52 protein-coding genes (2 of these 52 running past the window's edge) are annotated in these 57671 nt (G+C 35.3%); 22 read left to right on the top strand and 30 right to left on the bottom strand.

Annotated elements, in window-relative coordinates; translation table 11 throughout:
* The 5 genes from htpG to CQA38_RS04390 form a co-directional block, all read left to right on the top strand.
* Positions 1-1783, top strand: partial view of a molecular chaperone HtpG gene (gene htpG / locus CQA38_RS04410; RefSeq protein ID WP_137632783.1) — the 3' portion only. The gene continues 65 nt to the left of window position 1, outside the view; only the last 1783 of its 1848 coding nucleotides appear in the window; the start codon falls outside the window, past its left edge; the stop codon is at positions 1781-1783.
* Positions 1780-2130 carry a rhodanese-like domain-containing protein gene (locus CQA38_RS04405; RefSeq protein WP_137632782.1) on the top strand — a complete coding sequence of 117 codons (351 nt, stop codon included), beginning with the start codon at positions 1780-1782 and terminating at the stop codon, positions 2128-2130. Before htpG ends, CQA38_RS04405 begins: the two co-directional genes overlap by 4 nt.
* Positions 2127-2573 (top strand): hypothetical protein, encoded by a 447-nt coding sequence (locus CQA38_RS04400; RefSeq protein WP_137632781.1) that lies wholly within the window; start codon positions 2127-2129, stop codon positions 2571-2573. The genes CQA38_RS04405 and CQA38_RS04400 overlap by 4 nt, the downstream gene beginning before the upstream one ends.
* A 193-nt stretch (positions 2574-2766) precedes the next feature.
* On the top strand, positions 2767-3792 hold the full coding sequence (locus CQA38_RS04395) for a cytochrome-c peroxidase (RefSeq protein WP_137632780.1): 1026 nt from the start codon (positions 2767-2769) through the stop codon (positions 3790-3792).
* A 244-nt stretch (positions 3793-4036) separates the two neighbouring features.
* On the top strand, positions 4037-5779 hold the full coding sequence (locus tag CQA38_RS04390; RefSeq protein ID WP_249355189.1) for a Na/Pi cotransporter family protein: 1743 nt from the start codon (positions 4037-4039) through the stop codon (positions 5777-5779).
* 95 nt (positions 5780-5874) lie between these two features.
* Here CQA38_RS04390 and CQA38_RS04385 read toward each other — a convergent pair whose 3' ends face one another.
* From CQA38_RS04385 to CQA38_RS04365, 5 genes are all read right to left on the bottom strand, one after another.
* A complete protein-coding gene (locus CQA38_RS04385) occupies positions 5875-7926 on the bottom strand; it encodes a TonB-dependent receptor (RefSeq protein ID WP_137632778.1) in 2052 nt (683 codons plus the stop codon).
* A gap of 230 nt (positions 7927-8156) precedes the next feature.
* A complete protein-coding gene (locus CQA38_RS04380; protein ID WP_137632899.1) occupies positions 8157-9350 on the bottom strand; it encodes a metal-dependent hydrolase in 1194 nt (397 codons plus the stop codon).
* A 119-nt stretch (positions 9351-9469) separates the two neighbouring features.
* Positions 9470-10846, bottom strand: a complete 1377-nt coding sequence (locus tag CQA38_RS04375; RefSeq protein WP_137632777.1) for a methyl-accepting chemotaxis protein — start codon at positions 10844-10846, stop codon at positions 9470-9472.
* A gap of 6 nt (positions 10847-10852) precedes the next feature.
* Entirely contained in the window at positions 10853-11350 is a 498-nt protein-coding gene (locus tag CQA38_RS04370; RefSeq protein ID WP_137632776.1) for a PAS domain-containing protein, read from the bottom strand.
* A gap of 137 nt (positions 11351-11487) precedes the next feature.
* Positions 11488-12045: an rRNA adenine N-6-methyltransferase family protein gene (locus tag CQA38_RS04365; RefSeq protein WP_137632775.1), complete on the bottom strand. Its 558-nt coding sequence runs from the start codon at positions 12043-12045 to the stop codon at positions 11488-11490.
* 151 nt (positions 12046-12196) lie between these two features.
* Here CQA38_RS04365 and CQA38_RS04360 point away from each other — a divergent pair, with 151 nt between their 5' ends.
* The 5 genes from CQA38_RS04360 (at position 12197) to CQA38_RS04340 (ending at position 19911) form a co-directional block, all read left to right on the top strand.
* Positions 12197-13621, top strand: coding sequence for a hypothetical protein (locus CQA38_RS04360; protein ID WP_137632774.1), 1425 nt, complete (start codon positions 12197-12199; stop codon positions 13619-13621).
* Positions 13622-13862: 241 nt separating this feature from the next.
* Entirely contained in the window at positions 13863-15113 is a 1251-nt protein-coding gene (gene purD, locus CQA38_RS04355) for a phosphoribosylamine--glycine ligase (protein WP_137632773.1), read from the top strand.
* Positions 15110-15562: an RDD family protein gene (locus CQA38_RS04350; RefSeq protein ID WP_137632772.1), complete on the top strand. Its 453-nt coding sequence runs from the start codon at positions 15110-15112 to the stop codon at positions 15560-15562. Before purD ends, CQA38_RS04350 begins: the two co-directional genes overlap by 4 nt.
* The gene (locus CQA38_RS04345; RefSeq protein WP_137632771.1) at positions 15555-17630 is read left to right on the top strand and encodes an LPS-assembly protein LptD; all 2076 of its coding nucleotides are present in this window, start codon (positions 15555-15557) and stop codon (positions 17628-17630) included. Before CQA38_RS04350 ends, CQA38_RS04345 begins: the two co-directional genes overlap by 8 nt.
* 133 nt (positions 17631-17763) lie before the next feature.
* Positions 17764-19911, top strand: coding sequence for a polyribonucleotide nucleotidyltransferase (locus tag CQA38_RS04340; protein ID WP_137632770.1), 2148 nt, complete (start codon positions 17764-17766; stop codon positions 19909-19911).
* Here the strand turns inward: CQA38_RS04340 and CQA38_RS04335 are convergent.
* Entirely contained in the window at positions 19908-21095 is a 1188-nt protein-coding gene (locus tag CQA38_RS04335) for an MFS transporter (protein WP_137632769.1), read from the bottom strand. The two genes, CQA38_RS04340 and CQA38_RS04335, sit on opposite strands and share 4 nt — an antisense overlap.
* A 53-nt stretch (positions 21096-21148) precedes the next feature.
* Here CQA38_RS04335 and CQA38_RS04330 point away from each other — a divergent pair, with 53 nt between their 5' ends.
* On the top strand, positions 21149-21607 hold the full coding sequence (locus tag CQA38_RS04330; protein ID WP_137632768.1) for a low molecular weight protein-tyrosine-phosphatase: 459 nt from the start codon (positions 21149-21151) through the stop codon (positions 21605-21607).
* A gap of 82 nt (positions 21608-21689) precedes the next feature.
* Here the strand turns inward: CQA38_RS04330 and CQA38_RS04325 are convergent, their stop codons facing one another.
* From CQA38_RS04325 to CQA38_RS04310, 4 genes are all read right to left on the bottom strand, one after another.
* Positions 21690-22571, bottom strand: coding sequence for an NAD(P)H-dependent glycerol-3-phosphate dehydrogenase (locus CQA38_RS04325; protein WP_137632767.1), 882 nt, complete (start codon positions 22569-22571; stop codon positions 21690-21692).
* Entirely contained in the window at positions 22572-23990 is a 1419-nt protein-coding gene (gene gatB / locus CQA38_RS04320) for an Asp-tRNA(Asn)/Glu-tRNA(Gln) amidotransferase subunit GatB (protein WP_137632766.1), read from the bottom strand. It lies immediately after the preceding gene.
* 93 nt (positions 23991-24083) lie between these two features.
* The gene (locus CQA38_RS04315) at positions 24084-24719 is read right to left on the bottom strand and encodes a hypothetical protein (RefSeq protein ID WP_137632765.1); all 636 of its coding nucleotides are present in this window, start codon (positions 24717-24719) and stop codon (positions 24084-24086) included.
* Between the two features lies 1 nt (position 24720).
* The gene (locus tag CQA38_RS04310) at positions 24721-25701 is read right to left on the bottom strand and encodes a toxic anion resistance protein (RefSeq protein ID WP_137632764.1); all 981 of its coding nucleotides are present in this window, start codon (positions 25699-25701) and stop codon (positions 24721-24723) included.
* A 95-nt stretch (positions 25702-25796) separates the two neighbouring features.
* Here CQA38_RS04310 and CQA38_RS04305 point away from each other — a divergent pair, with 95 nt between their 5' ends.
* On the top strand, positions 25797-27191 hold the full coding sequence (locus tag CQA38_RS04305; RefSeq protein WP_137632763.1) for an SPFH domain-containing protein: 1395 nt from the start codon (positions 25797-25799) through the stop codon (positions 27189-27191).
* A gap of 24 nt (positions 27192-27215) precedes the next feature.
* Positions 27216-27989, top strand: a complete 774-nt coding sequence (locus CQA38_RS04300; protein ID WP_137632762.1) for a hypothetical protein — start codon at positions 27216-27218, stop codon at positions 27987-27989.
* Here the strand turns inward: CQA38_RS04300 and CQA38_RS04295 are convergent.
* Complete coding sequence (locus CQA38_RS04295) at positions 27986-28180, bottom strand: hypothetical protein (protein ID WP_137632761.1); 195 nt, start codon at positions 28178-28180, stop codon at positions 27986-27988. The genes CQA38_RS04300 and CQA38_RS04295 overlap by 4 nt on opposite strands.
* On the bottom strand, positions 28177-28857 hold the full coding sequence (locus tag CQA38_RS04290; protein ID WP_137632760.1) for a F0F1 ATP synthase subunit A: 681 nt from the start codon (positions 28855-28857) through the stop codon (positions 28177-28179). The genes CQA38_RS04295 and CQA38_RS04290 overlap by 4 nt, the downstream gene beginning before the upstream one ends.
* A 284-nt stretch (positions 28858-29141) precedes the next feature.
* On the opposite strand from CQA38_RS04290, the gene CQA38_RS04285 reads away from it, so the two are divergent.
* Positions 29142-30464 carry a major outer membrane protein gene (locus tag CQA38_RS04285; protein ID WP_137632759.1) on the top strand — a complete coding sequence of 441 codons (1323 nt, stop codon included), beginning with the start codon at positions 29142-29144 and terminating at the stop codon, positions 30462-30464.
* Between the two features lie 97 nt (positions 30465-30561).
* Here the strand turns inward: CQA38_RS04285 and CQA38_RS04280 are convergent, their stop codons facing one another.
* Entirely contained in the window at positions 30562-30924 is a 363-nt protein-coding gene (locus CQA38_RS04280; protein ID WP_137632758.1) for a Rid family detoxifying hydrolase, read from the bottom strand.
* A 166-nt stretch (positions 30925-31090) separates the two neighbouring features.
* On the opposite strand from CQA38_RS04280, the gene CQA38_RS04275 reads away from it, so the two are divergent.
* Positions 31091-32437, top strand: coding sequence for a class II 3-deoxy-7-phosphoheptulonate synthase (locus CQA38_RS04275; RefSeq protein ID WP_137632757.1), 1347 nt, complete (start codon positions 31091-31093; stop codon positions 32435-32437).
* 8 nt (positions 32438-32445) lie between these two features.
* On the top strand, positions 32446-32778 hold the full coding sequence (locus CQA38_RS04270) for a Spx/MgsR family RNA polymerase-binding regulatory protein (protein WP_137632756.1): 333 nt from the start codon (positions 32446-32448) through the stop codon (positions 32776-32778).
* 102 nt (positions 32779-32880) lie between these two features.
* Here the strand turns inward: CQA38_RS04270 and CQA38_RS04265 are convergent, their stop codons facing one another.
* The 3 genes from CQA38_RS04265 to CQA38_RS04255 all read right to left on the bottom strand — a co-directional run bounded on the left by CQA38_RS04265 (position 32881) and on the right by CQA38_RS04255 (position 36462).
* Positions 32881-33084, bottom strand: a complete 204-nt coding sequence (locus CQA38_RS04265; protein WP_137632755.1) for a hypothetical protein — start codon at positions 33082-33084, stop codon at positions 32881-32883.
* Positions 33085-33285: 201 nt separating this feature from the next.
* Positions 33286-34566, bottom strand: a complete 1281-nt coding sequence (locus CQA38_RS04260) for a major outer membrane protein (protein ID WP_137632754.1) — start codon at positions 34564-34566, stop codon at positions 33286-33288.
* 183 nt (positions 34567-34749) lie between these two features.
* Positions 34750-36462, bottom strand: coding sequence for a phosphoethanolamine transferase (locus CQA38_RS04255; RefSeq protein ID WP_137632753.1), 1713 nt, complete (start codon positions 36460-36462; stop codon positions 34750-34752).
* 163 nt (positions 36463-36625) lie between these two features.
* On the opposite strand from CQA38_RS04255, the gene radA reads away from it, so the two are divergent.
* On the top strand, positions 36626-37969 hold the full coding sequence (gene radA, locus CQA38_RS04250) for a DNA repair protein RadA (protein WP_137632752.1): 1344 nt from the start codon (positions 36626-36628) through the stop codon (positions 37967-37969).
* 126 nt (positions 37970-38095) lie between these two features.
* Here radA and CQA38_RS04245 read toward each other — a convergent pair whose 3' ends face one another.
* Positions 38096-39430 carry a major outer membrane protein gene (locus CQA38_RS04245; protein WP_137632751.1) on the bottom strand — a complete coding sequence of 445 codons (1335 nt, stop codon included), beginning with the start codon at positions 39428-39430 and terminating at the stop codon, positions 38096-38098.
* Between the two features lie 250 nt (positions 39431-39680).
* Here CQA38_RS04245 and CQA38_RS04240 point away from each other — a divergent pair, with 250 nt between their 5' ends.
* The 3 genes from CQA38_RS04240 (at position 39681) to ispG (ending at position 42423) form a co-directional block, all read left to right on the top strand.
* Positions 39681-40874 (top strand): MFS transporter, encoded by a 1194-nt coding sequence (locus CQA38_RS04240; protein WP_137632750.1) that lies wholly within the window; start codon positions 39681-39683, stop codon positions 40872-40874.
* Positions 40875-40977: 103 nt separating this feature from the next.
* A complete protein-coding gene (locus CQA38_RS04235) occupies positions 40978-41274 on the top strand; it encodes a hypothetical protein (RefSeq protein WP_137632749.1) in 297 nt (98 codons plus the stop codon).
* A gap of 78 nt (positions 41275-41352) precedes the next feature.
* A complete protein-coding gene (ispG, locus tag CQA38_RS04230; RefSeq protein ID WP_137632748.1) occupies positions 41353-42423 on the top strand; it encodes a flavodoxin-dependent (E)-4-hydroxy-3-methylbut-2-enyl-diphosphate synthase in 1071 nt (356 codons plus the stop codon).
* Positions 42424-42498: 75 nt separating this feature from the next.
* On the opposite strand, the gene CQA38_RS04225 is transcribed toward ispG, so the two are convergent.
* Genes CQA38_RS04225 through lgt form a run of 7 tightly spaced genes read right to left on the bottom strand, consistent with a single transcriptional unit; the run spans position 42499 to position 51596 of the window.
* The gene (locus tag CQA38_RS04225; protein WP_137632747.1) at positions 42499-43206 is read right to left on the bottom strand and encodes a tetratricopeptide repeat protein; all 708 of its coding nucleotides are present in this window, start codon (positions 43204-43206) and stop codon (positions 42499-42501) included.
* Positions 43206-45041, bottom strand: coding sequence for a dynamin family protein (locus CQA38_RS04220; protein WP_137632746.1), 1836 nt, complete (start codon positions 45039-45041; stop codon positions 43206-43208). The genes CQA38_RS04225 and CQA38_RS04220 overlap by 1 nt, the downstream gene beginning before the upstream one ends.
* Positions 45031-47244, bottom strand: a complete 2214-nt coding sequence (locus tag CQA38_RS04215) for a dynamin family protein (protein WP_137632745.1) — start codon at positions 47242-47244, stop codon at positions 45031-45033. Before CQA38_RS04215 ends, CQA38_RS04220 begins: the two co-directional genes overlap by 11 nt.
* Entirely contained in the window at positions 47225-47950 is a 726-nt protein-coding gene (locus CQA38_RS04210; protein ID WP_137632744.1) for a fumarate reductase iron-sulfur subunit, read from the bottom strand. Before CQA38_RS04210 ends, CQA38_RS04215 begins: the two co-directional genes overlap by 20 nt.
* The gene (locus tag CQA38_RS04205) at positions 47943-49934 is read right to left on the bottom strand and encodes a fumarate reductase flavoprotein subunit (protein ID WP_137632743.1); all 1992 of its coding nucleotides are present in this window, start codon (positions 49932-49934) and stop codon (positions 47943-47945) included. Before CQA38_RS04205 ends, CQA38_RS04210 begins: the two co-directional genes overlap by 8 nt.
* A 12-nt stretch (positions 49935-49946) precedes the next feature.
* Positions 49947-50696, bottom strand: coding sequence for a fumarate reductase cytochrome b subunit (locus tag CQA38_RS04200; protein ID WP_137632742.1), 750 nt, complete (start codon positions 50694-50696; stop codon positions 49947-49949).
* Positions 50697-50750: 54 nt separating this feature from the next.
* Positions 50751-51596: a prolipoprotein diacylglyceryl transferase gene (gene lgt, locus CQA38_RS04195; protein WP_137632741.1), complete on the bottom strand. Its 846-nt coding sequence runs from the start codon at positions 51594-51596 to the stop codon at positions 50751-50753.
* A gap of 98 nt (positions 51597-51694) precedes the next feature.
* On the opposite strand from lgt, the gene CQA38_RS04190 reads away from it, so the two are divergent.
* Complete coding sequence (locus tag CQA38_RS04190; RefSeq protein WP_137632740.1) at positions 51695-52423, top strand: hypothetical protein; 729 nt, start codon at positions 51695-51697, stop codon at positions 52421-52423.
* On the opposite strand, the gene CQA38_RS04185 is transcribed toward CQA38_RS04190, so the two are convergent.
* From CQA38_RS04185 to CQA38_RS04160, 6 genes are read right to left on the bottom strand one after another with little or no spacing between them, the layout of a single operon-like run.
* Positions 52410-52946: a hypothetical protein gene (locus CQA38_RS04185; protein ID WP_137632739.1), complete on the bottom strand. Its 537-nt coding sequence runs from the start codon at positions 52944-52946 to the stop codon at positions 52410-52412. The two genes, CQA38_RS04190 and CQA38_RS04185, sit on opposite strands and share 14 nt — an antisense overlap.
* Positions 52943-53503 carry a hypothetical protein gene (locus tag CQA38_RS04180; protein ID WP_137632738.1) on the bottom strand — a complete coding sequence of 187 codons (561 nt, stop codon included), beginning with the start codon at positions 53501-53503 and terminating at the stop codon, positions 52943-52945. The genes CQA38_RS04185 and CQA38_RS04180 overlap by 4 nt, the downstream gene beginning before the upstream one ends.
* The gene (locus tag CQA38_RS04175) at positions 53500-54435 is read right to left on the bottom strand and encodes a hypothetical protein (protein WP_137632737.1); all 936 of its coding nucleotides are present in this window, start codon (positions 54433-54435) and stop codon (positions 53500-53502) included. Before CQA38_RS04175 ends, CQA38_RS04180 begins: the two co-directional genes overlap by 4 nt.
* 12 nt (positions 54436-54447) lie before the next feature.
* On the bottom strand, positions 54448-55071 hold the full coding sequence (locus CQA38_RS04170) for a lysophospholipid acyltransferase family protein (RefSeq protein WP_137632898.1): 624 nt from the start codon (positions 55069-55071) through the stop codon (positions 54448-54450).
* A complete protein-coding gene (gene miaB / locus CQA38_RS04165; protein ID WP_137632736.1) occupies positions 55055-56356 on the bottom strand; it encodes a tRNA (N6-isopentenyl adenosine(37)-C2)-methylthiotransferase MiaB in 1302 nt (433 codons plus the stop codon). Before miaB ends, CQA38_RS04170 begins: the two co-directional genes overlap by 17 nt.
* Positions 56353-56595 carry an HP0268 family nuclease gene (locus tag CQA38_RS04160; protein WP_137632735.1) on the bottom strand — a complete coding sequence of 81 codons (243 nt, stop codon included), beginning with the start codon at positions 56593-56595 and terminating at the stop codon, positions 56353-56355. The genes miaB and CQA38_RS04160 overlap by 4 nt, the downstream gene beginning before the upstream one ends.
* Positions 56596-56732: 137 nt before the next feature.
* Here CQA38_RS04160 and nusA point away from each other — a divergent pair, with 137 nt between their 5' ends.
* On the top strand, positions 56733-57671 hold the 5' portion of the coding sequence (nusA, locus tag CQA38_RS04155; RefSeq protein WP_137632734.1) for a transcription termination factor NusA. 168 nt of this gene lie beyond the right edge of the window; only the first 939 of its 1107 coding nucleotides appear in the window; the start codon lies at positions 56733-56735; its stop codon lies beyond the right edge, outside the window.

Below are 57671 nucleotides of genomic sequence, written 5' to 3'. Positions count from 1 at the left end.
AGAAATTTTTTTAAGAGAACTTGTATCAAATGCAAGCGATGCCCTTGATAAGCTTACTTATCTCAGTGTAAGTGATGACAAATACAAAAGCTTAAAATTCACACCCCGCATAGACATCAAATTTAACAGCGAGGCAAAAACCCTAAGCATAAGCGACAATGGCATAGGTATGGATAAAGACGATCTTATCAATCATCTTGGCACCATAGCAAAAAGTGGCACCAAAAGCTTTTTGGCAAATTTAAGTGGGGACGCTAAAAAAGACAGCCAACTCATAGGACAATTTGGCGTTGGCTTTTACTCAGCCTTTATGGTGGCAAGTAAAATCGAAGTTTTAAGCAAAAAAGCCCTTGATGATAAAGCTTATCTTTGGACAGGCACAGCTGAGGGCTATGAGATAGAAGAAGCAAAAAAAGAAGAACAAGGCACAGCCATCACGCTTTTTTTAAATGATGATGAGTTTTTAAACCCTTACCGCATAGAAACTATCATCGCAAAATACTCAAACCACATTCAATTTCCAATTTTCATGGAAAAAGAAGAATTTATCCCACTTACCGAAGAAGAACAAAAGCAAGATCCACGCCCAGAGCCTAAAAAAGAGCTAAAAATAGTGCAAATTAACACCGCAAACGCTCTTTGGAGACAAAATAAAGCAAATTTAAAAGCTGAAGATTATGAGAAATTTTACGAACAAACCTTTCATGATAGTCAAAAACCACTGCTTTATATCCACACCAAAAGCGAAGGTAAATTTGAGTATAATACCCTTTTTTACATACCAAGCACAGCTCCTTTTGATCTTTACAGAGTAGATTATCAAAGCGGGCTTAAGCTTTATGTTAAACGCGTGTTTATCAGTGATGATGATAAAGAGCTTTTGCCAAGTTACTTGCGTTTTGTGCGTGGGATTATTGATGTTGAGGATTTACCGCTTAATGTAAGCAGGGAAATTTTACAAGAAAATGTCATCTTAAAAGCCGTGCAAGAAGCAAGCGTAAAGAAAATTTTAAGCGAGCTAGCCAAGCTTAAAACAAAAGATGAAGCAAAATACAAAGAATTTTTTACTACCTTTGGTAAAGTGCTTAAAGAAGGGCTTTACGGCTTTGGTAATGATAAAGAAAATTTAATCAAACTTATGCTCTTTAAAAGCACAAAAGCTGAGGGGCTAACTAGTCTTGAAGCCTACAAAAGTCGTTTAAAAGAAGATCAAAAAGAAATTTTTTATATTTGTGGGACAAATGAAAGTTTGCTTAAAAGCTCGCCTTTGCTTGAAAGCTATAAAAGCAAAGATATAGAAGTGCTTTTACTTGATGATGAGATCGATACTATCATCGCACCAAGCTTGCCTGAGTTTGAGGGGCTTAAATTTGTAGCGATTAACCAGCAAGCTGATGAAACTCCACTTGATGAAAAAACTCAAGAAGAGTTTGCACCTATCTTAGCACAATTTAAAGAACTTTTAAAAGATGAAGTTGATGATGTGCGCGCTACTTCAAGGCTAAGTGAAAGCCCAAGTTGTATAGTGTATGATAAAAACAAGCCAGATTTTGCTATGCAACAACTCCTAAAACAAATGGGACAAGAGCAGCACATCAAGCCTATCTTAGAACTTAACCCAAAACACCCTATCTTTGAAAAGCTCAAAAATAACCCAACTTATGCTCCTGACATAGCTGAAATTCTTTTAACTATGGCAAAACTAAGCGAGGGTATGGGGATAGAAAACCCAGCCCAGTTTAATCAAAGCTTAAGTAAAATCGTTTTGAAGGCCTTGCAATGATTCAAAGCGTAATGATTAGCGAGGAAATTTTAAAGGATTATCAAATCTTTGATATACGCAATAAAAGCGAATGGAGAGAAAGCGGAGTGATAGAAGGAGCCGTGCTTTTAAGCTTTAATCTAAGCAATGGCTCGCCAAATCCAGATTTTATCAAAGAATTTCAAAGACTAAGAGATGAAAGCAAAACTCAAGCCCTTGTGTGCGCAAGTGGCTTTCGCTCCGCTGCTGCAGCAAATTTAATCAAAGCAAAACTTGGTATAGACACAATTAATCTTAAAGGCGGAATGCACGCTTTGCTTGATGAGGGCTATAAAAGCGTGCCTTATAGAGGGCAGGATTTAGTATGAGCGTGGGTATTTATATACTTATTGCTGCTGTGGCTTTTTTAGTGCTTTATTTTGCTATCAAAAAACTCACTTTGCAAATCGATGAAAAAGCCCTTTTAGAGCCTATAAAAACGAGCTTGTATCCTGAATTTTGTGATTTTATCGATGAGAAAATAGGCGAGCTTAAAAGCCAAATAGAAGCTGATTTAAGCTTGCTTAAAGATGAAAATTTAAGGGCTGAATTTTTAGAAAAACTAGGGGATTTAAGCAGAAAGCTTACCTTTATACAAACGATGAATTTAAGCAAAAAAAATGATGAAGTGTGGCAAAATGAGCTTTTTGAGTTTTTAAAAACACTTGAAAGTGTGATAGAAACATATCTTAAAGATGGCGAAGCAAAAGCTGATGAGCTAAGAATAACACTTATGGATAAATTTAAAAGTCTGCAAGAAAAGCAAGCTTAAATTCATCTTTTTTAATCTTTATCAATTCATTTTTACTCAAAGCTTAGCTTTGATTTTGCGCCTTAATTTTTCATTTTTATCAAAAAAAATGTTCCTTTATGAAAAGATATTTTATTTTTATTGATAAATTTTATTTCTTTTTAAACTTTATCAACCTATAATAGATTTACTTTTTATTTAAAAGGAGTTTAAAATGAAAAAGAGTATTTCTCTCTTGTCTGCATTGATACTCAGCTCAAGCTTGAGTGCAGCATCTTTAGTTGAGGAAGCCAAAAGCTTCAATCTCTTACCCCTACCGCAAAATCAAGCCGAAGTTGATCTTGTACTTAAAGAAAACGGCTTAGAAGCAAGTAAATTTAGCGTAGAAAAAGCCGAGCTTGGCAAAAAGTTGTATTTTGAGCCTAGACTTTCAAAAAGTGGTATCATTTCTTGTAATACCTGTCATAACTTAGGCTTAGGTGGAACAGACGGCGTTTCAGCAGCTGTTGGGCATAAATGGGCGAGCAACCCTCATCACCTTAACTCTCCAACGGTGTATAATTCAGTGCTTAACACAACACAATTTTGGGACGGAAGAGCTAAAACTCTAGCCGATCAAGCCAAAGGACCTATCGAGGCTGAACCTGAAATGGCAACTCCAGCTAAACTTGCTGTAGAAAAAATTTCATCTTTGCCTGAATATGTAAGCGAATTTAAAAAGATTTACGGCAGAAGTGGCGTTAATTTTGATAATATCGCTGATGCGATAGCTAATTTTGAGCGAACCCTCATCACTCCATCTCGCTACGATAAGTTCTTAAGAGGCGATGAAAAAGCTTTGACTAAGGAAGAACAAGCCGGACTTAAACTTTTTATCGATAAAGGCTGCGTAAGCTGCCATAATGGTATAAATTTGGGCGGCTCTATGCAAGCATTTGAAGTAGCTAGCCAATATAAATTCGCAAATCTTGGGGATTTTAAAGGCGATGAAAACGGACTTGTAAAAACTCCAACTTTAAGAAATATCGCTGAAACAGCTCCGTATTTTCACAATGGAGCCATTTGGTCTTTGCAAGAAGCCATTAAAGAAATGGGAAGCGTGCAACTTGGCATAGAAATCAGCAACAAAGAAGCAAAAAGCATAGAAAAATTCCTTCATGCTTTAAGCGGGGAAAAGCCACAAATTTCTTATCCTCAGCTTCCAATCTCAACTGATAAAACACCAAAACCTCAGCTTTAAAAGCAAGTACTTTTACCATTCTTCATTGAATGGTAAAAGTTTTGTAAATATTTATAAAACAAGTTAAAAATTTGTTATAATTCGCAAGCAAAAATATAAATTTTTCTACAATTACATAAAATATTTTACTTTTAAATTTGATTGAAAAATAAAATATATTTTTAAATTTATGTTCTATAAGGAGTTTGCCTTGCTTAAAAAGCTTGACTTAAACGAGTATAAAAAGATCATTACTTTAATTTTTATGGTGATTTTAGCCTATATTTTGGTGGTATTTTCTCAACTTGCAACGATTTTGGCTGGGGTGGCGATCTTACTCATCGGTATGATGAATTTAAGCACTGGTTTTAAGGCTTTTGGTGGTGGTTTTCTTGAAAAAATTCTTGCTAAATTTACAGATACTAAGCTTAAAAGCACTTCTTTTGGGGCTATTAGCACGCTTATTATGCAGTCTTCTTCTTTGGTTTCTGTCATTACTATCTCTTTTCTTTCAGCTGGACTTATCACACTTGTGCAAGGCATTGGCATTATCTTTGGTGCAAATTTAGGCAACACAGCAAGTTCATGGATCATCGTGGGCTTAACTAGCACTAAAATTTCTACACTTGCTGTGCCTTTAATCGTGATTGGGGTTTTGCTGTATTTTCAACAAGATAGCTTGTTTAAGGGCTTGGGTTCGATTTTTATCGGTATTGGTTTTTTCTTTTTGGGTGTGGATTATATCAAAAATGGCTTTGAAAATGTAAAAGAAATTTTAAATTTAGCTCGTTTTAATTTTGAAGGCTTTAAAGGCATTCTCATTTTTGCAGCACTTGGAGCCTTGCTTACTGGCGTGATACAATCAAGCACAGCAACAATAGCTCTTATCATCTCAGCCCTACTTTCAGAGCAAATCAGCTACGAAAACGCCCTAGCAGCCACACTTGGCACAAGTGTAGGTGGCGTCGTTACCGCACTTTTAGCCTCGCTTGGCACAAACATAGAAGGCAAAAAACTTGCTTTTGCAAACTGCATTTTTAACTTTGCTATCGCTATTATCGTGCTGGCGATTTTTCCGTATTTTGTGCGTTTGGTTGATCTTATCGCTAGTTTGCTTCATATCTCACAAGATAATCTCACGCTTAAAACGGCTTTATTTCATACCTTGTTTAACCTTATCGCTATCATCATCTTTACGCCTTATAGCGAAAAAATCGTCCGCTATCTTAACAAAAAGATCAAAGCACCAAAAGACAAAAACAAAGACAAGCCACTTTATCTTGATGAAAACTTGATTAAGTATAGCGACACAGCCATTGCTGCCCTTGAAAAAGAAAGTATGCATTTGTATGAAAACACCTCAACAATCATCATCTATACCATAGGCTTAAGTCGTGGCGATATATCAAGCTCAAAGAGTTTTGATGAGATTATCAAGGCTAAAAAATGGGTGAATAAAAATGTGGATTTGGATTATTTATACAAAAGCAAGATTAAGGTGCTTTTTGAAGCTATTATCGACTTTTCAACAAAAGTGCAACTTTATGTTGATGATGAAGCCAAAAATAATAGAATTTTCCAGCTCAAACTCGCTGCTAAACACCTCAGCGAAGCAAGCAAAAATCTTAAAATCATTCAAGGCAATATGAAAAAATACGCCAACTCAAACAACCCTGATCTAGCCTCGCAGTATCATTTTATGAGGATTAACCTAGGCGAGCTTTTAAGAAGCGTAGAGGAGCTAAGAAAAGTCGATGAAGAAAAGGCGTATTTGATCGTTAAAAACTTTGAAAAAGCCAAAATTATGCTTAAAGAAGTGGATAATGAGTCTTTAAAACAGATTGAAAATCTCATCTCAAAAGGCAAAATTAGCACCGCAGAAGGCATTTCTATACTCAATGATACAGCCTTTAGCGCAAAAATAGCTGAAGAGATCATCGAAGCTATAGAAATCATCTTTACTAAAGATGAATGGGAGAAAAAAGCAGAAAAAAATGACAAAGCTTAAGCATAAAAGCAATAAAAATTTAAAAAATTTGAAAGCAAGCTTATAAAAACTTGCTTTCATTCAAAATTTGTGAAAGAGATGAAGTTATGCAGGGCTTAGAATTTGTATTTAAACTCTACATAATAATTTCTGCCATCAGCTGGCAATACCGAAGTCGTAGTAACACCTGTTGTTTGGTTTGTGCTCGTGCTTTGTGAAAGATAGTATTTGTAATCAAAGAGATTTTTCACACCTGCAAAAATACTAAGCTTCTCATAAGTATAAGTTGCTCCTATATCAGTAACGAAATGTTCTTTGATCCAGTATTGATTGTTTTGATCCTCTCTTGCTTTTGAAGCATAGATCAAGTCAGCAAACACTCTTAAATCACTAATGATCTCATAATCAGCCCCAACACTTACCTTATAAGCTGAAACAAAAGGAATTCTTTTCTTGTCTAAATCTCCTCCTGAAATACGTGCATCAACATAAGAGAAATTCTCATAAAAACTAAAACCATCAAAGTCTTGTCTAGCGTTGATATCTACACCATAGCGGATTGTTTTGTCAAGATTGTAAAAGCCAAAGCCATTTTGAGATAAGTGGAAATTTGAACCGCTTGATCTTGAGGTGATCTCATCTTTGCTTTGAGTATAATAAAGTGCTACATCAAGCCCATAAAAACCAAAAAGATAATCACTCATTCCAAGTTCGTAAGTATCATAAGTTTCTGATTTTAAGTTATCATTCATTGAATATTGTGTTACATTATTTACCCTTCTGCTTTGTCTAAACTGATAAGGCGTTGGCGAGATATAACCTCGTTCGTATTTGGCATAAAAACGTCCAGTGTCAGAGTAAGCAAAGCTTGGAGTAAGCTCTAAGGCGAAGTTGTTGCTATTTGTATCAAAAACACTTCTATAGCTTTGCACACCTACACTAGTTACGCTTCTACTTGATTGATCGTATTTTGCATACTCATATCTTGCCCCACCACTTAACGCAAAAAAATCATTAAATTGATGTGAATCAAGAGCAAAGATAGAATGCGTATCTTTTCTATCATCAGCCCAAACATTTGAAAAGCTATTACTGAAGGTAACTGATTTGTGTCGTTCAAAGTTATATCCAAAGACAAAATATGAGTTTTGCATATAATCAATCTTTGATTTAAGGCTTATGCCTTGCACGCTATCTTCAAAATTTCCGCTACTAAAAAAGCCGGTATCACCTTCTGCAATATCAACTTGTTGTTTTTGCCAAAACGCTTGTGCGTTAATATCCCATATATCACTTAGACTAACTTTATATTCAGTATTAAACTCTGGGCGAGTAATGTTATAAGAGTTGTTTGTGCTTCCTCTTTGCTTAGGATTGTCTTCAGCCTGAGCCTTTGTGATTGAATCTGTGCTTTTTGCGCTATCCTTAAAATACCCAAAACCAAAATTCAAGCTTTGTCTATCATCTATATCAACATAAAGCTTTGTTTTTGCATAAAAGCCATTATCTTTATCGCCATCTCTATAACCTTCTCCACCAAAACCGCTGATATTGGCTGAAAAAGCTAAATTTTGACTGATTTGATTTGAAAAGTTTAGATTAAGATGAGAAGAAGCATTACCGCTATCAAAAATTTGTTCTTTAAAACTTATAGAAGCTTGAGGGGTTTTGTTTTTCTTGGTAATGATGTTAATTGCCCCCCCCCTCGTGCCATTTCCGTAAAGCACAGCTCCACCGCCAGGGATAATCTCAATGCGTTCTATATCTTCAATCGCTACGCTATCAAGCGGACTTATCGTTACGCCAGCTGCATGTAGCTTTTCTTGATCAAGCACATTCAGTGTTACACCATCTATCATCACCTTAACAGCAGCATTGGCTCTATTACCTTGCCCTCTCATATCTACATTGGTGCTTTTATTGGTAAAATTTCCAGTTCTATTAAACTGCACGCCAGCTTGACGACTCAAAGCCTCTTCAACAGAGGTATAGCCTTTATCCTCAAGATCTTTACCTGAAATAACGATAACATTTCTTAAATTACTATCAGCATCTTGTTCAAAACCAGTCGCAGAAATGACAACATTATCTGTCTTTAAAGCCGTTTCTGCTAAAGCTAAATGAGCTAAAAGTATAGAAGAATACGCTAAGGTTTTTGATATTTTCATATTTTTCCTTAAAAAATAAAATCTCAAAATTATGTTATAGCTGATAATAACTAATATCATAATATTGACGAAAAATTATAAAAATAAAAGGATTAAAAGTAACTTAAACTTGAAAAGAAAATTTTAATTTTAATACAAATTTTCTTTTTCATTTATACTCAAGATTGGTTTTTAATTTTATGTAACAATTTTGTGTTTGAAAGCTTTTGAATTGCCCTTGCAAGCTGTTCTTAATCATCTGCTTTAAAAAGCACTTTACCTTTGATGATATGGGCTTTAAGTTCGCCAAATAGCTTATCATTTGCATACAAGCTTGTTTTTACAGGATAAAAACTCGTTTTTTCATCAAAAAGCACGAGATTAGCAAGCTTTCCAACAGCTATTTTACCGCTGTTTAAGCCTAAAAACTGAGCTTGGTTAAAGCTTGTATAATCACAAAGTTCTTCCCAGCTCATAAAGCCTTCTTTGACTAAAAAAGTATAGCAAAGACTTATATATTCGCAGATTGAATGAATTCCAAAGGCAGCTTCATTAAAGGCTAAGTCTTTAAAAGTGATTGATTTTGGGCTATGATCTGCACTTAAAAAGCTGATTTTACCAGCTTTTAAGGCTTGTTTTAACGCGTAAGCATTTTCTTTGCTTCTTAAAGGTGGCATAAGTTTAGCAAAGCTGTTAAAGCCCTTGCACGCCTCATCGCTTTTAAGCAGATGATGAATACTAACTTGTGTCTTATCTTTTGCGTCTAATAAATGCAAAGATGAAGCAAGGCTTAGCTTATCATACACTAGTTCAACGCCATAAAACTCAGCAATTTGCTTCATTTTTGCTACCTCGCTAAGCTCTCCTACTTCACTAATGCCAACAAGTCCTAATTCAAAGCTTGTAGGGCTGTCATTCATCACGCCATTATCATCAAAATGCGCTTCAAAACAAAAGCTAAAGATAGGAATTTTTTTCATCAAAGCATATTGCATACTCATTCTTAAAGAATTCGCATCAAGCGAGCTTTGAAGCTCCAAAGCCTTTGCTCCTTTGTTGATTAAAGTGGCTAAATTTTTAATCTTTTTTTCATCATCAAGCACATTTATGCTTGGGAAAATTTCTATAAGATTGTGCTTTAAAGCTTGTAAAAACAAAGCAAAGCTTTGGGTATCAAAGTTCATCTTATCGCGAAGCATGATAGATGATATGCCAGATTTTAAGCATTCGTTTTGCAAAAGCTCTAAATTTTCAAGACTAAAGGTATCATTTTTGAGATTGACATTAAGATCGATAAAAGAAGGAAGTAAGCTTAAATCATTTGCATAAAGCACTTCTTCATCATTTTTGGGGCTTAAATTTGGTGCGATTTGTGCGATTGTTTCGCCTTCAATCCTTACATCAGCTTGCTCTTGTCCGTAAATTTTAGCATTTTTAATGAGCATGGCAGTCATTCCTTCGCAGTTTTGATTAAAAAATATTGTAGCATAAGTGCGTATCAATTTGTATTATTTTTAGCCCTAAGCTTTGGTATTTTTTATATCAAGTAAAAACTTTAAGGCATTTAAACTAATTTTTGTAAAAATGCCCTACTTTCGGATTCAATTTGCTTAATATCATCGATGATTGCGTCATGAGTTTGCTTATCAATCATCGTTTGTTCGCAAAGTTTAAGTGAGCTTTGCACTTTTTCTTCGATGAGTTTTTTGCTCTTTTCAAGCTCTTGTGCTGAGATAAATTTTGAAATGACAGCTTTAATCTGCTCGTTATGTGCATATAAATTTGAGATTGGATCTTGATTGTTGATATGATCTTTAGCCTGATTTAAACTCAAATACACGCTTGATTTGTAAAGTATATGCTCGATCTTAACAGCACTTTGCACCAAATTTTGAGCAAAATGTTGAAATTCTTGATTAAGATTTAAACTATTGGTTTTTAGCTCTTCAAAAGCCGAGCTAAAGCGAGAAATTTTTTCTTCAGAATCACGAGCTATAGAAAACACCTTTTGCGTGCCTTGCTCGACATCATCGAAGTTTTGTTGCATAGCTGCGATAGCTGCGCTGATCTCAGTGGTTGATTTTTGCGTTCTTTCGGCTAAATTTCGCACCTCATCAGCCACTACCGCAAAGCCTCTACCATGCTCGCCAGCACGCGCTGCTTCAATGGCTGCGTTTAGTGCTAAAAGATTGGTTTGCTCGGCTATATCTTTAATCACCTCAACAATCATTGAAATGCTTTTGGAACTTTGGGCAAACTCTTGCACGCTTTCTTGGCTTGAACTTGCCACTTCGCTTAAAAGATGAATGAAGCTTTGCAAAGCATCAACTTCATCTGCACTCGTTTTTGAGATATCTAAAATCGAGCTGATATTTTCGCTCACTACTCGCATAGAGTTTATATCATCATTAAGCGAAGATGAAATTTGGGCTAAATCTGTGTTTTGATTGCTTAAGCTAAGATCAAGCAAGGTTTTAGAAAGAGCATTTTTAAAAAAGGTTTTGGCTGTTTTTTCTATATCGCTTAAGGCTTCATTTGTAAAGTCTATGTTTCGCACAAAAATGCCTTTTAAGCCCTTTCTCAAAGCTTTTCGGTAGAACTCGTGTTTTGAAGAGCAAGTGATAGAAGTGTTAATCTCTCTTAAATACGCTTCTAAGCCGTCTATGGTATTGTTTAAATTGTCGCAAAACTCGATCAGCTTTTTATTTGCAGAGTCTAAATATACTATTCTTCCGTCAAAATTGCCATTTTTAAGCTCTCTTGAAAGCTCTAAAAGCTTAGTGATAAGTTTTTCATCTTTTTGATATGAAAATAAAGCTAAAGCACAAAGCAAAACTCCAATACAAAGCAAACCAGCAAATACAAAATACTGCATAATCAAAGCAAACACAAAACAAGCAGCGAAAAAAATAAGTTGTGCGTATATAATCTTTTTCATCATCTTGCCTTAAATTTCATTTCTTTGTAGTCTAAAAATCAGCTCATTATAACTCATATTATAGCCTTTGATTATATCTTCAAGCTCTTTTACACCAGCTTCTAAGCCGTGTTTTTCTTCATAATCTTTTACTTTTTTATACACATCACTCATTAAACCAAGATATTTGCGATTTGGCGCACGTCTAACAGAATAATACCCGATAATCTCGCCTTTTTCATTATGAGAAGGTGTGATATTTGTAAAAACCCAATAAAATCCACCATTTTTACGCTTGTTTTTTACAAAAGCAAAAAATTCCTTATCATCTTGTATATAATCCCAAAGTACCTTAAATGCTGCTTTTGGCATATCAGGATGACGGATAATGTTGTGATTTTTATGGATAAGTTCTCTTATAGAATACCCAGAATAAAAAACAAAATCATCATTTGCGTAGGTTATATAGCCTTTTAAGTCCGTTTTTGAAGTGATTAAGGTTGTGTCTTTAACTATGATTTCGTCCATTATAAAACCCTATTTTTAAAATGTTTAATTAAATATTTTTTTACAAAAATGATATGTAGTATATAAAAATATATATAAAATTTATCTTTAAATACCTTAGTTTTAAAACTATTTTTCTTTAAAAGTGTTGATTTTAATCATTTTTTACAATAATACACAAAAGCTGGCGGGATATTTTGCCACACAATCTTAGAAATTTTTACTTCTTTAAATAAAGAAAAAAGTTGCTTTTTAAAACGTCTTGCTGCAAGAGTTGGAAGCACATATGCAAAAGTAGAAAAATATCCTCCTTCACTTAAACTTTCATAAAGCACATTCAAAAGCCTTTCTTGCTCTTTTGGCTTCAGCAAAGCCCAAGGAATACCTGAAACTATAGTATCAAGACTTTTTATGTTTCTTTTTTGCATAAATTCTTTTAAATGATATGCTGAATTCACTTCTATATCGAGATTTTCAAAACGTTCTTGAAGTTTTTGAGCCATTTTCTGATCGATTTCTATCGCAAAAAAATTCGCCTCGTTTTTTTTCTTTTTTAAAATTTGTTTGGTAAAAGCACCTGTTCCAGCACCTATTTCAACGATATTATCCGCTTCTTTAAGTCCTATATTTTCAGTGATAATAAAAGCAAGCTTGCCTGAACTTGAACACAAAGCTCCAACTTGCTTAGGATGTCTAACATAACGATAAATAAACATTATCTACCTTTTTAAGCTTAAAATTAAAATGCGTCGCCATTATATATAATAAAAGTGAATTAAATGTGAAAATTTAATCTGCTTATTATAAAAAATTTGTTAAGATATGCGGATTTTTTATTGGTAAAGACAAAAAACTTTAAGGAAAAATATGCATGGGAAGATAATGGTATATATGGATTCTACTGGACGTGGAACGGTGATGAATTTAGCTAAAGTTTTTTTTGACTTTAACAGACAAAATTGGCATGATAAAAAATCAATGCCAAGTGCTGGCGTTTTTGTTGAATTTAACGCCGATGGAAAAAGAATCACAAGCTTAAAACCTTCAAAATATCAAGAATTTAAAGAAGGTGATTTTATCACAGAGCAAGATTTTTGGCGAACTGATAGCGATGATGCGCTTGAAGATGTGCAAAATTCAAGACGCAGTGCTTATATCACACAGCTTTTTAGAACGACTGATTTTGATAGCATTGATCATATCCCTTTATCTATGACTATACCCCAAGCGATTCAAAAATACTTTGAAGGCGAAATTCTCTCCGTTGAAGCCTTAAAGGTAAATATGGAAAACAACGATAAAGAAGCCCCTTGCATACTTGATTTTTTCATCATCAAACGCTTTTTAAATAAGGCTTTTGATACGCTCATTTTTATGGATAATTCTATCAATCAAACCCAATTTGCCACACTCAAAAGCATTACAATGCACCTTGAAAACTCATTCAATGATATGAGAGATAAACAAAAACTCCTTAACACAACGCGAATTTTTAATGAAATTTTTCTTTCAGTGCAATGTCATTATCAAGCTCTAGTTGCTACAATAGATACAAGAAAAAACCGCCTCACATCAAATGAACATCAGCTTCGCACCGCACAAACTGAAATGCGCTTACTCACTTCTAAGCCAAAGCCTGATCCAGACAAAATCAAAGCCAAACAAGACAGAATGGACGAGCTAATCAAAGAAATCACTTATTTTAAAGAAACTTTAACGCGTTTGGAGGGCTTAAGAAATGATTTTTATAAAAAAAATCTTAGTCTTTTTGAAAACGCCTTTAAACTTTCAAGGGAAAAACTTTTTCAAAAAATCATCACAGGGCTGAATTTGTGCGCAACTATCATGGATACTAAAATTTGGAGCATTGCGCTCAAATCTTCTGGAGTGAAAAACTCATATTTTTCAAGAAACAACACAGAACATTCTTTTTGCGCTTTATCCTTTGCTGAACTTTATCTAAGCCGTCTTGATAAGGCTTCTTTAAATCCAAGCGATCAAAAGCTTTATGCGTATTTGCAAAAGATCAACAAAGAGCATGGTAAAAAATTTCTTGTTGTTACAAGCGATCTTGAACTACTTACAAAGATCAAAATTCAAGTCTTCACGCTCAATCCTTACTTTATCGTCAAATATGCTCCAAAAAAGGTAAATTACCAATCCTTAATGCGTGATAACACCTTTGATATGGTATATATCGATGAAAAAACAGCATGGGAAAATGCAGCTGATATTATCCTTGAAGGTAAGCATTTTGATAAATACGGCAAGACTAAATTTAAGCTTATTTAATCAAGCATAAAGAAAAATTTGCTATAATTTCTTAGCCTGAATGGCTCGTATTAATGTTAAAGAGGATCCAACACATTTTTTTTACTGCGATTGTGCGAATGCTCTGTGTTCTGTGACTTCGTTTGAGTGTCTTAAAAAACGCGAGAAGCTGCAGCCTTAAGTGTTTGCCTAGTGGTTTTCTTGACTTTTTGGGGTCAGATCTTAGCAAACGACCATTTGGGTTTCATTTGGAGCGATATTTATGAAAATTTTAATCTTAGGCAGTGGGGCTAGAGAGTATTCTATCGCTTTAGCTTTAAAGCAAAGTCCCAAAAACATAGAACTTTTTTTTGCGCCCGGTAACGCAGCTACAAGCGAGCTTGGCACAAATTTAAATTTAAAAGACATAAACGTCATCGCAAGCTATGCAAAAGCAAAGGAATTTGATCTTTGTATAGTCGGCGGTGAAAGCTTTTTAGCACAAGGTGTGGTTGATCTTTTTAGACAAAATAATATCCCTATTTTTGGACCAACAAAAGCTGCGGCTATGCTTGAAATTTCAAAGTCTTTTATGAAAAGTTTTTTAAAAAAACACAAGATCAAAACGGCAAAATTTCTCAACACAAGCGATTTGCAAAAAGCAAAAGCTTTTATCAAAACACTCACACCGCCAATCGTCATCAAAGCTGATGGTTTATGTGCTGGCAAAGGCGTTATCATCGCACAAAGCTATGAAGAAGCCTTTAAAGCAAGCGAAGATATGCTTAGTGGCAAAAGCTTTGGCGACGCAGGCAAACTTATCGTTATCGAAGAGTTTTTAGATGGCTTTGAATTAAGCGTATTTGCGGTGTGTGATGGCACGGATTTTGTGCTTTTGCCGGTTGCTCAAGATCATAAAAAACTCAAAGACAATGATAAAGGACCAAACACAGGAGGTATGGGAGCTTACGCACCAAGCACCTTAGCTGATGAAAACTTACTAAGACGCATTCAAAGAGACATCATCATACCAACGCTAAATGGCATGAAAGCCGATGGTAATGAATTTAATGGCGTGCTTTTTGCTGGCATTATGGTTGTTAATAACAAGCCTTTTGTTTTGGAATACAATGTGCGTTTTGGCGACCCAGAATGCGAAGTGCTTATGCCTTTGCTTGACGATCCTTTAGAACTTATCTTAGCGTGTGTTGAAAAAAGACTTAAACACACACAGATTAAAATTAAAGATGAATTTGCTGTGGGTGTGGTGTGTGCGAGTAAAAATTATCCTTATTCAAGCTCTGAAAAAACGCCTATTTATATCAAAGAAATTCCAGAAAATACCCATATTTCTTACGCTGGAGTGAGTTTAGAAAACGGACAGCTTTTTGCTGATGGAGGCAGAGTGCTTGTGTGTGTTGGACTTGGCAAAAGCATACAAGAAGCTCGAAATAAAGCTTATGAACTTTGCGAAAATGTGGAATTTGAAGGAAAACAATACAGAAAAGACATAGCTTTTCAGGTTTTAAAATGAATAATGATATACTTGACAAGCTTGACAGGGAAGGCTTAAAAATAGCTAGCATTGGCAAAAGGGTGCTTGCCTTTTTGGTTGATGATTTTATTTTAAGCCTAATCGTTTTCTTTGTCTTTTACGAGCAACTTAGCAATGCTAAAGATAGTCTTGAGATGATGAATATGCTTGCAAATTATAGCTTTGCACTTGTATTTTTGCAATTTTGCTACCACACTCTTTTCATCTCTTTTTATGGCGCTACGCTTGGAAAAATGCTGTGTAAAATCGCTGTGGTTGATCAAGCTTTATTTGATAAGCCAAATTTAGCCCAAAGTGCTTTAAGAGCAGTAGTTAGGCAAATCAGCAGCTCAGCTTTTTTTCTTGGCTTTGCATGGGCTTTGGGAAATGATCTGAAAAAAACATGGCAAGATTATGTTGCTAAAACTTTGGTGATCGAGCTTGCGTAAAATTAGCTTTGTGCTTTTGTCTTTATGCTTTTTTTTAGAAGCAGCGCAAGTTGATTTTTATGCTAAATCCGTGCAAAAAGAAGGCGAGCTTATCAAGGCTAACGATGAAGTTTTAATCTTTTCTGATTTGTATTTTATCAAGGCTGATAAAGCTATATACAACGAAACAAGCAAAGAAGTCGAGCTTTTTGGTGATATTAGTGTTTTAAGAGGCAAAGAAGAGCGATCTACAGCGTGTTATGCAAAGCTTAATCTTGAAAACAACGAAGCTAATTTTGAAAACTTTTTTTTTGCAAATAACGATCTTGAAGTATGGTTTCAAAGCCAAAAAAGCGAACTCAATGATAAAAATTTCATAGGACAAAACTCCATCGTATCAAGCTGTAATGTCGAAAATCCGGATTGGCAGCTTAAATTTAGTGAAGGCGAGCTTAACAGAGAAAATAACTTTTTACATATTTATAATGCTAAACTTTATGTGAAAAATATCCCGATTTTTTATCTGCCTTATTTTGGTTTTAGCGTTGATACCTCAAGAAAAAGCGGACTTTTAATCCCAAAGATAGAGTTTAACAGAAATGATGGCTTGTTTTATGAACAGCCCATTTATCTTGTTTTTGATGAGCATTATGATATAGAATTTGATCCACAAATTAGAGCTCAAAGAGGCATTGGGGTGTATTCTACCTTGCGTTTTATGGACTCAGCTTACTCAAGTGGTGAGCTTAATGCTGGATATTTTAGAGAAAGAAAGGATTATTTTGAAAAAGAAGGCTTAAAAAATCAAAGTCATGATGGCGTGGAGCTTAAATACCTTAGGCAAGATTTTTTAAAAAATTACTTTGCTCTTGGAGACAATTTTCAAGAAGGCTTGTGGCTTGATGCGATTTATCTTAATGATGTGGATTATTTGAATTTGGGGCGTAGAGATTATAGAGATTTAACCTCACTTGCAACTTCAAAGATGAATTATTTTTTAGCTGATGAAAATAATTATTATGCTGCTTATGCAAGGTATTATATCGATACCTCAGCCATTAGCAATGCTGCAACTTTGCAAGAATATCCTTCTTTTCAATACCACCGCTTTTTAGACGGAATTTTTGATAATATATTTCAGTATTCTTATGATGGCACTTTTAACCGCTATTATAGAAGTGAGGGCGTGTATGCAAATTTTATGAATGCAAATTTGCCACTGACTTACCACCAAGCACTTTTTGATGATTTTTTGCAGTTTAATTTCACTGAAACTTTTATCGCTTCTTTTGCAGACTATACAAGGAGAACAAGAGGTAAGGATAAAGAATACTTAATTCAAAATTATCACAACCTTGCTTTATATACTGATCTTGCAAAAGCATACAACAACTTTTACCATACTTTAAATTTAGAACTTGATTATGTTTTAAGAGGAGCAAGCACCGGAGAAATCACTCAGGATTTTTTGCGTCCCACAGACTTTGATGATGGCTTAAATCTTAAGATTAGTCAATACTTTTACAACAAAGAAGCTGAAAAAAAACTCAAACATCGCCTGAATTTCAACTATGATACCAAAACTCAAAAATTTACAGATTTTCAAAATTTAATGCAGTATTTTTTTGCTGAGAATTTTTCTGTGAGTAATGAAGCTGAATATTCTTACTCGCAAACTCGTTTTACAAAAGTTATTAGTCAAATTGATATGAATTTACAAAAATTTAATTTTAATTTTACCCATGCTTACAAAAATGATGCGAGCGAAAACTTAACCAGCACAAAGCACAGCTTCATAGGAGCGAGGGTGGATTATTCGCCAAATATTAACTATAAGCTTTTTTCAGGAGTGTGGTTTGATACACAAAGAGCACATTTAAATGCTTGGGAAGTAGGCTATACTTTTCAGCGAAAGTGTTGGAATTATTCTATAGTCTATAAAGAACGAATTGATCCACAACTTACAAGTGCTGGAATTAATGCAAAATCTAAAAATGGCGTATATTTTGTGTTTAATTTCTACCCAATAGGTGGCGTGCAGTATGACTTTTCTTTACAAGAAAATGAAAGTCAAGTCGGTAGTTTGTAGCGCGTGTTTAGACAAAGTTATCTTTTTTTGGGTATAAATTATAACGAGCGATGAAAGAAAAGCTTGTTAAGCTTTTGATGAAAAATTTAACAAGCTTTGTTCTCATTCATCGTTAAATTTTAAAGGAGAAACGATGACATATAGCATAGAGCTGAATAATCATCTTGAAATTTTTGATATTGACAAGGTAGCAAAACAAGCCAGTGGAGCTGTTTTGATGCGTCAAGGCAAAAGCGTGGTTTTAGCCACAGTTGCAAGGGAAAATACACCAGTTGAGGAAGATTTTTTGCCCTTAACTGTGCAGTATATCGAAAAAGCATATGCGGCTGGAAAAATTCCAGGCGGATATATCAAGCGAGAAACCAAACCAAGCGATGCTGAAACACTTACAGCGCGCATTATCGACAGAAGCTTAAGACCACTTTTTCCAAAAGGTTATGCTTATCCTACACAAATCGTTGTTATGGTGCTTTCAGCTGATAGCGAAGTTGATCTTCAAGTAATGAGCTTAAATGCAGCAAGCGTGGCTTTATATTTAAGTGATATAGAGATAAAAGCTCCTGTTTGCGGAGTAAGAATAGCGCAAATTGAAGGTGAGTTTATCTTAAATCCAACTTGCTCTGAACTTAAAAAAAGCAATCTAGATCTCTATCTAGCTGGCGTTAAAGATGAACTTTTGATGATAGAAATGAGAACTTTACCAAGCTATGATACTGAAAATTTAGCTCTTGAGAGTAATTTTGCTGAGAATTTAACAAGCGGCATGCAAAATATGAATGAATTAAGCGAAGATGCGATGATTAAGGCTTTGGAATTTGGTATGCAAGCTATAGAAAATGGCTCAAATGCTTATGAAGAAGCCTTTAACAAACACAAAAAACAAGGTGAAATTGAACTTAAAATCATAGAAGAGCACAGTGAGCTTGCTGAGTATATCGAAAAAAATTATTCTAACGAAATCAAAGCCGCTCTTTATCAAATGGCAAAAAGCGAAAGAGCTGTCGAGCTTGAAAAAATCGCCCAAATCATACTTAAAAGCAAGGCAAGCGAAGATAAAGAAGCGATAATGAGTGCTTTAAATAAAGTTAAAAGAAAATTTGTAAGATCAGGTATCATCAATGAAGGCAAAAGAGCTGATGGTAGAAGCTTAGATGAGGTGCGACCTATCAGCATAGAAACAAATTTATTGCCTAACGCACATGGTTCTTGTCTTTTTACAAGAGGACAAACTCAAGCCCTTGTGGTAGCGACTTTAGGCACAGATGCGGACGCTCAAATGATTGATTTGCTTACCGAAAAAACAAGTATAAGCGAAAGATTTATGGTAAATTACAATTTTCCGGGCTTTTCAGTAGGCGAAGCAAGCCCTATGAAAGCACCGGGTAGAAGAGAGCTAGGGCATGGAAATCTAGCAAAAAGAGCTTTATATCCTAGTGTTGATGAAAATTATCCTTATGTGATCCGTCTTGTATCTGAAATTTTAGAAAGCAATGGCTCAAGCTCTATGGCAAGCGTGTGTGGCGGGGCTTTGGCATTAAGAGCAGCTGGGGTAAAAACAGCTAAGCTTGTAGCTGGAGTAGCGATGGGGCTTGTGTTTGAAGAAGGAAAAACAGCTGTTTTAACCGATATTATGGGCTTAGAAGATCATGATGGGGATATGGACTTTAAAGTCGCTGGAAGCAAAGATGGCATTACAGCCTTGCAAATGGATATCAAACTTGGTGGTATAGACAAAAACACATTACAAAGAGCTTTATTGCAAGCTAAAGACGCAAGATTACACATACTAAACATCATGGAAGAAGCTGAAAAAGAAATCGTTATCAACGAAGAAATTTTACCAAAACTTGAGCTTTTCAGCGTTGATCCTTCAAAAATCGTTGAGATTATCGGACAAGCAGGCAAAACTATCAAAGAAATCATTGAAAAATTTGAAGTAGCAATCGATCTTGACAGAGACAAAGGCGAGGTAAAAATCGCTGGAGCCAAAAACGAACAGGTTAAAGCTGCAAAAGATTATATCATCAACATCGTTTCAAAAGAAAGCAAATTTGATAAAAAACGAGGCTTTAAAAAAGATCATTTGCCTTTTGAGATAGGCGAAGTTTTTGAAGGCAGGGTTAAAAATATCGCTCCTTTTGGGGCTTTTATCGAGCTTAGAGACGGCGTTGATGGGCTTTTGCATAGCTCTAAAATCAAAGGTGATTTAAGAGAAAATGATCTTATCCGTGTCAAAGTAAATGAACTCAAAAACGGCAAGGTATCTCTTGATCTTGCTTAAGCAAAAATGCTCTTTCTTTGCAAGATAGCAAAGTAAAGAGCAAAAACCAAAAACATCACGCTAATCATCTTGAAAACAAATTCTATACTATAAAGCCCAGCCAAAAAGCCTCCGCTTACAGAACCGATGAAATTTCCAAGCGCAAAAGCACTTTGATTGAAGCCAAAAACCAAGCCAAGCTTTTTTTGAGGCACGATCTTTTTAAACAAAGCATTCACACAAGGCACAAGCCCACCAAGTCCCACACCCAAAAGCAAACGCAAGAAAATTAAAGTGATGATATTTTCTACCAAAGAATGCAAATAAAAAATCACTGCACAAAAAGCCAGTGCTATAAGCAAAACCTTTCCAGCTCCTATCTTATCAGCTATTTTACCAAGCTTTGGAGCAAAGATGATATTGCTTACCCCACTTGCAGCCACAACAAGCCCAGCCCAAAGAGCGATAAAATGTGCTGAGTGATGAATTTGTTCAACAAACAAAGACATAATAGGCATAACCGCATTAAAGCCTACTTGTATGATAAAAGTAAGGGCAAAAAGTGTAAGCAAGAGGCTTAAATTCTGCTTCAAAGCTCCTGTTTGACTAAATTCTAAATCCACACCCTCATCTACCCTGCCCTTATCTTTGATGAAAAAATAAGTCGTTAAAAAAGAGCAAAATAAAAGTGCGGCGATTACAACAAATAAAGCCCGAATGCCTACAAGCTCAGCAAACAAACCCCCAAACAAAGGACCTATCAAATTTCCACTCACCGAAGCTGTGGAAAGCGTGGCTAGGGCATAGGTTGCTTTTTCTTTTGGCGAGATTAAAGCGATATAAACAATAGCGGCTGAAGTAAAACCTGAAACCAAACCCGTTAAAGTCCTTATGATGATGATTTGCTCCACATTTTGCACAAAAGCAAGAAAAAAGGTTAAAAAAGCCATACCAAAACTTGCTCTTAAAAGCATCAATCTTGAACCAAAGCGGTTGGTTAAATGCCCCCAAAAAGGCGAGCAAAAAGCCATCATCAAAGCCGTTATACCAAAGCAAAGCCCAGAATAAAAAGTGATTTGCTCATACTCACTTACCCCTAAAGAGCGTATATAAAAAGGTAAAATAGGAGCAAGTTGCGATAAACCCATACTTGTAGTAAAGACGCCAAACCAGCAAATAAGAAGATTTTTCTTGAAATTTCTCATAAAAATATTGTATTATATGAATTTGAAATTTTTACTGAATTAAGGATAAGGCTTTGAAGAAAATTTGTTTTGTTTGTCTTGGAAATATCTGCAGATCGCCTATGGCTGAATTTGTGATGAAAAACTTAGCACAAAAATACGGCTTAAATGATAAGCTAAGCATCACAAGTGCAGGCACAGCAGGCTATCATGATGGAGAAGATATGGATAAAAGAACAAAGAAAAAGCTCAGTGAAAAAGGCATAAATGTAACACATTTTATCAGCAAAAAACTCACCCAAAAGCTTTGCGATGAAAGCGAACTTATACTTGTTATGGATAAGATGAATTACAAAGCCGTGCAAAGCAACTTTAAAGGGCTTGAAAACAAGCTTTTTTATCTTTTAGACTTTTGTGAAAATACTGACAAAGAAATACCTGATCCTTACTATACAAACACCTTTGAAGAATGCCACGAACTTATCTTAAAAGCTTGCGAAGGACTTTGCAAACACTTGCAACAAGAGCTATAAGCACTCTTTAGTAAAAAATTCAGCTTTAAAGCTTAGTAAGCTAATCTTATATCACCGCGATACAAAAAAGCTACGGCGCACTTTAGCTTAACAAGTCTTTTAAACTCTGCTTTACACTTTTTCCTCTTAAAATTTGAGCCACTTCGCTAACTATTGGGGTGTAAATTTCATGTTTATTTGCCATTTGTTCTATAGCAAAGGCTGTTGGTATGCCCTCTACCACCTCCTTAAGCTCACTTATAATCTCATCTTTATTTTTGCCCTCAGCTAGTAAAAGTCCAGCCCTATAATTTCTTGAAAGCACGCTAGAAGCGGTTAAAAACAAATCCCCAGCCCCAGAAAGTCCCAAAAATGTCCGCTTACTTGCTCCAAAAAAGCTGCCAAATCTTTGCATTTCAACAAGTCCTCTTGCGATCAAACTTGCCCTTGCGTTATTGCCAAGTTTTAAACCATCACTTATCCCACTGGCTATAGCTAAAACATTTTTATACGCTCCACAAATTTCAGCCCCACGCACATCATCATCAACATAGGCTTTGATATAAGAGGGGAAAAAGCCTGCAAATTCCTTGCAAAGTTTTTCATTTTCCCCACTTACGACTAAGGCACAAGGTAATTTTTGCATAATCTCAGCTGCAAAGCTTGGACCACTTAAAACACAAATTCTATCTCTTGAAACATACTCAGCCATAAGCTCATCTAAGAATTTACAAGACTTTGTATCTATGCCCTTTGAAGCAAGCAAAATTTTTTGCCCCTTGTCCTTGAAATTCTCTTTAAGCCAAGCTTCAAGTCCTTGAGCCCATAAAGCAAGCACAAGATATTCACATTTTAAAGCCTCAGCCATACTTACAAAATGAGGCAAAGTCCTTGTGTGAGGCGAGCTAATGAGACAAGGCTGATTTTGCAAAAAAGCATCTTGCAAGGCACTACCCCACTTGCCAGCTCCTATAATAGCGATCATTTAGCCAAGCTTTGCTTTAAGAAGTTCATTAACTTTTGCTGGATTAAACGCGCCCTTACCCTCTTTCATCACTTGTCCGACAAAAAAGCCAAAGAGTTTATCCTTACCACTTTTATATTCAGCGACTTTATCGGCATTTTTTTCTAAAACTTCAGTGATGATTTGTTCAATAGCACCATCATCACTAACTTGCTTCAAACCAAGCTTATCTATAGCTTCATCTATGCTAAAATTTGCATTTTTAAACACAAAGGCAAGCACTTCTTTTGCTGCTTTTGCTGAGATAGTGCCATCTTCTATGCGAGCTATTAAATCCCCAAGCTTATTTGCATCAATAGGTGAATTTTCTATGGTAAGCTCGCCCTTTAAAAGCCCCATAAGTTCAGTTGTAAGCCAAGCTACGCAAAGTTTTGGGCTTAATTTTCTAGCGATTAAGCTTTCAAAAAAGCGGCTTAATTCAAGGCTTGTTATCAGCACTTCAGCATCGCTTTCTTTTATACCAAGCTCACTCATATAACGAGCTTTTTTCTCATCTGGAAGCTCAGGTAAGCTGGCATTAAGCATGGAAGGCTTTAAAAATACAGGCAATAAATCAGGATCAGGAAAATACCTATACTCAGCCGCTTCTTCCTTACCTCTCATTGAACGAGTAGTTAAAGTCGTGGTATTAAAAAGCCTTGTTTCTTGCACCACTTCTTTTTCATAAGTGCCATCTTCCCAAGCCGCACTTTGCCTTGCTAACTCATATTCTATAGCTTTTTGCACAAAGCGGAAGGAATTTAAGTTTTTAATCTCAACCCTTGTATAAAAGTTCTCATCGCCCTTTGGACGAATGCTTACATTGACATCGCACCTAAAACTACCCTCTTGCATATTTGCATCTGAAATATCTAAAAAACGTATGATAGAATGCAGTTTTTTAAGATACGCCACCGCTTCATCAGCACTTCTTAAATCAGGCTCACTGACTATCTCTAAAAGCGGAGTGCCACAACGATTAAGATCAACCTTAGAAAAACTTGCTTCATGGATATTTTTGCCTGCATCTTCTTCTAAGTGAGCTCTTGTAATACCTATGCGTTTGTTTTGCTCGCCAAGCTTGATGAAAAGCTCGCCATTTTCAACTATAGGAATGTCAAATTGTGAAATTTGATACGCCTTTGGAGAATCTGGATAAAAATAATTTTTGCGGTTAAATATACTCTTTTCATTGATTTTTGCCTTTATAGCCCTACCAAAAGATACAGCCTTTTTCACAGCTTCTTCATTTAAAACAGGTAAAGCTCCTGGTAAGGCTAGGCAAACAGGGCAGACATTGGTATTTGGCTCTTCTCCAAAAGAAGTCGCACAAGAGCAAAAAATTTTAGTTTTGGTATTTAGCTGGGTATGAACCTCAAGTCCTATGACAAGCTCAAACATTTATATTTCCTTTATTTTTAAGAACTTTTTGCTTTATTATATCTTTTTTGTGTTTAAAAGAGTTTAAAAATGCTTTAAAAAGCTTGATTTTCATCATCTTAAATACGCATCAAGTTCTTTGATAAGTGCTTGTAATTCATGTTGTTTGCTTTTTTCTTTATTTTTAAGCTCAAGCATTTTAAAGCATAATTTTGCAGCTAGATTTTTTTGCTCATTAAGCTGAGTTAAAAGCATATTGCCTTTATACCTAAGCTCTTCTTGAAGCTTTGTTTCAAGATCGTTAAATCCTTGCGTAAAATTATCTATAAGTTCATTTAAAGCTTGTTCAAGTTGAGCCTTATTTTGAGTGAGCTTATTATATATTGTATTGATTTTTGAAAAAGTAAGTTCGTGTTTATCTAAAACTTCATTTAAAATTTGTTTGATCTGCTTTAAAAAATGCTCGCTTTGATTTTGCAAAAACTGCATTTGCTCTTTGCACTCAAAAAAGTCAAATTTATACTCTTTGTTTTCTTGAGCTTCAAAGCTTGAAGATGAAGCAACAAGGATATTTTTATGTTTAAAACTTATGCCAAGTTTTTGCATCAATTCCTTTGCCTGAGGGCTGATTTTAAGATGGTTTAAATGATGATAATAGGCACTAAAAAGCAAATCTTTTTCGTAAAATGAAAGCTCTAAATTATCAATTTTTTCTAAATTTTCATTTAATTTATCGACAAAATGAGCCAAATCAAGCCTTGTTAAAACTCATCATTTTTGCAAGATAATCATCAAATATTTTGATATTTTCTCTCATTTTTGGTAAGGCATTGAGCTTGTATTCTTGAGTGCTTTTTAAAGCTTCTAAAACATCATCAAAAGCGACTTTGAGCTTATCCATATCAAGCACTGCCTCGCTTGCTCCTTCTTGTATAGCTTTAGCTTGCTCTTTAAGCTCCTTTGCATTGTGTGCGATTAAATCGCTTGTTTGTTCGTTTATGCCTTGCACAGCCTCTAAAACGCGTTTTTGTTGCTCTAAGCCTTGAGAAGTAATGATGGCTACGCTTAAAGCATTAAGTGTTACAGCCTTTGTTCTTTCAACAGCATTGATGAGTTCTTTATTGTTATTTATCAGCGTTTTTATCGCAAGCTCACCTTGAGTATGCACAGCAATTTGTTGGCTTAAATCTATGATTTTTTGTTTCAAAATAAACAAAATTTGCTTTTCAAATTCTGTTTTTAATTCATCTTCAAGCTCTAAAAGCTTGTTTTGGGCATACACATCAGCTTCTTTTACAAGGGCAAGTTTTTCTTGCAAAAGCTTGCTTAAATCTGCATTTTTTTGTGCTTCAAGTTCAAGAGCGATATTATCTCTTAAAAGAATTTGTTTTCCTTCTTCAAGCTTGTTTAAAAGCTGATCTAAAAAGCTTTTATTTGAGTTAAATTTTTCAAAATACCTTTTAAATTTTTGACTTTGTTTGCCAAAAATTTTATCAAAAAAAGAAAGCTTAAAATTATGTGGATTGATAGCATCGATATTTTCTTTAATCTTACTTAATGCATCAAAGATAAAGCTATCACTTTGCTCAAAATGCGCTACATTGCCCTTGATATTTTCACAAAGTGCGTTTGAAAGCCTTTTTTCTTCTTGATCAAACTCATCGATAATATCTCGAGTAAGCTTGTTTTCATTAAGTGCTGTATCAAGGCTTTGTATAAGGGCATTTGACATTTTTTTCCTTTTTTTGACTTGAATTGTAACATAAATTTGATTTTAAAAAAATAAATGTTATAATTTTGCAATTTTTTAAATTTTAAGGATATAAAATGCTTACCTTGATCTCATCTATACTTGGCTTTTTTGTTATTTTGCTTGCTTTAATCGTCTTTATAGCTATGCTTTTTAGACGCGTAGTAGCGACAAATGAAGTGCATATTATCCAATCAGCCAAAAGCACAACTTCTTATGGTAAGGATACTGGAAATGGCAATACTTACTATGAATGGCCTTCTTGGATGCCTATTTTTGGGGTCACTAAGATCGTTTTACCTGTTTCTGTTTTTGATATCAATCTAAATGGTTATGAAGCGTATGATAAGGGCAGAGTGCCTTTTATCGTGGATATTACCGCTTTTTTTCGCATTAAGGATTCAAATGTTGCTGCTCAAAGAGTAAGTAGCTTTGATGAGCTTATAGAACAACTTCGTGCCATCATCCAAGGTTCGGTTAGAACCATACTTTCTTCTCATGAAATTGAAGATATTATGCACTCAAGAAGCACTTTTGGAGATAGTTTTACTAAAGAAGTAAGAGAACAGCTTGCAAGCTGGGGTGTTGAGACGGTTAAAAATCTTGAACTTATGGATATAAGAGATAGTCAAGATTCTAGTGTGATCCGCAATATAATGGAAAAGAAAAAGTCTTTGATAGAAATGCAAAGCCGTGTAGAAGTAGCAGAAAATATCAAAAATGCAGAGATAGCCGAGATCAACGCTGAACAAGCTACCCAAATTCAAGAACAAATCGCAAAGCAAGTTGTAGGGCTAAAAACCGTTGAATCTCAAAGAGAAGTTGATATATCCGCTCAAAAAGCAGCTCAACTCGTCAAAGAGCAAGAAAAGGTTACCAAAGAAAAAGAAATGGAAGTTGTGAAAGTCGCTGATGTTAAGAGAGCTGAGATTACTAAGGATGTTAATGTCGTAAAGGCTGAAGAGATCAAACAAACAGCGATTATCAACGCAGAGGGTGATAAACAAAAAGATATTTTAAAAGCTGAGGCTTTGCTTGAGTCTAAAAAAAGAGAAGCTGAGGCTTTGCTTGAAATGAAAAGCAAGGAGTCAAAGGGTATAGAGCTTGAAGGTGCTGCAAAGGCTCAAAGTGAAAAACTTATGCAAATGGCACCGATTGAAGCACAAATTTCTCTTGCTCAAGAAATAGGAGAAAATCAAGGCTATCAAAACTACCTCATCTCAATCCGCCAAATTGAAGCTTCTCAAGCCATAGGGATTGAACAGGCAAAAGCCCTTGATAAAGCTGATATTAAAATCATTGCAAATGCAAATAATGGCAATGTCAATGAAGGGCTAAAAAGTGTAAGTGAGTTCTTCTCTGCTAAAGGTGGCACACAACTTGGCGCTATGCTTGAAGGGCTTGCACAAAGTGAACTAGGCAAAAATTTACTTGATAAACTCAGTTCAAAAAATAAAAATGAAAAAGCTTGAATATAAGCTTTTTCAAGGCTAAAGATGAATGAGTTTTTGCAAAATGCCCAGCAAAGAAGGGAACAAAGGCGATCTAGAAGAATAGAAAAAGCACGAGATTTTGGCAAAAGACTTGAAGATTACACCCAAAATTTAGAAAAAAATCTCCAAACTATCCTCGATGAAAAAGAAGATCAAAAGAAAACACAAGATTTTATTAATAACACAAGCATTCAAGAAACAAATTTCAAACACTCTTTAAAAGAAAGAAAAAAGCAACATAAGATAAAAGCTCAAGAAGACTTTATATCTGTGCAAGATCAGCCAGACTTAAGTAAAAACGACAGCTCTAATGCCTTAAAGCAAGAAACAAATAAGCAAAACACTACAAATTCTCATTTTCCCAATGAGCAAAAGCAAGAAAAAAAAGAGTCTATCCCGCAACCAGAAAAGCAAGATTTCACTCAGCATAATAAAAATGATTTAAACTCACACAAAGAACAATTTTTCAGCTCTACTCAAAAAAACTCACAAAAAGAGCCAGCAAAACCAAACACTACGCACACACTCTATGAGTATTTTAAGGGTGATAGTGAGTTTGATGAACTTATCCGCAAAATAGAAAATTCACAAGAAATAGATTCTTTCCTTTCAGATCAATACAAGCAATTTGAACAAGAACAAAAACAAATTCAAAATCTAATAAATTTAAACAAAAGAAAAAAGATAAAGAAAACATGGTTTTCTTCAAAAAAATCAAGTATTCTTGTTTTTATGATGTATTTATTTGCTTTGATAGTTTATTTTATAATAAACTAGCTTTTTTCTAATTTCTTTCTTAAATTTAAATTTTCTATACACAAGCAAACAAGCACAAACAAAGCAAAACCCGGAAGAGCACCCAAAGCAAGATAGATAAAAGAATGATGAAAAAGCATAAAAAGATAAAAGGCGCCAAAGAGCATTAAAGCTACGCTAGCACCTTTTAAAAATTCATAAATATAGATCAATGACCTTCCTCAACCACGGTTGCACCAGCTAGATACACATAAGTTAAGATCATAAAAATAAAAGCTTGCAAAAACGCCATAAAAGTTAGCAAAACATACGCTGGAAGTGGTGCGATATAAGGCACAAGAGCAAGTATAACCATCAAAAACAAATCATCGCCTTTGATATTACCAAAAAGACGAAAAGATAATGAAATGATACGAGAAAAATGCGATACTATCTCTATAGGAAACATTAAAGGAGCGATTGCTGGTACAGGACCCATAAAGTGTGCAAAATACTTCAAAAAGCCTTGAGTGCGAATACCTTCAAAATGATAATACACAAAAACAACTATAGCCAAAGTCGCTGTAAGGTTAAGACTGGCTGATGGTGCGTGAAAGCCTGGTATTATGCCGATGATATTGCTAAAAAATACGATAAAACCGATAGTGGCTACAAGTGGGAGATATTTGCGAGCTGCTTTTTCGCTCCCCATGGTATCACGTCCCATACTTAAAATGCCCTCTAGATATGCTTCAGCTAGGTTTTGCGTCCCACGAGGCACAAGTTGCATAGAACGAGTCGCAAATCTTGCTAAAAGCACTGAAATCACGGCTACTAAGGCAAGGTGAAAGAAATACGAAAAGGTGTGACTTGGATCAAGCAAAGCGCTAAACAAAAACAAATCTTTCATTGATTTTCCTTAATGAAATTTAAGCTTTATTGTAACATATTTTTCTTAATTTGTGCGTGCAAAAAGTCATTTTCGTTAATAAAATGTTAAGTCTTTACTTTCAATTCAAAAAAACTAGAAAAATTTGCAACAACAAGACTTTTATTTTCATCATATAGCAAATTCGTTTTATCAAAAATTTAAACATTTTGTAACCAAAATGTAAATTTTATGCCCTATTTTGATATTAAGCCTATGATTATGTGTTAGAATGTTTATAATTTTACTTTTTGAAAGGGAGAAAAATGAGTAAAAAAATTATGTTAAGCCTTGTAGGCTGTATGGCGTTAAGCTCTTTTACGAGCTTGGGTGCGATCTCTTTAGAAGATGCGATTAAAAATGTGGATTTTACAGGTCAGTTAAGATACCGCTATGACACAGGTGCTTGGGATGGAGAAAATAGAGGCGCTCAAAGTGCTGTGCAAGGTCAAAATGCAAAACAAACCCATAGATTTCGTGCAAGAATAGGTGCAAAAGCTGATATTGGCGATGGCTTCAAAGTATTTGGACAAACTGAATACGGCAACGACGCAAACGGCGGTTATGGAGCAGGCAACAAAGCCCAAACAGACAGCCCTTTTAAACTTCGTCAAGCATATTTGCAATATGACTTAGCTGATTATGGCACTAGCTTCATCTGGGGTAGGCAAGAACTTGGCACCATTTGGACTACAGATATGGTAGGAATGGCTGCAAAAGCTCTTTATATTGGTATTGATGGCTTAACTTTGGCCGCTTATGCTGTAGATAGCTTTGATAGGGATCCTGATAGAGCGTTTAAAGACTTAGATGATTATACAAATGATGCTTCTACAGCTGCTTCTCTTGGTGACTTTGTTTTTAGACAAAACCTCTATGGTGTGGCAGCTATTGGTGCGTATGATTTGAGCGGTGCAAGCCTTGATACTCAACTTTGGTTAGCCTATCTTAACAAAAGAGCGACTTTTTATGCCCTTGATATAAAATACGGCTTGCCTATCGATCAAGACTTAAGCTGGACTCTGCAAGTAAATTACTTAGGAAACTCTGTTGATTCTGCTTTAAAAGATAGAGTTGAGAGAATGCAATATAAAGTCGCAAATGGAAATTTTGTCCAACTTAACGGAACGATTAAAGGTTATGGCTTTGATGGCACACTTGGTGGCTTGATGTATGGTAAAAAAGGCGAGTTTAGTGTAAATTTCATCGAAGATTACAGCAGCGCTATTTTACCAGCTGGTAAAGAAATTTTCTATATGAAAGGCTCTAATATCACAAATAGCTTTGGACAAAGCACTTTTGGTTATGCAAAGGTTGGTTATACTCTTCCATCTGATCTTAGACTTGGCGTTCAATTTATCTATGGTGCAACTGCTGCTGATACTGGCAATGCCACAACTTCTGCTAGTCTAGGTGGGGGCGATAAAATGGAAGCTGTCGCGGAAGTAAATTATAATTACAACAAAAACCTTAACTTCTTGCTTTGGTATTCATATCTTGATACAAAGGCTGATTTGCCAGCTAATGCACAAGCTGATTATGATTCTAAAAAGAACACTGTGCGTTTCCAAGCACTTTATAAATTCTAATCATGCTTTACAAAGAGGCTTTGTGCCTCTTTGTGTTATTTCAAAAAATAGCTTTATCATCAATATGCAAAGCCAAAGCGCAAACCTTAAAACCCACCTACGCTTTATACGCGATAGCTTCGATCTCTACCTTTGCTCCTTTTGGCAAATCCTTTACTGCAAAGGCTGAACGGGCTGGAAATGGAGCTTGAAACTCTTTTTCATACACCTCATTCATTATCGCAAAATCACTTATATCACTTAAAAGCACCATAGTTTTTACAACTTGACTTATTTCTAAGCCATTTTCTTTTAAAATCGCTTTTATATTATTTAAAGCTTGCTTTGTTTGCTCGCCAACACCGCCTTTGACAAGCTCATTTGTTTGTGGATCAAGCCCAAGTTGTCCTGATATAAAGATCAAATCCCCCGCTTTTCTAAACGCAGAATAAGCACCTACTGCTTTTGGATAAGTTTGCATTACTGCTCCTTTTTTATAAATTCAAAGTCTTATTTTAACATATCTAAGCTTTAAATTTCTTATCAAAAATAAGCCAAAATCACAAAAAAACTCAAATCAAAAGCCTAATTTAAAGCATTTTTTGCTATAATCTCGCCAAAATTTATATAAAATTAAGGTTTTAATAATGACTTGGACAAAAAATTCATGGAAAAATTATCCCATTAAACAACAGCCCACTTATAGCGATGAAAAGGAGCTCAACGAGGTTTTAGCGCGTCTTGAAAAACTGCCTCCACTTATCTTTGCTGGCGAAGTTCGCAACTTAAAAGCTAAGCTTGAAAAAGTCGCTTTAAAAGAAGCTTTTTTGCTTCAAGGTGGCGATTGCGCGGAAAGCTTTGCAAACTTTGGAGCTGTAAATATCCGCGATATGTTTAAACTTCTCTTGCAAATGGCGATCGTGCTTACCTTTGCTGGAGGCTGTCCTATAGTGAAAATCGCGCGTCTTGCTGGGCAGTTTGCAAAGCCTAGAAGTGCGGACTTTGAAGAGCTTGATGGTGTAAAATTACCAAGCTATAGAGGCGATATTATCAATGGTTTTGACTTTAGCAAAGAAGCAAGAGAACCTGATCCTAAACGTATGATAGAAGCGTATTATCAAAGCGCGACGACTTTAAATTTACTTCGTGCCTTTGCTAAAGGTGGTTTGGCTGATTTGCATGAAGTGCATCGCTGGAATTTAGGCTTTTTGAAAAAGGCTGAGCTTGGAAGTAAGTATGATGAACTAAGCGAAAAGATCACACAAGCTCTTGAGTTTATGCAAGCTTGTGGGATTACTGCTGCAAATTCGCCAAGTTTAAGAGAAACTTCAGTTTATACCTCTCATGAAGCCTTACTTTTGCCTTATGAAGAAGCTTTGACAAGGGTTGATAGCTTAAGCGGTGAAATTTATGACTGCTCAGCTCATATGCTTTGGATAGGAGAGCGAACGCGTGGGCTTGATGAAGCGCATATTCATTTTTTAAGTGGGGTTAAAAATCCTTTAGGCGTAAAGATAGGACCAAGTGCAAAAGCCGATGATATCAAGGCTATAGCACAGGCATTAAATCCTAAAAATGAAGCTGGAAGGCTTAATATCATCATTAGAATGGGCGCAGATAAAATCGCCTCAAATTTACCTCATATCTTTAAAGAACTGAGCAAAGAAGGCTTAAATATCGTTTATAGCATAGATCCAATGCACGGCAACACCACAAAGGCTGGGAATTTCAAAACACGAGAATTTGATAAGATTATGCAGGAAGTAAAAATGTTTTTTGAAATTTCAATGAGCGAGGGTATCTACCCGGGCGGCGTTCATCTTGAAATGACTGGACAAGATGTAACCGAATGCACCGGTGGGGCAAGCAATGTAACCGCAGAAAGCTTGCAAAATCGCTACGAAACACAATGCGATCCGCGTTTAAATGCCGATCAAGCCCTTGAGCTTGCCTTTTTAATCGCTGATTTGGTTAAAAAAGCAAGAAAAGCCTAAGGAAATATATGAAAGTATATGGGATCAAAAACTGCAATAGCGTTAAAAAGGGCTTAAATTTTTTAAACGAAAAAGGCTTTGAGTATGCGTTTTTAGACATTAAAAAGCTTGATGAAAAGACTTTAAAATCGTGGCTTGAAAAGAAAAGTTTTAGCGAGCTTATCAACACAGCTGGCACCACTGCAAAAAAGCTAGGACTAAATAAAGAAAAGCTTGCAAGTAGTGATGAAAAAACGCTTTTTAAGCTCATTCTTGAAAATCCTAGCCTCATCAAACGCCCAGTGATTGAAAAAGACAATCAGCTTTTTATCGGCAAAGAATACGAACTTATAAGCAAATAACTCATTATTTTTGCTGATAATGGCTTAAAAAGTCATATGTTTATCAAGTAAATTAGGCTTTTTACAAAAGCTTTTAGCGATACGAAATAACTTTTAAATTTGTTATTCTATACTAAGATTTAGGGTTGCTTTAGAGCCTTTTTGATCCCTTAGCAAACTTTTATCACTTGCATTTTGCTTTTCATACCGCAAACGCAATTCACCTGAAACCTTTACTTCTTTATCTTTAAAAAGCTCATCAAGACTTTGGGCTGATAAATTTACAAACACTCCTAGCAATACCAAAGTAAAAATACTCTTTTTCAAAACTTTTTCCTTGTTTATTTATCTTTACTCAATGATAACATTTTTCGCTAAATAAGATAAAAATACAAGTGAATGAAAATAAAATAAATCGCTTTGTATCTTGCAATAAAGACTATTTAAAAAATTTAGCTTGAGTTGTTTTGTGATAAAAATTCAAAAGCTCTTGCCCCAAAAAGGAGCAAGAAAAGCTATCAAGCAAGCTTAGAATTTATACTCGGCTTGAAAGCGGATATTGTTTTGTTTTGGATCATCATACCCTCTGTTAGAAAGATAATCAGACTTTTGAGTTATATAAGAGTAAAAGCCTGAAAAAACAAGTTTTTCGCTGTAGTTATAATCCACTCTACCTACGATTTCTTGTTTCTTACCTGCTCCGCTTCTATCTAATACATTTTCTTTGACTTTAGTTCCACCAAAAACATAATCAGCACCCACACGCACGATATCATTAAAGGTATAACCAGCACTTGCAAAAACAAATTGATTTTTACCTAAAGAGCCATGCAAGCTTGAGCCATTGGCATTTTGAATTTCCTCACCAGCTGTGATAATATCACCCATATCTTCAAGCACATTAAAGGTTGTTGCATCATCTTTACCATACGCAGTATAGCCTAAAGTGCCGTCAAAACCATAGCCTTCAAGTGTGCCTGCTATAGTATAAAGTGAGCCACCTTCGATATTGCGGTTTTTAAGGAAGTCTTCTGTGCTGTTGCCAAGGTATTGAGCTTGTAAGCCCCAACTTAACTGATCATTAATCGCTAAAGTATATCCAGCATCTACAGCATAAAGTGTGGTTCTATTTGGCACATAACCTACCCAAAGTTGTCCTGTAACACCAGCTTGTTCGCTATAGTCGATAATAGCAGCTGCACCATAAAGATTTTGCGCGAAAATGGCATCTTTAAGATCAACAAAAGTTGTATTTCCAAGTCCGACATCTTCTCCAGCACCTACAAAATCCCCATCATCATTAACGCTATCTACAGCAAATGCAGCAAGTGTAACGCCTTCTAAGCTTTGGTTGATGATTTTACCGACCATACCTACTGAGCCGTCTATATCATTGTCTGTCCAAATCGTATTTAAAGACTGACGACCGAGCATTATGCTTGTGCCATAATCAGCAGCGTCATATTGCAAATATGCTTCTCTTAGATAAAAAGGCTGATTTGTCTTTGTGCTTGAGCCAGCACCATAACCACCATCATCTGCAGCACCATCGTAATTATAATCAAGCATACCAACGACTTTTAAGCCATCGCCTATATTTGCAGCTGCACCAAGCTGTGCTCTCATTTTATGAAGTTGGCTATCAGTTTGCTCTGCTGCACCTTTTTCTCTAAAAGTATCATAACGATATCTTAAAGTTCCTGTAAAATCAACATTTTTAATCGCTTCTTCTAAAGAGATAGCATTTAAACTTGCAAAAGAGCTTAACGCTACAAACCCTGCAAGTGAGAGTGTGATCTTTTTACTCATTTTCTTTCCTTTCTAAAAATAAATTTCCACTATTATAACACAAAAATTTTGAAATTAAAATAAGAATGAGTATAAATTTGTATTTTAATTTTAATGATTTCTTAGAAACTCACAGCTTACAAAACCTTTTTTAAGTGCCTTGCAGATAAATTGTATCTTACAAGGCATTTTGTATTTTTGTTTTTATTTGGTATTAAAAAGCTGATTTTTCAGCTCTTTATCATAATCTTTTTGAGCGCTTTTGCCTACTTTTCTTGCCCTATTTTCTAAAAAGCTAGGATCATCAGCAAAAAGACTTCGCTTTGCTTCAAAGCCGTCTATATTAAAGCCAGCTATATCAATGATAGCATGGACAAGATCATCAAGCATAAAAGGGCGATTTTGAGCCTTAATTATCTTTTCATAAGCTTTTGGGTGCTTTGCTTGAAAAGTATCGCTTGCATAGATGATAAAAGGCACTTCTACCATAAAGCGGTTGATTTTTACATCGTTGTGAAGCTGGTATTCTTCGCCACTATCATACACATCTTCGCCATGATCGCTGATATAGATGATAAGACTATCTGTATCTTGAAATTTCTTAATCACTTCGCTTAACACAAGATCCGTATAAAGCACAGCATTTGCATACTCTGCCCTTGTTTTCTTGCCAAATTTGCTTTGTATATCTTTTTCGCTAAAAACAGCAAATTCTTTTGGATAGCGGTTATAGTATATGGCGTGATTTCCCATGATATGCACGCTTAAAAACAAGGGTTTGTATTGTTTGGCTAAGACTTTATCGATAAGGGGTAAAATTTTCTCATCAGGTTTTGAGTTTTCAAAATACGAGCTTAAACTCGCCCAATGCACCTCATCACTTCGCCCAAAAATCGTCGTTGAAGCCTTGTCAAAGATACTGAATTTTTCTTGATTGGAAATATTTATATTTTTATAGCCTCCAAGTCTCATCGCATCGATAAGATTAAGGTATTCAAACCATTCTTTGTTACTATTTTCTTGATTTGCAAAGCTTAAAACTTGCGAAAGAGACTCATAAGTCGTAGCTCTTGAAGAGATAACATCATCAAATACAAGCAAATTCTTAGGTTTTTCATCTTTAAGCTTGCTTAAATTTGGAGTATTTTTAAGCTTATAACCATAAATTTGCATTAGATTTCTTTGTGCGGATTCACCGATGATTAAAACAAGATTTTGAATTTGATCTTCTTTGCTTGCTTGAGTGTAGTTTAAATCTTTAATAAACGCATCATAATCATGCGAGATTTTTTCGTATTCTTTCATCGAAGAAAGAATCTTTTTCAAGCTTCCATTAACAGCAACTGCGGTGTTGTATATCACATCAGAAGCCCTTTCATAATGTGGGCGAAATTTAAAAATATGAGCTGCGGTAACAAAAAGCAAAAGCAAAACAAACACAAGCAAAATAACGCGACTCCCCCTCCCCTGTTTTAAAGCCCTTGCATACTTATACACAAGGTAAAAAAGCACGCAAAATAAAAACGCCAAAAGGCAGAATTTCAAGTCAAAATAAGTGATGAAAAATTCCTTACTCTCTCTTGGATCGCTTTGCAGTGCCACACTTACAAGATAATCATTTAAAGTTACTTCAAAATGATACAGCATAAAAAGATTGATGAGAAAAAATAGCACGCTTAAGGTTATAACACAGGCTAAAAAGAGCTTTTGAAACCATTGTATCTTGATAAAATAAATCAAACAAAAAGCTAAAAAATATGTGCAAAAAAGCATACTTTCGCGGTAAAAAAACGAGTAAAACCAATACGCATCAAAAAGTTTAGGAAGATTATAAATTTGTGCTAGCGTGATAAAAAAAGAGTTTAACACAAAAAGCAAAATAAAGCTTTTTGCAAAACGCGAATCATAATAAAACATCTTACAACCCCTTTAAAAATAGGGCTAAATTCTACCATAAAAAAATAAATTCAAAACTCATGATATAAATTTAAAGTGTTTTTTGAAATTTCAAATGCAAAGATCAATTTTAGTTTTTGCTTAAGAAAAATGAGCTACAATAAGCTTTTGAAAAAGGGAAGTTATGGCAAAAAACAAAAGTGTGATTTTTGAATGTCAGCATTGTGGTAACCAGCAAAGCAAATGGCTTGGAAAATGTCCTGATTGTGGCTCTTGGGATAGTTTTATCGAGCTTAAAGCCGAACAAATCGCTGTTTTAAAAGAAATCGCAACTCTAGGCTCTACACCAAATGAAGCAGTGTGTATAGAAGAAGTGAAGATAGAGACTTTAAAGCGAATTAGCACTGATGATCACGAGCTTGATTTGGTGCTTGGCGGGGGTTTGGTGCAAGGTTCTTTAGTGCTTATCGGCGGAAGTCCGGGCGTAGGCAAATCCACGCTTTTGCTTAAAATCGCTTCAAATTTAGCCAAAAAAGGCACAAAAGTGCTTTATGTAAGCGGCGAAGAGAGTAAAACGCAGATCAAATTAAGAGCCAATCGCCTTGAAGCAAATACTAAAGAGCTATTTTTACTCACTGAACTTTGTCTTGAAGATATCATCGCTCAAATCCACAAAGGTGGATATGAAGTCCTCATTATCGATTCTATTCAAACTTTGTATTCAAACAAGATCACTTCAGCAGCTGGTAGCTTAACACAAGTAAGAGAGATCACTTTTGAGCTGATGAGGCTTTCAAAAGCTCATAATATCAGCACTTTTATCATAGGACATATCACAAAAGACGGAGCCATAGCTGGTCCTAGAGTGCTTGAACATATGGTTGATGTAGTGCTTTATTTTGAGGGCGATTCTACGCGTGAAATTAGGCTTTTAAGAGGCTTTAAAAACCGCTTTGGCAACACAAGTGAGGTGGGTATTTTTGAGATGAGCGCAAGGGGGCTTATCAGTGCTAAGGATATAGCAAGTCGTTTTTTTGTGCGTGGAAAAGCCACAAGTGGCAGTGCTTTAGGCGTCATTATGGAAGGCTCTAGAGCTTTGATTATCGAAGTGCAAGCTTTAGTATGTGAAAGCTCTTATCCTAAACGAAGCACTACAGGCTATGAAAAAAACCGCCTTGATATGCTCTTAGCCTTACTTGAGCGGAAGCTTGAAATTCCTCTAGGGCATTATGATGTGTTTATCAATATCAGCGGAGGCGTAAAAGTCAATGAAACAGCGGCTGATTTAGCTGTGGTTGCAGCTATCATCTCAAGCTTTAGAAATCGCCCCTTAAGCAAGGATAGCGTCTTTATCGGTGAGCTGAGTTTAAATGGAGAGATAAGAGAAGTTTTTAGCCTTGATACGAGGTTAAAAGAAGCGAGTATGCAACATTTTAAAAATGCTATAGTGCCGATTAAAGCTCTTGAAAAAATCGATATAAAATGCTTTGTCGCTAAAGAGCTTAGTCAAGTTTTAGAATGGATGTAAAAAAACTATAAATCAAAATTTAAAAGTCTAAATTTAAAAAAGAACAAAGTTAAAAAAAGATTTTAAAAAGATAAAAAAATTAAAAAGCAAAGAGGCATAAAGCCTCTTTGTATGGTTTAAGTGTGATTAGAATTTGTAGATCGCTTGGAAACGAACTGAATTCTTTTTAGTGTCATAATCATCTACAGCACCAGCTTCTGCTTTAGCTTTTACATCAAGATAAGAATAGTAAAGCAAGAAGTCAAGGTTTTTAGTGTAGTTGTAGCTTACTTCTGCTACAGCTTCCATTTTATCACCGCCACCTGCACCAGCAGAAGTTGCAGCAGTGCCTGCATCAGCAGTAGTTGCACCATAAAGGAATTGAACGCCAAGTCTTAGATCAGATGGAAGAGTATAACCAGCAGTTACATAACCAAAGGTATTTTGTCCAAAGCTATCTGTAAGGTTAGAACCTTGCATATAGAAGATTTCCTTACCAGCTGGAAGCACTTTATAACTTCTATCTTCGATCATGTTAATAGTAGTTTTACCTTTTTTACCATACATTACACCACCAAGTGTGCCGTCAAAGCCATAACCTTTGATAGTTCCTCTAAGATTTACGAAATTACCATTAGCTACATTTTCGCTACCAAATTTATCTTTTACAGCAGAATCCAAAGAGTTACCTAAATAATTTACTTGAAGAGTCCAGCTTAAATCTTGATCGATAGGTAAGCCATACACTACATCAACAGCGTAGAAGAATGCTCTTTTATTTAAATAACCTAACCAAAGTTGAGTATCAAGAGTAGAACCACCCAAATCATACGCACCTATAGCAGCTGCACCATAGAAATTTTGTCTAAAGATAAAATCTGCCGCTGCATTGCTACCAACAGCATCAACATTAGTTGTAGGTCTTTGGAAAGCTCTTTCGCCATCAGCTTCAAAACTATCTACAGCAAAAGCAGCCAAAGTTAAGCCATCTATGCCAGTATAAACAGCTTTAGCAGCCATTCCTACTATATCATCAGTCCAAATGGTGCCAAGTTCTTGCTTACCCCAGATGAAGCTAGTGCCATAATCAGCTAAGTCATATTGCAAATATGCTTGACGAAGATTAAAGGTATTGCCGGTTGCAGTTGTATTACCTGCTCCATAACCACCATTTGCATCTTGTCCGTATTGAACTTGTCCAAATACTTTGAAGCCATCGCCAATATCAGCTTTTGCAGCTAATCTTGCACGGAATCTATGAGTTTGTTTTGCATTGTCGCCATTAATGCTACTTTGAGCATTTCTATCACCATGATCATCATTGCCTACCATTAATGTATCCCAAGCACCTGTATCATAGCGGTATCTTAATTGACCTGTAAAATCAACATTCTTAATCGCATCTTCTAAAGAAACAGCGTTAAGTGCTGAAAACGAACCTGCAGCGATAGCGGCTGCTAAACTTAACTTTACTAATTTCATACGAAATCTCCTTCACTAAAATTTTGAATTAGTGCGAGTATTGTAACCAAAAAAACAGATTTTTTTGTTTAAAATTTGCTTAAAGTATCAAAAAAGCTTATTTTTAAGAGATAAAAAGCTCTTAAAATTGAAAAAAGAGCAATATTTGAGTGCGTATTTTAGGGCAAAAGTGTATTTATGAAAAAAATAAAAATTTATTTACCTTTTGGCATTACAATATCACGCTTTAAAATACACTAAAGGAGTAAGGGTGCAAGCGTATAAAAAAGCTATATTTGCTTTAGCTTTGAGTGCTTTTTGTTTGGGTGTTACTGAATTTGTAATGGCTGGAGTTTTAGTTGATGTGCAAAAGTATTTTAATGTCGATGCAAAAACAGCTGGCTGGCTTACGACACTTTATGCGATCGGCGTTGTTATCGGCGCACCATTAATTACTATACCTTTAAGCCGTTTTAACCGCCATATACAGCTTCTTATCAATCTTAGCATTTTTGCAGTAGCAAATTTCATCATCTTTTTAAGTCCAAATTTTTATCTTACTGCCTTTGCTCGATTTATGGCTGGGACACAACATGGCGTGTTTTTTGTCATCGCAACACTTGCAGTTACTGCCATAGCTCCTGCAAATGAACGCTCAAGAGCTTTAGCTGTAATGGTTACGGGGCTAACCGTGGCTTTGGTTACGGGCGTGCCTTTAGGAACCTTTGTGGGGCATTTTTTTGGCTTTAAATTCATCTTTTTACTTATCTTTGTCATCACTTTGCTTGCGATTTTTGGAATTTTTCATATGATGCCAAGAGATATTAGCCCAAGTGCGATGAGTTTAAAAAGCCTTATACCAGCTTTTTCGCACAAAAATTTACTTAAAACTTATGTGATTACGACTTGTACTTGTGGGGCGCAATTTGTGCTTTATACTTATATACAAAAACTTTTAGTTGATGTCAGTGGCTTTGAAGTGGCAAGCACCGCATATATCTTGCTTGTTTATGGACTATGTGCCATACTTGGCAATCTTTACGGAGGCAAGCTTGTTGATAAAATAGGTGCTGTAATGAGCCTTAGGATCATACTTATCTTACAAGTTGCGGTGTTTTTAAGCGTGAGTTTTACTATGTATTCGCAAATTTTGATCGTGATAAATATCGCTTTGATAGGGGCTTTAAGCTTTTCAACCATACCAGCTTTAAAGATGATGGGCTTAAGCAAGGCAAAAAGGCATGCAAATTCCTTTATCGATAGTGCAGTAAGCATAAATGAAGCAGCCTTTAATGTCGGTATAGCTCTTGCTTCTTGGCTTGGTGGCTTTGTGCTTGCGCATTTGGGCGTTGAGTTTAATGCTGTTTTTTCGGCGTTATTTGTGCTACCGGCTTTACTTTTTAGCGTGCTTTTTGCAAAAGATAAGGTGAATTTTAACAAGCTTAAGAGAAAAAAGAAAGCTTAAACGCTCGCAAGAATTTGGCTTGGGTTAGAAAAATCGCAACTTTTAAATTTGGAACGAAATTTGCTTTATTTTTAGTGTAAAATTCACAAAAAAGGAGTGCAAGATGGTTAATTCTATCCAACAAGAAAGCGTAAATTCAAGCTTTTACTCAAAAGTTAAGACGCAAAAAACAAGTGCAGATGAGTTTCAAGCGACGATAAATGAGATCAAAAAAGAAGAAGAAAGCACAGAAAACTCAAATTCAAAATTTGAAAATCTTGATCTTGATTTGACTAAAACGATGAGTAATTTTATCACTTATGCTCAAAATAAAAGCTATGAGGACGGCTTGAAAAAGATAGAAGAAGATCAGCTTAACAAGCTTTTTAAAACTATCGATGAAAACACAAAAAACCGCTAAAATGCTTTAAGTTAAAAGAAGTTTTAAGCCCAAATTTGCTAGAATTAAAGCTTAAAATTTACTTAAAGAAAGCGTTTTATGGCTTATACAAGATTTAAAACAAAACAAATCAATGTGGGCGGCGTGCTTGTAGGAGGGGACGCGCCCATTTCTACTCAATCCATGCTTTTTAGCAAAACAAGAGATGTAAAGGGCTGTTTAGATCAGCTTAATCGCCTTTATTTTGCTGGGGCTGATATAGTGCGTTTAGCTTGTCTTGATATGGCTGATGCAAGGGCTTTAAAAGAGATCAAGGCTCAAAGTCCCTTGCCTCTTATAGTGGATATTCATTTTAATCATAAGCTTGCTGTTTTTTGTGCTGAATTTATCGATGGTGTGCGGATAAATCCGGGGAATATAGGCTCAAAAGATAACATTAAAGAAGTCGTAAAAGCCTGCAAAGAACGCAAAATCCCTATCCGCATAGGCATAAACCACGGCTCTATAGAAAAGCAGTTTGCTGATCGTTATGGATATGGCGTTGAAGCTATGCTTGCAAGCGCGCAGTATAATATCAAGCTTTTAGAGGACTTTGACTTTACAGATATAAAAATTTCGATGAAAACTTCAGACACTCAAAAAACCATAGAAGCGTATGAGCGTTTGCGTCCTTTGGTAAGCTATCCTTTTCACTTAGGTGTAACTGAAGCTGGCACGAAATTTCACAGCACCATAAAATCCTCAATCGCCCTTGGTAATTTACTCTTAAAAGGCATAGGCGATACGATGAGAGTTTCAATGACAGGCGAACTTGAAGAAGAAATTCGCGTTGCTAAGGCGATCTTGCAAGATAGTGGAGTGCAAAAAAGCGGAATTAATATCATCTCTTGTCCGACTTGTGGGCGAATTCAAAGTGATTTGGTAAAAGCTATAAAAATAGTCGAAGAAAAGGTAAAGCATATCAAAGAGCCTTTAAATATCAGCGTTATGGGTTGTGTTGTAAATGCTTTAGGAGAAGCTAAAGGAGCTGATGTAGCTATCGCCTTTGGCAAAGGACAAGGACTTGTGATAAGACATGGCGAAGTGGTGGCTAAGCTTAAAGAAAATGAACTTGTGGATCGCTTTTTGCAAGAAGTTGAGGACGAAGTAAGGGTGCGAAAAGAAGCTTGAGGGCTTTTTGCTTGAAGCTTCTTTTATCGTTTTGAGGTGTTTATTTGCTTTTTGCTGGCTGAATTGTTATAAATTTTAATTCATCATCACATTTGGCTGGGCGTTTAGCTTTTTATACTCTTCACAAGAATTAAGATGTGTAAGATCGCAAGCTTTGCCGAAGTATTTTTTTGCGTCTGCTTGATTTTTCTTTTCAAGAGCAATTTTACCTAAAGCATAGCACGCTGGGGCGTAGTTAAGCTCGCAAGAACTCGTAAAAGCTCTTGAAGCAAGTTGAATGTTTTGACGCACTAAAATGCCATCTTCATAAAGCAAACCTTGTTTAAAGCAAGCAGCTGCGTCCTTGAGTTTGCATGCTCTTTGAAAAAAATCAAGCGCCAAGCTTCCATCTTCTTGTGCTTCATATCTTAGCCCTAAATTTACGCACGAATCCTTATGTCCTAGGACGCAAGCTTGATAAAAGCTTAAATCAGCTTGCTTGTTTTGTCCATATTTATCTAAAAGCAAGGCAAGATTAAAGCAGGCGCTAGCTTGCTTGAGTTGGCATGCTTTTTCATAATAGCTTTTTGCCCTAGCATCATCTTTATCTACACCTTGCGCGCTTTCATACATAAAACCAAGAAAAAAGCAGGCTTTGGCGTTATTATTTTGCTGGCATAAATCATAAAAAATCGTTGCTGCTTGGGTGTAATTTTGCGCCTCATAACGCCCCAAACCTTCATCTAAGCTTGCTGAAAAAGCAAAACTTAAGCATATACTGATACATAAAAATAGTTTTTTCATCACAAATCCTTAATCAAATCTTTTGTTTTTAAAACCCATTGTTTTTGTTTTTCAATCTGGCTTTTGTATTTGTTAATGATAGCAAATTTTTGTAAAATTAAAGCCTTAAAAGCTGAATTTAAATCCTCGTATTTTTTTAAGATAAAAGGCTTATCGATAAGCAAAGCCTCAAATTCGTAAAAATTTAGCTCAGTAAGCATTCTTTCATAAATTTCATGATATTCTGGGTGATAAAGGTGAAATTCAGTGCTATCAAGTTCGAAAAATTCGCGACTTTCATTGATCTTGCGACTAAAAAAGCTTAAAGTAAGCTTACTTGCACTTTCATAATTTGTCAAAGCCTTAATGCTAAGCTTTTCAAAAAACAAATCAAGCTTTAAACTCTCTTCAAACAAAGCCTGCTTAAAGTCCTTTAAAAAAAGCTCATCACTAGCTCCCACAAAGGCTCTTAGTTCTGAAAAATCCACCTCGCTTTGCAAGGCTTCATCTTTTTGAATATGCAAAAACTCGGATTTAAACAAAATGATTTTTTGCTCTAAATGTGAAAAAATGCCTTCTAAATCAAGCTTTAAGCCTTCAAATTCTTTTAAAATTTGAGTTTTCATTTTTTTAAATTCTTTGTTGAGTTTATCGCTGTGATAAAACAAATTTAAAAACACCTCATCACTTGCTATAGCTGGGGCTTTGTATTCGTGTTTTTGATATAAGTTTTTGTGTAAAAAGCTTGTGCTTGGAGTGTAAAAATAAGCTTGTTTTTCTTTGATGTTTGCTTCTATTTCTTGGGCTATTTTTTCACTTAAAGCCTTAAGATGAGTAAGTACTTCTAAGCTAAGCAAATCAATCTTTTGCTTGATAATACTTTCATTTTGTGTTAAAAAATCCTCATAAGTCTTAAAAATATTAACAAGTTTTTCAAGTATGTTTTCAAAGAGCAAGTATTGAGAAAGTAGAATTTCACAGAGCTTTAAAAGCCTTGTTTTGATAAAATTTTTATGCAGTTTTTGCGTATCTAAGCTTTGTAAATGTTTAAGCAAGGCAGGAAAATTTGAGCGCTCATAGCTTTGCTTTAGCTTAGCTTCTTTGCAAGATAAGGGTATGATTGCATTGTTAAAATACTTCCCAAAGACTTCTGTAGCGTAGTTTAAAACCCTTTCAAGTTCAACTTGATCGAGTTTGTCTTTTTGATTAAGCACGCAAAGGCTTTGGGTATCTTTTAAAAGCTCTAAATGCGATATGATAGCGTCTTCCTCGCTTTTTTTACCTGCATTATCAATCAAAGAAAGCCAAATAACACTATGTATATTTTCAAGCTCGCTAAAAGCACTTTTATCATCTGTTGCATTTGCATTTAAGCCGGGCATATCCACTAAAGTAAGCTTTTCAAGCAAGGGTATGGGAGCAAACAATGTAAGGCTTTTTACTGCTTGAAGTTCTTTTCTTTGATCTGTATAAAAACCAAGTTCGCTTAGCTCACAAAGCTTTTCAAAGCCATTTTCAAACTCAACCTTTAGCAAATATTCCTTTGCATAACGCAAAAAAGTAGGCTTAAAGGTAACCGGCACAGCTCCTGTTGGAAGAATTTCTTTTTGCAAGATAAGATTTAAAAGGCTTGATTTGCCACTTGAAAACTGCCCCAAAATAGCTACATTTATAGGCTTTTCTAGGCTTGCAATGATAGAGTTTAAGCGAGTTAAAAAAGACGCACTAGCATGCAAAAAAGGCTCATGAAAACGCATTTTAATGCGTTCTAGCTCGCCTTTAAAATCATTTTGAAATTCTTGTTTGTATTCTTTTTCATAGGCATTGATAAAATCTTTAATAAGCTTAATGTGCATGGTTTAAACTTTCTTTGATATGTATAAGCTTTGCTTTTTTTGCTTCATTTTGCTCTAAAATAAGGCTTAAATTTTCAGTATCAAGCTTTTCAAGCCTTTGTTTAAACTCAAGCTCTTTTTCTTTGTGTGCCAAGACAAGTTCATTAACCTTATCTTGCAAAAAGCCAAACATTTCATTTTCTAAGCTTAACTTTCCAACAAATTCAGCACAATCAAAAGCTTGTAAAAAGTCCTCAAACAAGGAGCTAAGCCTTGCTTTAAAGTCTTTTGCTTCGTTTTTAAGCATAATCAAATTTGAAAACTCACGCGATACATTACGCAAAAGCTCAAGGGCTAAAAACTGCGTAAAAGCTGTTGAAGCAAGCTTTCTAAAAGCTTGAATATCGTTTAAAAACTCAGTGTTTTTTGCTTTGTATTTAAGGCTAAGCTTTTCGTTAAATGCTTCAGTTATTTTCATGTTTTGAAAATAAATTTGACGCAAAATGTCATTAAAACCATCTTCTAAATTTTGTAAGAAAATTTTTTCTAAAGCCTCAAGTGCCCTAGAATTTGCTTTAGCGTAGTTAAACTCATCATTAAGCTTGTTTTCAAGTCTTTTAAATAAAGCTTTAAGACTAGAGTTTGCATTAAGGTTATTTGCTTTTAGTTCAGCTTTGAATTCTTTTAACTCAGCTTTTAAGCTCTCAAGCTTTTTAGCTTCAGTCTTAAATTCGCTTAAAAGCTTTACATTTTCATCATTTAAGCCTAAATTTTTACTTTGCAAGGCTTTGTTTTCACGCTCTAATTTTTCTATAAGCTCGTCTGTAATGAGCTTAAGTTCGTTTTTAAAGCTTTCAAGCACAAGTTTTGACTTTGTAGAGCTAAAAATTTGCTGGTATAAATAAGTCTCAAGACGCGGAATTTGACTTTGCATAAGAGTGTTTTTATCAGCTTTGTTTTCATAAAATTCTAAAGCTTGTTTTGAACTTATGCTTAAAAAATCAATCTTTTCAAGCAAAAACTCATCTAAACCTTGTTCTTTTAACCTTTGTTTAAGGCTTTTTTGTGTGTAAGTAATCACCTCATCAAGCTCATTTTGAGTGAGTAAATCAGCCTTTGAGATGATGATTAAAAAACGACTTATGCGAGAATTATTAAGGCAAGCAAGCAAAAACTCACTATCTTTTTGGCTTAAACTTTGGCTTGCATTCATAAGATACATTAAAAAATCACAATTATTCAAATAATCCTTGCTTAACTGCTCTCTTTGCACAAACACATCATCAAGCCCGGGCGTGTCGATGATAGTGATATTATCTTTTAGGAAATCAAGCTCACTGAAAAGTTCTATTTTTTGGATTAAAACTGAAAGTGGATTTTTAGCGCTACTATAAAAACTTAGTTCATTAAGCTTAATGTCCTTGCTTAGACTTTCATCGCTTATAAACTCTTTAATTTGAGGCTTTAGCTCATTTAACACTTCAGCTAAGCCTTTATCATACAAGGCATTTTTTTGCAGACTTTCAAACTCGGCTTTATTCCAAAAATACAGCTTTGCTTTTGGCTCTTGAGCGTATTTTAAAAGGGTTAAATTAGCCGTTTCAGGTATGTTTGAAACGCCTAGAATTCGTGTTTTTAAAAGAGCATTTAAAAGACTTGATTTACCAGCATTCATTATGCCAGCAACGACGATGTTAAACTCAGTGTTTTTAAAACGCATTAAAGCATTACTTAGTCTTTGATTTAAATTTGGTATATCGCTTAAACTTAAAAGCTCATTGCAAAGACTTTCAAGTTCTTTTGATTCGGTAAAAAAACCTTGTTTTTTATCTTGCACTTCACATTTAAAATGCTCTAAAAATGCACTCACGCACTCAGTATCAGCTATGCTTTTTAAAAGCTTTAAGGCTCTTAAGAGTTGATCTTTTTCAAAAAAGCCAAGTTTTAGGGTATTTAAAATTTGAAGCTGGGCAAGTTGGATACTGAAAATATCAGCCCTTAAGTGAAACTTTTTTAAAATTTGAGTAAAAAGTTCAAGCTTTAAAAATCTTTCATAATTTTCATCATTTGCGCTTAAAATGATAGCACATTCAGCCTCGTTTATATCAAGATGATTTTCAAGCTTGCTTGAGCTGTCAAGATAGAGTAAATGCTGTTTCCATAGCCTTTTAAGCAAGTCAAGCCCCTCAAAATGAGGGGAGTTTTCATTTGTTTCTTTGGGCAACAAGTTGTCTTCTCATGTAGGCGATTTTACTTTGTAAAGGAAGCTCTTTAGGGCAATTATCCTCACAAGCAAGCAAACTCATACAACCAAAAACACCATCATCATCACCAACTAGCTCGTAAAAATCCTCTACACTTCTTTCATCGTGCGGATCTTGTAAATATCTAGCTGTTCTTAAAAGTCCTGTAGCACCGATGAAATTTGGACGCATAAGCTTAGTAGCACATGAGGCAAGACAAATGCCACACTCAATGCAGCGATCAAGTTCAAAGGTTTCATCAGCCACTTCTGGTTCTATTTTTTCTTCTATCTTGCTAATATCAGTTTCTTTATCAGTATGCACCCAGCTTTCAACGCGTTTACACATATCCTCAAACCATTCGCCTGTATTTACGCTTAGGTCTTTAATATGCCTAAAGGCTGGCATAGGCATAAGCTCTATGACGCCATCTTTATAGTCCTTTGTCAAGGTTTTACAAGCAAGTTTTGGCACCCCATTAATCATCATGGCACAACTTCCACAAATTCCAGCCCTGCATACAAAATCAAAGCTCAAATCCGCATCAAATTTTTCGCGGATTAAAGTAAGGCATACAAAAATCGTCATAAAAGGCGTTTCTTCAAGCTCATAACTTACAAATTGTGGTTTTGAAATTTTACTTAGCGGATTGTATTTTAAGGCTCTAATAGTAAGCTTTCTACTCATAATCTACTCCTATTCTTTGATTTTTGGCTTTATATTTGGCTTGAAGCTCATAAGGCATAAGTGCTTCTTGGATTTCATAACGTCCTTTGCCTTCATTTTCCATTTTTTCTCTTATGCTATCAACTTCTTCTTGTCTTTTAGCTGAAAGTGGATTTTCTATGATATTACCTTTGGCGCCATATCCTCTAAAGGCTGGTGGCATTTCCATTTTCATAATATCAAGTTCATCATATTCAACACGAGGCATATTTTCACCCTCTACCCAATAAGTAAGTGTTCTTTTCATCCAATTTAAATCATCTCTTTTTGGATAATCCTCTCTGTAATGCGCCCCACGACTTTCAGTCCTTAAAAGTGCGCCATAAGCTACGCAAAGTGCAACTTTAAGCATTCTTGGCACTCTGTAAGCTTCTTCAAGCTCTGGATTAGCACAATCAAGCTCTTTGTTATGCACTTTGACATCTAAGGACTTTTTATATAGCTCTTCAAGCTCATCAACAGCTTCTTTTAAGCCCTCTCCTGTGCGGAAAATCGCTACTTTTTCCCACATAATCTCTTTCATCTTGTTTTTGATCTCAAAAACATCGTTCTTGCCATCTTTGTTTGCAAGACTTTTGAGGTATTCATACTCTTTGGTTAAAAAGTCTTTAACTATGTTTGTATCAATCACTTCGCCATTTTTCTTACAATAATCAGCAAAATAATCTCCCACTATCATACCCGCAACAACAGTTTCAGCACATGAGTTTCCACCTAAGCGGTTAAAGCCGTGCATATCCCAGCACGCTGCTTCTCCACATGCAAAAAGTCCATCAAGCCACTGACTTTCTCCTGTTGGTTTGGTGCGAATGCCGCCCATTGAGTAGTGCTGCATAGGTAAAACCGGTGCCCAGCCCTTAGGTCCTTCATCAGCTGGATCGATACCATTAAAGGTTTTGCAAATATCTTGCACATCTCTTAAGTTTTTTTCTATATGAGCGCGTCCTAAGATAGAAATATCAAGCCATAAATGATCCCCATAAGGACTTTTCACGCCTTTACCTTTGCGAATATGCTCCATCATTCTACGACTTACCACATCACGACTTGCAAGCTCTTTTTTCTCTGGCTCATAATCAGGCATAAAGCGGTATCCATCAACATCTCTTAACACGCCTCCATCGCCTCTACAACCTTCAGTAAGCAAAATTCCACTTGGCACTATAGGTGTTGGGTGAAATTGCACCGCTTCCATATTGCTTAGTCTGCAAAGTCCTGTTTCAAGGGCTATAGCTGCACCTGTGCCTTCACAAATTACAGCATTTGTTGTTTGTTTATAAATCCTGCCATAGCCTCCTGTTGCTATCATGGTTCCTCTTGCAACAAAGGCTGTAAGCTCGCCATTTGTTAAATCCCTTGCTATAACGCCAAGACATTTTTTGCCATCATGCATAATGCGAACCGCTTCCATTCTATCTATGATTTTTACTTGATTTTTAATGGCTTCATTTGCCACCCCATATAGCATACAATGCCCTGTAGCATCGGCTATAAAACAGGTTCGCCATTTTTTAGTGCCACCAAAATCCCTTGCATTGATAAGCCCATGAGCAGCTTCTTTTTCCTCAATAACAGTTTTTTGAGCGTTAATGACTACTGTTCTTGGTCCTTTTGTTACCCTAGTCCAAGGCACGCCCCAAGAAGCAAGCTCACGCACAGCCTTTGGTGCAGTTTGAGCAAACATTCTAGCTACTTCTTGATCACAGCCCCAATCAGAGCCCTTAACTGTATCTGCAAAGTGTAAGTCTTCATTATCGCCCTCGCCCTTAGCTCCATTTCCAAGACTTGCTTGCATACCGCCTTGAACCGCTGCTGAGTGTGAACGTTTTACCGGACATATACTTAAAAGGGTTACACTTTGATCTGTTTTTGCTACTTCAATGGCAGCCCTAAGCCCAGCTAAACCACCACCTATTACGAGTGCGTCACTATATTGAATATTCATTTTCTTTACTCCTTATCTTTGCATATATGTAGGCACATAACGATCGCCTGCTTTATGATCATCGCTTAAGCCAACTTTTACATAAGCTGCCATAGTTAAAAGTCCTAGAGCGATGAAAAACACACTGATAAGCCATTTAAGCTTTTTAAGTGTTTTGCGACTTGCTTTAGCATTTTTACCTTCAAACCAGCCCCATTTTACGCAAAGCCTGTAAAGTCCTATACCACCATGAAGCTCAACAGCAAAAAGCAAGATAAGATAAAAAGGCCACATTTGAAGCATTCTATCTCCACTACCATAAGGATCGATAGTGTGAGCTTGAAAAAACATAAGCCCTAAATGAAGAGAAGCAAAGAAAAACATGATAAAACCAGTGATTGCTTGGATAAACCACAAATCAGTATCGCCGTGTTTAATCACTTTTGCGTGCGTGCGTAAAAGCTGCCATTGTCTAAAATTAATAGGAAATTTACGCATAGCAAGCCCAGCATGCACCACAAACACCACAAACACCACAAACACGATACAGGATACCACCCAAGGTTGCGGTGTGCCAAAGATAAAATCACCCTCAAACATCTTAGAGATTTTATACATAAAATCGCTACTAATAAGAATACTAGAAACGAAAAACATATGCCCCCACATAAATAGCCCTAAAAAAAGCCCAGAAGCACTTTGGATAAAGTCAAGCTTAGCAGGCATTTTGCTTTTTTTGCCTTCAGCACTTTTTCCTAAGTAGCCTTCAATGATTTGTTGCATTTTTACTCCTTTTTTTGTAAATTCGCATTATCAATTTATATTATATTTGCGAATTTATTTAAAAGAGCTTAAAAAATAATTTTTGTTAAATCTAAGATAAATATATATTAAAAAAGTAACACCAAACATCACAAGACTTAAAAGCTGCCCCATACTCAAATCAAGCACTATAAAACCTAAATTTGAATCAGGTTCTCTAAAAAATTCACACACAAAACGCATAAAAGAATAGCTCATCGCATAAACTAAAATCAACTCACCTTGAAATTTCTGCTTTGTGCGTAAAAAATGAATGAGTAAAAAGATAACAAAACCCTCTAAAAATGCTTCGTAAAGCTGGCTAGGATGGCGTAAAACACCATTTACATAAATGCCCCAAGGCACATCAGTTGCTCGCCCAAATAATTCTTGATTTAAAAAATTTCCAATTCGTCCAAAAGTATAGGCTAAAGGCACGCTTAAAGCGACAAGATCAAGGTATTTAAGCAAATTTGAAAAATACTCTTTTTTAAAACGACGACAAAATAGCAAAGTCGCGATAAATGCTCCTAAAACAGCCCCATGAAAGCTCATACCGCGAATTCCTACAAATTCGCCATTTTGATCAAAAGGATTAAAAATCTGCCAAGGATGCGTAAGATAAAACAAGGTATAATCATCATAAATAAGTATATATCCAAGCCTAGCACCTAAAATCACGCCAAGTTCTACCCATACAAAATAGCTATCAAGGAGTTTATCACCGATAGGGATTTTATCTTTTTTTACATAATGTTTTGCCAAAACAAGAGCAAACAAAAGTGCAAAAATGTAACACAAGCTATACCAATACACTTTAAATCCAAAGAATTCAAACGCTATAACATCAAAATGAGAATAAATATCTTGCCAAAACTGCACTCTTTGTCCTTTTGTTTTTCAATTTAGAAAACAAAAATATAGCAAATTAGGCTTAATCTTGCTATAATGTCTTTTTAAATTTCTTAAAGTGAGAAAAAATGAAAAAAATTGCTCTTATTTTATCTATAGTTTTGTTTTTAGCTTGTGCAAAAAACTCAGTTCTTACCATACCTTTGCCAAGTTTTCAAGCCGAATTTAAAGAAAAATCACAACACACAGATCAAGTAACATATAATTTGCTTCAAATGCAAAAAAAGAATGAGTATTCAAGCTATTTTGAGGACTCTATCCTTAAGATAAGACTTGATGAGGAATTAAAACTTTTAGCACAAAAGATAGAAGAAGCAAGCGTGAAACTCCTCCTTGCCAAAGGATATGATCTTAGCAAGACAAAGCAATATAAGTTAAAAGAAAGCATTGTTGTTCTTATCAAAGAAGAATTTGATCGAGAAAAAACAGACTTTCTAAAAGGAAAACAAGTGAGCTCAAATTTAAGCTTAGAGCTTGAATTTCAAGCATCTTTTAGCAAAGCTAATGATAAAAACAAGGTGCAAACACAAGCAGGTGTAAAAACAAAACTTGAACCAATCGCGATAAACTACCCTATCAAAAGTGATGAGGGCATAGGCAACTTTAAAGAAAGTATAAGCAGTATCCCAACGCAAGTCAATGCGAATTTAAAAGAAGCTGTGCTTAATATTGATGAGGTGCTTCGAACCTTTTATTATGAAGTATTAAGCTCTCTTAATGAAAATATTAAAGCTGAAGATTCACAAGCTGAGGTGATAAGAATGCAAACTCAAGAAGGCATTATCATTTTTGAGTAGAAGCTGAAGTGTAAATTTGAGTGATAAAGTTGATATCTACAATATCGCCTTGTGCTTTAAAATCAACAGGTGTTTCAAGCTTGATGATATTTTTATACGCATTTAAAGCATCAATAAATTCATAAAATTCAGCCGTACTTTTAAGCGTAGCGCTTATGTTAAACTCGGCAAATAAGTATTGGTTTGTATTTGTATTTTCAAGCTTTTTAAGTTTTACATTTGTAAAATATGTATTTAAAAATTTTATAAAATCTTCTTCATCAAAACTTGAGTCAAATTGGGTGAAAATTTTCTCATTTTCGCTTCGTAAGGTATTAAGCTTGCTTTCACTAACTTGAAATTTCTCGTTAAGATGAGCATTGACAGAGTTTTGCGAATATAATCTCAAACTTACATTTTTATAATTTTTCACCATAGGCAAGATTAAAATCAAAACAAGCAAACCACAAATAAGCACAAAAATCATCGCATAAATAACAAGCTTAACAAGATTGATTTCTTCAAGACTTTTATCATTTTTCATTGTATGCTCCCATAATTTAAGCTTTTATTTGTGCTTACAAATTTAAACCAGCCGGTATTGAGCGGATAAAAGCTTGTCCTACTCTCATCAAAAATACTTTTTAGTGGTGTTTGCACGAGCAAAGAAAACATTTCTTTCGTTGGTGTAACGCCTCTTAGCTCAAGAGTGTTTTTGTTTAATTGCATACTTTCAAGGCGAATTCCTCCTGATTTAAGCACGAGATCAAAAAGATTATGAACGACTTTTTTGATCTTTATGTTGCTACCATCTTGTGAAATGCTTTCATTGCTATTGCTTGAAGCAACGATTTGCAAGGCAAGCTCTTTTCTTTGGGTAAGCAAGTCAAATAAAGCATCATTTTGGCTTGTCTTTTCTTGCAAAAGCACTGCTTCTTGCCTTTTGCTCTCAAGCTCTGAGCTTAAAAGCAAATACCTTGCAACGATGAAAAAATATACAGCAAAAATGATAGCTATGCTTAACACAAAAAAAGCGATCCAAATCTTTGCAAATAGGCTAAAAATAGGCTTTATCTTTGGCTTGATGAAACTATAAGTCATATTTTTAACTCCTTGCAAGCAAGCTCATGCATAAGATCAAGTGTATCAATTTGTATCACTTGCGGCTTGATAAAAATTTCACCTTCTATATAATCAAGCACTACTGCTGAAATATTTTCATTATCAAAAATCACAAATTCATCGATAAAATTGCCTTTATAGAGTGGGTTGTTATAAAATTCTTGTATGCTTGAAAAGATATATGAACACATCTTCATATCGCTTGAAAAATGGCTTAAATCCTCTTTTGTAGTCGTAGCGTATTTTAAATCATCAAGCTTTTCATCAAGCAAATTATCTAAATTCCCAAAATCATAATTTTCTATATCTATGTCTTCTTCGGGATTATTTTCCTCGCCTTTTTCTTGCGAAGAAAGGGTGGAGGCTTCATCTTGAAGATTGATATCAAAAAAACTTCCAAATAAAATTTCTTTTTCTTTACACACCATCATAGCTACGCTTTCAGCTTGCCTATACGCATAAAGCACGATGCCTTTTCTAGCAGCTTGTTGTTTGATACAATAATACAACAAGCTCAAAGGCGAAAAGATAAAATCAAGCCCACCATAATCCTTAAAACTCTCTTTGTATTCTTGAATATTTGCTAAGGAAGTATAAATTTGAGCATTTGCTAAACTTAAGCAAGAAATATTTTCTGCATTGACACCAAAACGAGCAAATTCTTTAGTATCATTTGTCGGGATCAAGCCTTGAGTAGGTGCGTTGAAAAACACTGCTATGTAATGAAGCTGGTATTCTTTAGCAAGATTTTTAAGATAATCAAAAAGTTTTTCCTTATCCTCAAACTGCTTTTCATAGGTATTGATAATCTTTTTGTTTTTAATGCTATGAGCGCGAATGATATGTGTTTTGCTTTCAAAAACTACACAAACAATCAGCTGCAACATATAGCGTCTGAGCGAAAACAACATTCCTCTTATCCTTTAAAAACTATCTTCTTTTGTAATGATAGCAAATTTTTGGCTTATCATTTGCTTTGCCTCGTTTAATTCTAAATTTTTTATATCGATGGGCTCAGAAATTCTATATCTAATCCTTGAAAAAGGCTTAGGCAAAATCATCTTATCCCAGCTCTTAAATTCCCAATACCTACTTGCTTCATAGTTTAAAAGCACTATGGGAAGATTTTTTTTTTGAGCGATTAAAACCGAGCCATCAGAAATACTCCTAAAAGGACCCCTTGGACCATCAGGCGTGATGACTACATCGTCATTTTGTTCTAAAACTTTAAAAGCTTTTCTAAGGACATTTGCACCACCTTTTGAAGAGCTTCCACGAATGGTATTGATACCAAAAAGCTCTATATTTTGAGTGATAAGCTCGCCATCTTTATGCTGAGAAATCACAACAAAAGCCTTTTTTTGCTTATGCTCAAAATACCTAAACGCAAAGGGCATTAACGCTAAACGCCCATGCCAAAATAAGATCACAAAGGGCTTATATTCAAGCCTTTGTCCTATATAGCTTTTCTTGCAAGTTAAAAACAAAAGCCATTGCAAGCAAAAAAGCACTCTTGCCAAAAAAGCTATTTTAAACTGCTTCCCCATACAGCACCATACGCTTTGCATTCGTGATTTTCACGCGTTTTATCTGCCCTAAAAGCTCTTCACTTCCTTGAATTTGCACTAAGAAGTTATTATTTGTTCTTCCAGCTACAGCTGAATTTGCACGAAGCTCTTCAAAAAGCACATCAAACTCAGCTCCATTGTACTTAGCCACAATCTCATCTAAAATTTCATTATGTCTAGTTTGTAGCTGAGTTAAACGTCTTGAAGCTGTAGCTTCATCAACTTGTTGAGGCATATTTGCAGCTGGAGTTAAAGGACGTTTTGAATACTTGAAAGAAAAAATTTGCTCAAAACGCACTTTTTCAATCACTTGCATAGTCTCCTCAAAGTCTTTTTCACTTTCTCCGGGAAATGCCACGATAATATCAGTTGAAATGCTTGCTGTAGGGCAAAGCTCTCTTAACTTAAAGGCTCTATTTAAATACCATTCTTTAGTATAACCTCGCTTCATCGCCTTTAAAATTTCACTTGAGCCGCTTTGTAAAGGCATATGCATAGCTTTGCATACTTTTTCATTATTTGCAAAAACTTTTAAAAATTTATCATCCATATGCAAAGGGTGAGGGCTAGTAAAGCGGATTCGCTCTAAATTTTCAATCTCACTTAAACGTTCAAGCAAATCAGGAAAGTCCATTTTTTCATGGGCATTTGAAAAACGTTTGCCGTAATTATTTACATTTTGTCCCAGCAAAAAAATCTCTTTTGCTCCCCTTTCAACAGCCTTTTGAGCTTCTTTAAAGATGATTGAAAAAGGGATAGACACCTCATCGCCCCTAGTATGTGGCACTATGCAGTAAGTGCAGTGCTTATCACAACCTATGCTGATATTGATAAAGCTTTTATAAAGGCTATTTCTAAAGTCTGCAAAAGCAAATTCGCTCTCATCAAAGTTTATATCCGTGCCTAAAAATTTAGGAGTTTTTACAGCTTGAGTAATCTTGGAAATATTTCTAGCACCTAAGACAAAATCCACATAAGGTGCGCGTTTAAAAATCTCACTTCCCAAATGTGAAGCCGTGCAACCGCAAACGCCTATTTTTGCACCCTTTTTCTTAACTTTTTCAAAGCCACCTACTTCGCTAAAAAGCTTATGCACCGGCTTTTCACGCACTGAGCAGGTATTAATAAGTATAAGATCAGCTTCTTTGATATCCTCAGTTAGGCTATAATCTTCTTTTTGAGTCAGCTCAGCGATGATATGTTCGCTGTCTCTGACATTCATCGCGCAGCCTAAAGTTTGGATAAATAACTTCTTCGCGCTCAAAGAATATGCACCTCATACATATAATCCTCATCATCAAGCCCATAACGCACAACTCGGTGATATACACTCAAACCCTTTTTTTCAAAATGAGCCACAAGAGCAAGCAAATCTTTATGTGAGTTTTCTTTATCAAAATAAAAAAAGCTCTGCCCTTCTTGATCAACAGCTTCTTCAATCTTTTTTAAAGCTATAGTTTTTGGCTTTTCGTGAGGTAATTCTCTTGCTAATTTTAAATCCATTTTCACTTCCTTGCAATTTAAATTTGTAATTCTAGCAAATTTTACTTTTAATTAAGCTTATTTTTATACAATTTTATTCTAACTTTTCTTTACAAATCTACAGAAAATTAAATCACCAAAAAATAAAGGAGCATAACATGGAAAAAATCAGCGATATTATAGAATCTATTGCAAATGAAAAAAATTTAAAACTTGAAGCAGTCAAAGAAAAAGTCATCAAAGCCTTAATCAACACCGCAAAAAAAGTCTATGGCGAGCAGTATGAGTTCTTTGTCGATCCTAAAAATTTACAACTTTATCAAAAAATTCTCATCGTTGCTGATAGTGATGAAAGATTGCAAGATGATAACGAGCATTTTATCGCTATTTCAAAAGCAAAAAAAGAAGCCCCAGAAGTCGAAGTGGGCGATGAGCTTACTTATGAATGCCCTTTAGAAAATTTAGGTAGAACAGCTGTTAATATCTTGCATAAAGAGCTAGAATACCACATACAAAAGCTTTTAGAAGAAACCATTTATGAAAAATACCAAAATATGATAGGACAAATGGTATTTGGAAGCGTAGTGCGAGTAGATAGCGAAGAAAATACTTTCATAGAAATCGATGAGCTTAGAGCCTTTTTGCCAAGAAAAAACCGCATAAAGGGCGAAAAATTTAAAGTCGGCGATGTCGTTAAAGCAGTCATTCGCAGAGTTTTTGCAGATAAAAATGGAATTCGCATCGAGCTTTCAAGAACAAGCCCAAAATTCCTTGAAGCTTTACTTGAAGCTGAAGTGCCAGAGATCAAAGATGGCTTGGTTAAAGTATATGCAAGTGCGAGGATTCCGGGCGAAAGAGCAAAAATCATCTTGCAAAGTTTAAGCGCGAGTGTTGATGCTATCGGCGCAACCGTAGGACAAAAAGGTGTAAGGATTAACGCAGTAAGCAAAGAACTTCACAATGAAAATATCGATTGTATCGAATACAGCGATGAAGTAGCCATACTTATCATGCGTGCCTTAGCTCCAGCGATCATCAGTTCAGTAAATTTAGAAGAACCTAAAAACGAAGATGAACCTAAAATCGCTCTTGTTTCA

Source organism: Campylobacter sp. MIT 12-5580 (assembly GCF_005406235.1).
GTDB lineage: Bacteria > Campylobacterota > Campylobacteria > Campylobacterales > Campylobacteraceae > Campylobacter_D.
The sequence above is the reverse complement of the archived record's forward strand: the minus strand, read 5'-3'. Positions and strand labels throughout refer to the sequence as shown.

Coding starts and splice junctions, on each gene's coding strand:
- CQA38_RS04200 (WP_137632742.1), bottom strand. CDS start 50,696: ATGCAACAAATCATTGAAGGCTACTTAGGAAAAAGTGCTGAAGGCAAA.
- CQA38_RS04340 (WP_137632770.1), top strand. CDS start 17,764: ATGACATATAGCATAGAGCTGAATAATCATCTTGAAATTTTTGATATT.
- CQA38_RS04385 (WP_137632778.1), bottom strand. CDS start 7,926: ATGAAAATATCAAAAACCTTAGCGTATTCTTCTATACTTTTAGCTCAT.
- CQA38_RS04175 (WP_137632737.1), bottom strand. CDS start 54,435: ATGTTGTTTTCGCTCAGACGCTATATGTTGCAGCTGATTGTTTGTGTA.
- CQA38_RS04260 (WP_137632754.1), bottom strand. CDS start 34,566: ATGAGTAAAAAGATCACACTCTCACTTGCAGGGTTTGTAGCGTTAAGC.
- CQA38_RS04255 (WP_137632753.1), bottom strand. CDS start 36,462: ATGTTTTATTATGATTCGCGTTTTGCAAAAAGCTTTATTTTGCTTTTT.
- CQA38_RS04375 (WP_137632777.1), bottom strand. CDS start 10,846: ATGATGAAAAAGATTATATACGCACAACTTATTTTTTTCGCTGCTTGT.
- purD (WP_137632773.1), top strand. CDS start 13,863: ATGAAAATTTTAATCTTAGGCAGTGGGGCTAGAGAGTATTCTATCGCT.
- CQA38_RS04400 (WP_137632781.1), top strand. CDS start 2,127: ATGAGCGTGGGTATTTATATACTTATTGCTGCTGTGGCTTTTTTAGTG.
- CQA38_RS04380 (WP_137632899.1), bottom strand. CDS start 9,350: ATGCTCATTAAAAATGCTAAAATTTACGGACAAGAGCAAGCTGATGTA.
- CQA38_RS04190 (WP_137632740.1), top strand. CDS start 51,695: ATGAAAAAAATTGCTCTTATTTTATCTATAGTTTTGTTTTTAGCTTGT.
- CQA38_RS04220 (WP_137632746.1), bottom strand. CDS start 45,041: ATGCACATTAAGCTTATTAAAGATTTTATCAATGCCTATGAAAAAGAA.
- CQA38_RS04310 (WP_137632764.1), bottom strand. CDS start 25,701: ATGTCAAATGCCCTTATACAAAGCCTTGATACAGCACTTAATGAAAAC.
- CQA38_RS04300 (WP_137632762.1), top strand. CDS start 27,216: ATGAATGAGTTTTTGCAAAATGCCCAGCAAAGAAGGGAACAAAGGCGA.
- CQA38_RS04210 (WP_137632744.1), bottom strand. CDS start 47,950: ATGAGTAGAAAGCTTACTATTAGAGCCTTAAAATACAATCCGCTAAGT.
- ispG (WP_137632748.1), top strand. CDS start 41,353: ATGGCTTATACAAGATTTAAAACAAAACAAATCAATGTGGGCGGCGTG.
- CQA38_RS04180 (WP_137632738.1), bottom strand. CDS start 53,503: ATGACTTATAGTTTCATCAAGCCAAAGATAAAGCCTATTTTTAGCCTA.
- CQA38_RS04350 (WP_137632772.1), top strand. CDS start 15,110: ATGAATAATGATATACTTGACAAGCTTGACAGGGAAGGCTTAAAAATA.
- CQA38_RS04360 (WP_137632774.1), top strand. CDS start 12,197: ATGCATGGGAAGATAATGGTATATATGGATTCTACTGGACGTGGAACG.
- CQA38_RS04170 (WP_137632898.1), bottom strand. CDS start 55,071: ATGGGGAAGCAGTTTAAAATAGCTTTTTTGGCAAGAGTGCTTTTTTGC.
- CQA38_RS04185 (WP_137632739.1), bottom strand. CDS start 52,946: ATGAAAAATGATAAAAGTCTTGAAGAAATCAATCTTGTTAAGCTTGTT.
- CQA38_RS04275 (WP_137632757.1), top strand. CDS start 31,091: ATGACTTGGACAAAAAATTCATGGAAAAATTATCCCATTAAACAACAG.
- CQA38_RS04395 (WP_137632780.1), top strand. CDS start 2,767: ATGAAAAAGAGTATTTCTCTCTTGTCTGCATTGATACTCAGCTCAAGC.
- CQA38_RS04270 (WP_137632756.1), top strand. CDS start 32,446: ATGAAAGTATATGGGATCAAAAACTGCAATAGCGTTAAAAAGGGCTTA.
- CQA38_RS04290 (WP_137632760.1), bottom strand. CDS start 28,857: ATGAAAGATTTGTTTTTGTTTAGCGCTTTGCTTGATCCAAGTCACACC.
- CQA38_RS04225 (WP_137632747.1), bottom strand. CDS start 43,206: ATGAAAAAACTATTTTTATGTATCAGTATATGCTTAAGTTTTGCTTTT.
- CQA38_RS04245 (WP_137632751.1), bottom strand. CDS start 39,430: ATGAAATTAGTAAAGTTAAGTTTAGCAGCCGCTATCGCTGCAGGTTCG.
- CQA38_RS04305 (WP_137632763.1), top strand. CDS start 25,797: ATGCTTACCTTGATCTCATCTATACTTGGCTTTTTTGTTATTTTGCTT.
- CQA38_RS04160 (WP_137632735.1), bottom strand. CDS start 56,595: ATGGATTTAAAATTAGCAAGAGAATTACCTCACGAAAAGCCAAAAACT.
- gatB (WP_137632766.1), bottom strand. CDS start 23,990: ATGTTTGAGCTTGTCATAGGACTTGAGGTTCATACCCAGCTAAATACC.
- CQA38_RS04370 (WP_137632776.1), bottom strand. CDS start 11,350: ATGGACGAAATCATAGTTAAAGACACAACCTTAATCACTTCAAAAACG.
- CQA38_RS04365 (WP_137632775.1), bottom strand. CDS start 12,045: ATGTTTATTTATCGTTATGTTAGACATCCTAAGCAAGTTGGAGCTTTG.
- CQA38_RS04280 (WP_137632758.1), bottom strand. CDS start 30,924: ATGCAAACTTATCCAAAAGCAGTAGGTGCTTATTCTGCGTTTAGAAAA.
- CQA38_RS04335 (WP_137632769.1), bottom strand. CDS start 21,095: ATGAGAAATTTCAAGAAAAATCTTCTTATTTGCTGGTTTGGCGTCTTT.
- CQA38_RS04405 (WP_137632782.1), top strand. CDS start 1,780: ATGATTCAAAGCGTAATGATTAGCGAGGAAATTTTAAAGGATTATCAA.
- CQA38_RS04205 (WP_137632743.1), bottom strand. CDS start 49,934: ATGAATATTCAATATAGTGACGCACTCGTAATAGGTGGTGGTTTAGCT.
- CQA38_RS04285 (WP_137632759.1), top strand. CDS start 29,142: ATGAGTAAAAAAATTATGTTAAGCCTTGTAGGCTGTATGGCGTTAAGC.
- CQA38_RS04325 (WP_137632767.1), bottom strand. CDS start 22,571: ATGATCGCTATTATAGGAGCTGGCAAGTGGGGTAGTGCCTTGCAAGAT.
- radA (WP_137632752.1), top strand. CDS start 36,626: ATGGCAAAAAACAAAAGTGTGATTTTTGAATGTCAGCATTGTGGTAAC.
- CQA38_RS04390 (WP_249355189.1), top strand. CDS start 4,037: ATGGTGATTTTAGCCTATATTTTGGTGGTATTTTCTCAACTTGCAACG.
- CQA38_RS04235 (WP_137632749.1), top strand. CDS start 40,978: ATGGTTAATTCTATCCAACAAGAAAGCGTAAATTCAAGCTTTTACTCA.